The sequence below is a fragment of the Micromonospora sp. NPDC005553 genome (assembly GCF_042871765.1).
GTDB lineage: Bacteria > Actinomycetota > Actinomycetes > Mycobacteriales > Micromonosporaceae > Micromonospora.
The window spans coordinates 1,015,229-1,063,207 of record NZ_JBIAJD010000002.1 but is presented as its reverse complement, the minus strand read 5'-3'; the positions used below and the strand labels follow the sequence as shown (position 1 = coordinate 1,063,207).

Annotated in this window: 48 protein-coding genes and 3 tRNA genes; 22 read left to right on the top strand and 29 right to left on the bottom strand. The window is 70.4% G+C overall.

What is annotated here, in order from left to right:
* Positions 1 to 129: 129 nt before the first annotated feature.
* The 7 genes from ACFYPG_RS12350 to ACFYPG_RS12320 all read right to left on the bottom strand — a co-directional run bounded on the left by ACFYPG_RS12350 (position 130) and on the right by ACFYPG_RS12320 (position 6,679).
* Positions 130 to 1,674, bottom strand: coding sequence for a non-reducing end alpha-L-arabinofuranosidase family hydrolase (locus ACFYPG_RS12350; protein WP_387351789.1), 1,545 nt, complete (start codon positions 1,672 to 1,674; stop codon positions 130 to 132).
* A 526-nt stretch (positions 1,675 to 2,200) separates the two neighbouring features.
* Positions 2,201 to 3,814 carry a serine/threonine protein kinase gene (locus ACFYPG_RS12345; protein ID WP_387351788.1) on the bottom strand — a complete coding sequence of 538 codons (1,614 nt, stop codon included), beginning with the start codon at positions 3,812 to 3,814 and terminating at the stop codon, positions 2,201 to 2,203.
* Between the two features lie 168 nt (positions 3,815 to 3,982).
* Entirely contained in the window at positions 3,983 to 4,252 is a 270-nt protein-coding gene (locus ACFYPG_RS12340; protein WP_387351875.1) for a DUF3455 domain-containing protein, read from the bottom strand.
* Between the two features lie 288 nt (positions 4,253 to 4,540).
* A complete protein-coding gene (locus ACFYPG_RS12335) occupies positions 4,541 to 5,656 on the bottom strand; it encodes a ricin-type beta-trefoil lectin domain protein (RefSeq protein WP_387351786.1) in 1,116 nt (371 codons plus the stop codon).
* A 357-nt stretch (positions 5,657 to 6,013) separates the two neighbouring features.
* The gene (locus ACFYPG_RS12330; RefSeq protein WP_387351784.1) at positions 6,014 to 6,295 is read right to left on the bottom strand and encodes an SCO0607 family lipoprotein; all 282 of its coding nucleotides are present in this window, start codon (positions 6,293 to 6,295) and stop codon (positions 6,014 to 6,016) included.
* A 182-nt stretch (positions 6,296 to 6,477) separates the two neighbouring features.
* A tRNA-Arg gene (locus tag ACFYPG_RS12325) sits at positions 6,478 to 6,553 on the bottom strand.
* A 35-nt stretch (positions 6,554 to 6,588) separates the two neighbouring features.
* Positions 6,589 to 6,679: transfer RNA gene (locus ACFYPG_RS12320), tRNA-Ser, on the bottom strand.
* Positions 6,680 to 6,918: 239 nt separating this feature from the next.
* Between ACFYPG_RS12320 and ACFYPG_RS12315 the strand changes: the two genes are divergently transcribed.
* A complete protein-coding gene (locus ACFYPG_RS12315) occupies positions 6,919 to 8,250 on the top strand; it encodes a hypothetical protein (protein WP_387351783.1) in 1,332 nt (443 codons plus the stop codon).
* A 4-nt stretch (positions 8,251 to 8,254) separates the two neighbouring features.
* Here ACFYPG_RS12315 and ACFYPG_RS12310 read toward each other — a convergent pair whose 3' ends face one another.
* Positions 8,255 to 9,025 (bottom strand): CPBP family intramembrane glutamic endopeptidase, encoded by a 771-nt coding sequence (locus tag ACFYPG_RS12310; protein ID WP_355004423.1) that lies wholly within the window; start codon positions 9,023 to 9,025, stop codon positions 8,255 to 8,257.
* A 144-nt stretch (positions 9,026 to 9,169) separates the two neighbouring features.
* On the opposite strand from ACFYPG_RS12310, the gene ACFYPG_RS12305 reads away from it, so the two are divergent.
* Positions 9,170 to 10,285: a globin domain-containing protein gene (locus ACFYPG_RS12305; protein ID WP_355004424.1), complete on the top strand. Its 1,116-nt coding sequence runs from the start codon at positions 9,170 to 9,172 to the stop codon at positions 10,283 to 10,285.
* Between the two features lie 68 nt (positions 10,286 to 10,353).
* On the opposite strand, the gene ACFYPG_RS12300 is transcribed toward ACFYPG_RS12305, so the two are convergent.
* Positions 10,354 to 11,883: a peptide deformylase gene (locus tag ACFYPG_RS12300; protein ID WP_387351781.1), complete on the bottom strand. Its 1,530-nt coding sequence runs from the start codon at positions 11,881 to 11,883 to the stop codon at positions 10,354 to 10,356.
* Positions 11,884 to 12,211: 328 nt separating this feature from the next.
* Here ACFYPG_RS12300 and ACFYPG_RS12295 point away from each other — a divergent pair, with 328 nt between their 5' ends.
* Positions 12,212 to 12,988, top strand: a complete 777-nt coding sequence (locus ACFYPG_RS12295; protein WP_387351779.1) for a hypothetical protein — start codon at positions 12,212 to 12,214, stop codon at positions 12,986 to 12,988.
* Positions 12,989 to 13,009: 21 nt separating this feature from the next.
* On the opposite strand, the gene ACFYPG_RS12290 is transcribed toward ACFYPG_RS12295, so the two are convergent.
* Complete coding sequence (locus tag ACFYPG_RS12290; protein WP_387351778.1) at positions 13,010 to 14,845, bottom strand: hypothetical protein; 1,836 nt, start codon at positions 14,843 to 14,845, stop codon at positions 13,010 to 13,012.
* Positions 14,846 to 15,057: 212 nt separating this feature from the next.
* Here ACFYPG_RS12290 and ACFYPG_RS12285 point away from each other — a divergent pair, with 212 nt between their 5' ends.
* On the top strand, positions 15,058 to 15,768 hold the full coding sequence (locus ACFYPG_RS12285) for a class I SAM-dependent methyltransferase (protein WP_355004428.1): 711 nt from the start codon (positions 15,058 to 15,060) through the stop codon (positions 15,766 to 15,768).
* Between the two features lie 137 nt (positions 15,769 to 15,905).
* Here ACFYPG_RS12285 and ACFYPG_RS12280 read toward each other — a convergent pair whose 3' ends face one another.
* A complete protein-coding gene (locus tag ACFYPG_RS12280) occupies positions 15,906 to 16,448 on the bottom strand; it encodes a YbhB/YbcL family Raf kinase inhibitor-like protein (RefSeq protein WP_354943924.1) in 543 nt (180 codons plus the stop codon).
* Positions 16,449 to 16,591: 143 nt separating this feature from the next.
* On the opposite strand from ACFYPG_RS12280, the gene ACFYPG_RS12275 reads away from it, so the two are divergent.
* On the top strand, positions 16,592 to 16,747 hold the full coding sequence (locus ACFYPG_RS12275) for a hypothetical protein (protein WP_387351776.1): 156 nt from the start codon (positions 16,592 to 16,594) through the stop codon (positions 16,745 to 16,747).
* Positions 16,748 to 16,798: 51 nt separating this feature from the next.
* Positions 16,799 to 17,983 carry a low temperature requirement protein A gene (locus ACFYPG_RS12270; RefSeq protein ID WP_387351774.1) on the top strand — a complete coding sequence of 395 codons (1,185 nt, stop codon included), beginning with the start codon at positions 16,799 to 16,801 and terminating at the stop codon, positions 17,981 to 17,983.
* Positions 17,984 to 17,992: 9 nt separating this feature from the next.
* On the opposite strand, the gene ACFYPG_RS12265 is transcribed toward ACFYPG_RS12270, so the two are convergent.
* Complete coding sequence (locus ACFYPG_RS12265; RefSeq protein WP_387351772.1) at positions 17,993 to 18,133, bottom strand: hypothetical protein; 141 nt, start codon at positions 18,131 to 18,133, stop codon at positions 17,993 to 17,995.
* A gap of 492 nt (positions 18,134 to 18,625) precedes the next feature.
* Positions 18,626 to 19,837: a helix-turn-helix domain-containing protein gene (locus ACFYPG_RS12260; RefSeq protein ID WP_387351771.1), complete on the bottom strand. Its 1,212-nt coding sequence runs from the start codon at positions 19,835 to 19,837 to the stop codon at positions 18,626 to 18,628.
* Between the two features lie 433 nt (positions 19,838 to 20,270).
* On the opposite strand from ACFYPG_RS12260, the gene ACFYPG_RS12255 reads away from it, so the two are divergent.
* Together ACFYPG_RS12255 and ACFYPG_RS12250 are read left to right on the top strand one after the other, a co-directional pair.
* The gene (locus tag ACFYPG_RS12255) at positions 20,271 to 20,492 is read left to right on the top strand and encodes a hypothetical protein (RefSeq protein ID WP_355004433.1); all 222 of its coding nucleotides are present in this window, start codon (positions 20,271 to 20,273) and stop codon (positions 20,490 to 20,492) included.
* A 2-nt stretch (positions 20,493 to 20,494) separates the two neighbouring features.
* Positions 20,495 to 20,809: a hypothetical protein gene (locus ACFYPG_RS12250; RefSeq protein WP_355004434.1), complete on the top strand. Its 315-nt coding sequence runs from the start codon at positions 20,495 to 20,497 to the stop codon at positions 20,807 to 20,809.
* A gap of 237 nt (positions 20,810 to 21,046) precedes the next feature.
* Here ACFYPG_RS12250 and ACFYPG_RS12245 read toward each other — a convergent pair.
* Positions 21,047 to 21,133: transfer RNA gene (locus ACFYPG_RS12245), tRNA-Ser, on the bottom strand.
* A gap of 161 nt (positions 21,134 to 21,294) precedes the next feature.
* Between ACFYPG_RS12245 and ACFYPG_RS12240 the strand changes: the two genes are divergently transcribed.
* The gene (locus ACFYPG_RS12240; RefSeq protein WP_387351769.1) at positions 21,295 to 22,293 is read left to right on the top strand and encodes an NAD(P)H-quinone oxidoreductase; all 999 of its coding nucleotides are present in this window, start codon (positions 21,295 to 21,297) and stop codon (positions 22,291 to 22,293) included.
* Positions 22,294 to 22,341: 48 nt separating this feature from the next.
* Here ACFYPG_RS12240 and soxR read toward each other — a convergent pair whose 3' ends face one another.
* A complete protein-coding gene (gene soxR, locus ACFYPG_RS12235; protein WP_387351767.1) occupies positions 22,342 to 22,815 on the bottom strand; it encodes a redox-sensitive transcriptional activator SoxR in 474 nt (157 codons plus the stop codon).
* Between the two features lie 47 nt (positions 22,816 to 22,862).
* Between soxR and ACFYPG_RS12230 the strand changes: the two genes are divergently transcribed.
* Complete coding sequence (locus ACFYPG_RS12230; RefSeq protein ID WP_387351765.1) at positions 22,863 to 23,558, top strand: transketolase; 696 nt, start codon at positions 22,863 to 22,865, stop codon at positions 23,556 to 23,558.
* Positions 23,559 to 23,563: 5 nt separating this feature from the next.
* On the top strand, positions 23,564 to 24,457 hold the full coding sequence (locus ACFYPG_RS12225) for a transketolase family protein (RefSeq protein ID WP_387351874.1): 894 nt from the start codon (positions 23,564 to 23,566) through the stop codon (positions 24,455 to 24,457).
* Here the strand turns inward: ACFYPG_RS12225 and ACFYPG_RS12220 are convergent.
* A complete protein-coding gene (locus ACFYPG_RS12220; RefSeq protein ID WP_091397575.1) occupies positions 24,443 to 25,150 on the bottom strand; it encodes a glycosyltransferase family 2 protein in 708 nt (235 codons plus the stop codon). The two genes, ACFYPG_RS12225 and ACFYPG_RS12220, sit on opposite strands and share 15 nt — an antisense overlap.
* A 192-nt stretch (positions 25,151 to 25,342) precedes the next feature.
* Between ACFYPG_RS12220 and ACFYPG_RS12215 the strand changes: the two genes are divergently transcribed.
* Together ACFYPG_RS12215 and ACFYPG_RS12210 are read left to right on the top strand one after the other, a co-directional pair.
* Positions 25,343 to 27,493, top strand: coding sequence for a glycosyltransferase family 39 protein (locus ACFYPG_RS12215; RefSeq protein ID WP_387351763.1), 2,151 nt, complete (start codon positions 25,343 to 25,345; stop codon positions 27,491 to 27,493).
* Positions 27,494 to 27,640: 147 nt separating this feature from the next.
* Positions 27,641 to 29,242, top strand: a complete 1,602-nt coding sequence (locus ACFYPG_RS12210) for a ricin-type beta-trefoil lectin domain protein (RefSeq protein WP_387351761.1) — start codon at positions 27,641 to 27,643, stop codon at positions 29,240 to 29,242.
* A 44-nt stretch (positions 29,243 to 29,286) separates the two neighbouring features.
* On the opposite strand, the gene ACFYPG_RS12205 is transcribed toward ACFYPG_RS12210, so the two are convergent.
* From ACFYPG_RS12205 to ACFYPG_RS12185, 5 genes are all read right to left on the bottom strand, one after another.
* Positions 29,287 to 29,886 (bottom strand): hypothetical protein, encoded by a 600-nt coding sequence (locus ACFYPG_RS12205; protein ID WP_387351760.1) that lies wholly within the window; start codon positions 29,884 to 29,886, stop codon positions 29,287 to 29,289.
* A gap of 57 nt (positions 29,887 to 29,943) precedes the next feature.
* Positions 29,944 to 31,407: a sensor histidine kinase gene (locus ACFYPG_RS12200; RefSeq protein WP_387351759.1), complete on the bottom strand. Its 1,464-nt coding sequence runs from the start codon at positions 31,405 to 31,407 to the stop codon at positions 29,944 to 29,946.
* Positions 31,400 to 32,092 (bottom strand): response regulator transcription factor, encoded by a 693-nt coding sequence (locus ACFYPG_RS12195; RefSeq protein ID WP_387351758.1) that lies wholly within the window; start codon positions 32,090 to 32,092, stop codon positions 31,400 to 31,402. Before ACFYPG_RS12195 ends, ACFYPG_RS12200 begins: the two co-directional genes overlap by 8 nt.
* Before the next feature lie 73 nt (positions 32,093 to 32,165).
* Positions 32,166 to 32,672: a hypothetical protein gene (locus ACFYPG_RS12190; protein WP_355004442.1), complete on the bottom strand. Its 507-nt coding sequence runs from the start codon at positions 32,670 to 32,672 to the stop codon at positions 32,166 to 32,168.
* A gap of 111 nt (positions 32,673 to 32,783) precedes the next feature.
* Positions 32,784 to 33,797 (bottom strand): aminoglycoside phosphotransferase family protein, encoded by a 1,014-nt coding sequence (locus tag ACFYPG_RS12185; RefSeq protein ID WP_387351757.1) that lies wholly within the window; start codon positions 33,795 to 33,797, stop codon positions 32,784 to 32,786.
* A gap of 181 nt (positions 33,798 to 33,978) precedes the next feature.
* Here ACFYPG_RS12185 and ACFYPG_RS12180 point away from each other — a divergent pair, with 181 nt between their 5' ends.
* Together ACFYPG_RS12180 and ACFYPG_RS12175 are read left to right on the top strand one after the other, a co-directional pair.
* Positions 33,979 to 34,917: a hypothetical protein gene (locus tag ACFYPG_RS12180; protein WP_387351756.1), complete on the top strand. Its 939-nt coding sequence runs from the start codon at positions 33,979 to 33,981 to the stop codon at positions 34,915 to 34,917.
* Between the two features lie 81 nt (positions 34,918 to 34,998).
* Positions 34,999 to 35,883 (top strand): maleylpyruvate isomerase N-terminal domain-containing protein, encoded by an 885-nt coding sequence (locus ACFYPG_RS12175; protein WP_387351755.1) that lies wholly within the window; start codon positions 34,999 to 35,001, stop codon positions 35,881 to 35,883.
* A gap of 19 nt (positions 35,884 to 35,902) precedes the next feature.
* On the opposite strand, the gene ACFYPG_RS12170 is transcribed toward ACFYPG_RS12175, so the two are convergent.
* Entirely contained in the window at positions 35,903 to 37,075 is a 1,173-nt protein-coding gene (locus tag ACFYPG_RS12170) for an acetyl-CoA C-acyltransferase (RefSeq protein ID WP_355004446.1), read from the bottom strand.
* Positions 37,076 to 37,245: 170 nt separating this feature from the next.
* Between ACFYPG_RS12170 and ACFYPG_RS12165 the strand changes: the two genes are divergently transcribed.
* Complete coding sequence (locus ACFYPG_RS12165; protein WP_387351753.1) at positions 37,246 to 37,674, top strand: PH domain-containing protein; 429 nt, start codon at positions 37,246 to 37,248, stop codon at positions 37,672 to 37,674.
* Between the two features lie 16 nt (positions 37,675 to 37,690).
* Here ACFYPG_RS12165 and ACFYPG_RS12160 read toward each other — a convergent pair whose 3' ends face one another.
* Positions 37,691 to 38,602: a rhomboid family intramembrane serine protease gene (locus ACFYPG_RS12160; RefSeq protein ID WP_357193696.1), complete on the bottom strand. Its 912-nt coding sequence runs from the start codon at positions 38,600 to 38,602 to the stop codon at positions 37,691 to 37,693.
* Between the two features lie 94 nt (positions 38,603 to 38,696).
* Positions 38,697 to 39,227: a peptidylprolyl isomerase gene (locus ACFYPG_RS12155; protein ID WP_272614231.1), complete on the bottom strand. Its 531-nt coding sequence runs from the start codon at positions 39,225 to 39,227 to the stop codon at positions 38,697 to 38,699.
* Positions 39,228 to 39,311: 84 nt separating this feature from the next.
* Between ACFYPG_RS12155 and ACFYPG_RS12150 the strand changes: the two genes are divergently transcribed.
* Positions 39,312 to 40,091, top strand: coding sequence for a hypothetical protein (locus tag ACFYPG_RS12150; RefSeq protein WP_355004449.1), 780 nt, complete (start codon positions 39,312 to 39,314; stop codon positions 40,089 to 40,091).
* An 80-nt stretch (positions 40,092 to 40,171) separates the two neighbouring features.
* Here the strand turns inward: ACFYPG_RS12150 and corA are convergent, their stop codons facing one another.
* From corA to ACFYPG_RS12130, 4 genes are all read right to left on the bottom strand, one after another.
* Positions 40,172 to 41,326, bottom strand: a complete 1,155-nt coding sequence (corA, locus tag ACFYPG_RS12145) for a magnesium/cobalt transporter CorA (RefSeq protein WP_357193692.1) — start codon at positions 41,324 to 41,326, stop codon at positions 40,172 to 40,174.
* Positions 41,327 to 41,648: 322 nt separating this feature from the next.
* On the bottom strand, positions 41,649 to 42,743 hold the full coding sequence (locus ACFYPG_RS12140; protein ID WP_355004451.1) for a PLP-dependent aminotransferase family protein: 1,095 nt from the start codon (positions 42,741 to 42,743) through the stop codon (positions 41,649 to 41,651).
* Positions 42,744 to 42,849: 106 nt separating this feature from the next.
* Positions 42,850 to 43,308 (bottom strand): ester cyclase, encoded by a 459-nt coding sequence (locus ACFYPG_RS12135; RefSeq protein ID WP_355004452.1) that lies wholly within the window; start codon positions 43,306 to 43,308, stop codon positions 42,850 to 42,852.
* 83 nt (positions 43,309 to 43,391) lie between these two features.
* Positions 43,392 to 43,784 carry a cyclic nucleotide-binding/CBS domain-containing protein gene (locus ACFYPG_RS12130; RefSeq protein ID WP_091396882.1) on the bottom strand — a complete coding sequence of 131 codons (393 nt, stop codon included), beginning with the start codon at positions 43,782 to 43,784 and terminating at the stop codon, positions 43,392 to 43,394.
* A 109-nt stretch (positions 43,785 to 43,893) separates the two neighbouring features.
* Between ACFYPG_RS12130 and ACFYPG_RS12125 the strand changes: the two genes are divergently transcribed.
* The 5 genes from ACFYPG_RS12125 (at position 43,894) to ACFYPG_RS12105 (ending at position 47,672) form a co-directional block, all read left to right on the top strand.
* Positions 43,894 to 44,346: an NUDIX domain-containing protein gene (locus ACFYPG_RS12125; protein WP_181518408.1), complete on the top strand. Its 453-nt coding sequence runs from the start codon at positions 43,894 to 43,896 to the stop codon at positions 44,344 to 44,346.
* A complete protein-coding gene (locus tag ACFYPG_RS12120) occupies positions 44,343 to 45,113 on the top strand; it encodes a hypothetical protein (RefSeq protein WP_387351750.1) in 771 nt (256 codons plus the stop codon). Before ACFYPG_RS12125 ends, ACFYPG_RS12120 begins: the two co-directional genes overlap by 4 nt.
* 78 nt (positions 45,114 to 45,191) lie before the next feature.
* Positions 45,192 to 45,923, top strand: a complete 732-nt coding sequence (locus ACFYPG_RS12115) for a phosphocholine cytidylyltransferase family protein (protein WP_355004454.1) — start codon at positions 45,192 to 45,194, stop codon at positions 45,921 to 45,923.
* A complete protein-coding gene (locus tag ACFYPG_RS12110) occupies positions 45,911 to 46,978 on the top strand; it encodes an iron-containing alcohol dehydrogenase family protein (RefSeq protein WP_179781433.1) in 1,068 nt (355 codons plus the stop codon). The genes ACFYPG_RS12115 and ACFYPG_RS12110 overlap by 13 nt, the downstream gene beginning before the upstream one ends.
* Positions 46,953 to 47,672 (top strand): CDP-alcohol phosphatidyltransferase family protein, encoded by a 720-nt coding sequence (locus ACFYPG_RS12105; protein WP_387351748.1) that lies wholly within the window; start codon positions 46,953 to 46,955, stop codon positions 47,670 to 47,672. Before ACFYPG_RS12110 ends, ACFYPG_RS12105 begins: the two co-directional genes overlap by 26 nt.
* Before the next feature lie 34 nt (positions 47,673 to 47,706).
* Here ACFYPG_RS12105 and ACFYPG_RS12100 read toward each other — a convergent pair.
* Positions 47,707 to 47,979: tetratricopeptide repeat protein (locus tag ACFYPG_RS12100; RefSeq protein ID WP_387351747.1), on the bottom strand; the 273-nt coding region annotated here is incomplete at its 5' end.

Here is a 47,979-nt window from a genome sequence, read left to right as displayed (position 1 = left end):
GCCCCCGTGGAGCCGCACACCGGCTGGGGGGGGGGGGGGGTGGGGGGTGGGGGGGTTGGGGGGGGGGGGGGGGGGGGGGGGCCCCCCCCCCCCCCCCGTTCCGGGTCAGTAGAGCTTGATCAGACAGGGTCAGCGCTGCAGGGTCAGCAGACCCGGCCGGTACGGCAGCAGGCCGTAGTCGACGCCGTCGGAGCTGGGGGAACGACCCTGGTAGAGCAGTTGCAGGTTGCAGGCGTCAACGGTCATCGTCTGGTCGGCGTTGGTGCGCAGCAGCTCACCGTGGCTGATGTCGTTGGTCCAGGTTGCACCGCTGTTGACCTTGCCGGCGAACGGGTTGCTCTGGGACGCGGCCTGCGGGGTCCACGAACCGTTCAGGCTGGTGGCCGTGAACGAGCGGAAGTAGCGGCCCGTCGAGCCGATCGCCTCGACGATCATGAGGTACTTGTTCAGGCCCTGGAGCTTGTAGACCTGGACGGCCTCGAACAGGTTGTTCGTGGTGTCGCTCATGATGGTCGTGTAGCTGCTGCCGAAGTTGCCCGGGAAGTTCCCGATCGGCATGCTGGCCCGGTAGATCTTGCCGTTGTCACCGGCGAAGAAGAGGTACATGTTCGTGCTGTCACCGATGATCGTCTGATCGATCGGGCCGGTGCCGGAGCCGGTGATGCTTCCGGTGAACAGCGGCTGCGCCGCGGACCAGCCGTTCGCGTTGGTGGGGTTGGTCGAGGTCCGGTAGGAGAACGCCGTGCCACCCCACTGGTAGGTGAGCACCCAGATGTTCTTCGGCGCGAAGTAGAACAGCGACGGCGCGACAGTCCCGGAGTTCATCGTGTTCTGGGTGGCCGAGGCCATCTGCGAGTAGTTCGAGAAGAGGCTGAAGTTCATCGAGCCCCAGCTGCTACCGAAGTCGTGCGTGGTGGCGTAGACCAGCTGCTGGCCGTTGTACGGGGCGACGGTGAAGTCCTTCAGCGACACCCAACCCGACTTCGGGGTCGCCAACACCCCGGTGGAGGACCACCGGTACGTCGAGGGAAGGTCGCACGTGCCGCCCGGCGGCGGGGTCGTCGGCGGCGGCGTGGTGGGGTCGGTCCCACCGCCGACGCGGACGAACTGCCACTGCTGGTTGGTGCCGTTCCAGTCGTCGTACTGCACGATGTTGCCACCGTCGGCGGTCGAGGCGCCCTGCACCTCCATCACCTTGTTGCTGTTCCGGTTGATCAACCGGACGTAGCCGCTGTCCGAGTCGGCCAGCCGGAACTGCTGGTTGGTGCCGTTGAGGTCACTCCACTGCACGATGCTGCCACCGTTGGCGGTCGAGAAGCCCGAGACGTCCAGCACCTTGCCGGAGAGCCGCGACTTCACCCGGTAGTAGCCACCACCGGAGTCGACGAACTGCCACTGCTGCTGGTTGCCGTTGTTGCGGGCCCACTGGGTGATCCGGGCACCGTCATTCGTGGCCAGGTTGTAGACATCCAGGGCCTTGCCGCTGTTGCGGTTGACCAACACGTACCACGCGTTCGTGTCGACCGATGCCGCGGCGGCGGGTGACGACACCACCGCTACGGCGGCGCCACCGACCATCAGCGCCGCCGCGCTGGCGGCGACAAGGCGGGGCAACCACCAACGTCGCCGTCGCGACGGCGTGGCGATCGATGGAGACCTATCGAGGGCAGACATGATTCTCCTCCAGTGACCAAGAGCCGAACGGCCTGCCCGAGGGTGGGCGTACCGCGACGCGTGGCCGAGCACGCCGGCGTCAGAGAGTTAGCGTTAACAAGACGCCGGCAAGCAATAGCGCACGCCTGATTCGAGGTCGACGAAGCAAGGCTTGCCCGGAAAGCCGAGGTGTCGTCGTCCTTAGGCATCGACTGTGAGCGATAACATGCCGTTCGTCAAGACGTAACGTGCTGGGAACATCTACCGCTGTCGACCTGCGGATCTTGAGGTGAGGCGACTTGAACCGCATTCCCGCAGGCATCGCCCCAGCTCCCCGGCCAGGACCACCGCCGGGCCCTTGAGGAGGCCTCGCGAGCGCGTTAACATCGACAACTGCCCATTGCCGAGGGCTCGCTGACGGTGCCAGTGAATTCAGCCTGACGGGTCGACCGGCAGGAGCGATGGCGCGGCGACGGTCAGGACCGATCGCCATGCGAGTCAAGGCCCACCGGGTGGGCCGGTCCGCGGGGGCCGGGGCACCCCCGAGTCAGACCGCGCCTCGATCGACCAGGCTGAACGTGGTGTTCAGCGGGGCGTCGCCGAGGAACTCGACGAAGATCTCGCTCTTGGTCGGGCTCCACTGCACCGGGCCGTGCTCGTCGTTGACGATGCCGTAGGCGGGGCGCCCCTTGTCGTCGTTGCCCTCACGGTACAACGTGAACAACGTTGCCTTGCTCGGCCGACAGTCGGCTCCGACCAGCGCCGAGTACCCCTCCGAATCGACCTTGACCCCGAGGCACGGTCGGTGGGCGATCTCCGGGTTGACCGATTTGATCATGTAGTCGACACCGACCGGTACGAGTACGAAGAGCGCATCCTTGCCGGTTCCTTTGCCGACCTCGACCTCGCCGTGCGACGGCAGCGACAGGTCACGGTCGATCTCCACCACGTGCAGCAGGACTCGCCGCTGACCGGCCAGCATGGCCTGGGCCGGGTCCACGTTGGCCGACGGTGAGGCGGACGGCTTGCCCGACGCGGGCGTGGACGGCGTCGCCGCCGGCCCGGTCGTCGCCGGGCTACCGCTCGGCGTCGAGCCGGCCCGGTCCTGTTTGGACTGCCCACTCAACAGTTGCGGACCGAACAGGAAAGCGGGCACCAGCACGGCGACCACCGCGGCGGTCGCCCCAAACGCGGTGAGCCATCCGCGCCGGCGTGAACCCGCGCGACCGGCCTTGGCCGGACCCGATGTCGTCGACCGCGCGCCTTGATCACCACCGGCAGCGGGCGACACACGTGGCGGCGTCGCGCCCAGGAGTTGGGCCGACTCGCCGGCACCCACCGGAGACGCCGCGGTCAACAGCCCGTCGAGCAACTCCCGGGACGTGGGCCGGGCAGCCGGGTCCTTCTCCAACGCGCGGGAGACCAACTCCCGCAACGGCCCACCGAGCCCGGTCAGGTCCGGTGGTTGAGTGAGGATCCGCATCGCGGTCGCCGTAGGGGAGTCGCCCCCGAACGGGCTGCGGCCGGTCGCGGCGTAGGCGACCAGGGCCCCCCAGGCGAAGATGTCCGCGGCCGGGCCCGCCGGACGGCCGGAAACCGTCTCGAACCGCTCCGGAGCCATGTACGAGACGGTCCCGACCACCTGGTTCGTCCGGGTGTGCTGGCTCGTCGCCTCGAAGGCTCGGGCGATGCCGAAGTCGATGACCTTGATCCCACCCGGTGCGACCAGGACGTTCGCCGGCTTGAGATCGCGGTGGATCACCCCGGCGCCGTGGATGGCGGTGAGCGCGGTGGCCACCCCGACCGCGATGCCGTGCAGGTGCGCCCCTCCCAGCGGGCCCTGCTCCCGAACCACCTGGGCCAGACTGGGGCCCTCGACGTACTCCACCACCAGGTAGGGCGGGTCATGGTCCGGGTCGGCGTCCAGAACCTCGGCCGTGCAGAACGGTGGAACCTGGCGGGCGCGGTTCACCTCACTACGGAACCGACCCCGGAACTCCTCGTCGTGCGAGAGGTCCGCACGGACGACCTTGACCGCCACCCGCCGCCCTTGCGGCGAACGGGCCAGGAAGACACTGCCCATGCCCCCGTCACCGAGCCGGTCGAGCACCTCGTACCCACCGAGGCGTGCCGGGTCACCAAGACGGAGCCCGCCGCTCACGCCGGATGCCCGCAGACCGCGACCACCGCGCGAACCGATCCGCCCATCACCCGTCCCCCTAGGTCACTCCGACGCCGGCCGCAGCCTATCGTCCGCCCACCGAATCCCGTCGATGCCGTCCGTCAGTCGGCCGCGACCGGGGCTGCCGCCTCGTCGCGGCTGGGCCCCCTACCGCTTCGAGGCCCAGAAGACGTAGACAGCGCCGTACGGCACGGCCACCGTTGCGCCGTCGGTGCAGGCGCCGGCCGGTGCGACGCCGCCCGACGTCAGCAGACGGCTGACGTACGCGACGTTGCTGAGAATGCCGGCGCCGGCACTCGTCGGATCGAGCGACGCTACTGGAGCTATTCTTCGACGTCTTCTACGTCGCCGTGTTCGCGCAACTGTCGATGCCGTTGGCCACGAAGCCCCTTGGGGCGGACTGGGACAGAGCGTCATCCGGCTGCTGGCCGCGTGGTGGACCTGGGCGGGCACCGCCATCGACACCGGGTACCAGGACCCCGACCACGGCGAGCGTGATGCCCCTGAGGCATCAATATGACTCACAGACATCACGGTCGTTCGGGCGTTGCCCTCCGCACACCAGAGTCTGCGGCAGGCGGTGCGCCTGGTCGGATCACACTCACGGACACCTGGCGCCTTCGACGCTCGACGGCCAAGAGGCAGCGCAGGCGACGGTGGTCGGATCGCCCGCGATCCGACCACCACCCGCCGCGACCGTACGAGCTATCGACGGCTCCACTGCTGGTTGGCCTGGCCGGTGCAGGTCCAGAGGACGAGCTTGGTGCCGTTGCCCGTACCCACGTTGTACGGGTCGAGGCAGAGGCCGGACTGCACCCCGGTGATGGTGCCGTTGGCGTTGACGTTCCACTGCTGGTTCGTTCCGCCGTGGCAGTCGTAGATGGTGACCAGGGTGCCCGGCGAGGTGCCGTAGCCGGCGGCGTCGAGGCACTTGTTGCCGTACACGGTCAGCGTCTTGCTGCTCGTGTAGGTCCACTGCTGGTTGGTGCGGCCGTGACAGTCCCACAACTGCACCTGGGTGCCGTTGGTGGTGGAAGAGCCGGGGACGTCGACGCAGCGGCCGGACAGGGCACCCACGATCGCAGTGGTCTGCTGCCCGCCGCCGCTTCCCGGGTCGCCGATGCTGCCGGGCACCGCCTGCAGCGCGCTGTACCAGCGGGCAGCCATCTTGTCGTAACCGCCGGCCGTGGGGTGGACACCGTCGATCAGGTCGGCGGTGGTGAGTGCGCTGTACATGTCGACCAGGCGTACCCGCTTGCCGGCGTTCACCTTGCTCTGCACGATGCCCGGGATCGCCGCGTTGAAGGTGCGGGCCGCCGCATTCTGGTTGCTGTTGGAGAGCGGGATGATCTGCGCGACGAACACCTCAGCGTTGGGAGCTGTGGTGGTGATCCGGTCGATCAGGGTGGAGAGCCGGTTCGGCGCGGTGCTCACGTTGTAGTTCTGCAGGATGTCGTTGGTGCCGATGTGCAGCAGAACTGTCTGCGGCCGCTGGGTGTTCAGCCAGCCGACGATGTTCGCGTCGATCTGGTCGATGCGCCAGCCGGGATGCCCCTGGTGGTCGTGGTCACCCAGGCTGGCAGGCCCGTTGAACTGCGACCCGACGAAGTCCACTGTGTACCGCCCGTTGACGAGGCGCTGCCAGAGCCCGATGCGGTACCCGCCCGGCACCTGCGTGCCCTCGGTGATGGAGTCGCCGAGAGGCATCACCCGCACCCCGCCGTTGGATTCGGCGTAGGCCGGGCCGGTCGAGGTCAGCACCCCGGCGAGGACGACACCGAGCGCGGCGGTCGTCGCGAGCCATCTTGCCCTGGTTCGCATGGAATTCTCCCCTGCAGTGGCAGTGCTGACCGAGGGGTCAGGTCGTCGCGACAGTCGCCGCATCGACATGACGATGCCGCCGCAGCACTGGGACGGATTGTTAACGCTAACAGCGATTCCTGTAAATTCTTGTCGCTGATCCGGCCCACGTCAAGCGCCAGCAACCGCGCCCCAGGGATGCCGCGACTTCACGAAAGACGAGTGGATCATGTCCGCTGGGGTCACCGTGGACCAGAAGACCGCCATCAGCGGCAACCGGCCCACGAACTGCACCCCAACTCACCGCCGGTGCCCAACTGCTTCGGCTGATCATTCGATCACCCCGGCAGTCGGGTAGTACGAGATAGGCAATCCGGTTCAGGTATCGATGATGTTGTTGTTTTCATCGATGCCGTGGCTGCGCCAATAGACGTCCCACTCATCGTCGACGTGCTGCGGGATCTTGCCCTCCGGATAGCGGACGTACGGCGGGGTCGGCTCCTGCCCATCCGGGAAGCAGGCGCTGCCGCCCTGCCCGCCCACCGCCATCGCCGGATACTCACCACCAGCGCAGATGTCCTCCCGGAACGAGCAACCGGTGGTGGCCATCAGCCCACCCAGGCCGACTGCGGCCAGAGCGATCATGATTCGCGTTCGCATGGAGGGAATTCTGGTCGCAGCGGCAGCGCCTGCCATGCGCACGCGTACTCATCTCGCGCCGGGCGTCACGATTCCTCGCCCGGACCGACCAGGCCGACGGGGCGAGCAGAACAACCGCGTCCGACACGTACGCCCATACGAAAGCAGGGAATATAGCCTATTAGCTATATTCCCTGCTCAAGTGGTGCGCCCGAAGGGACTCGAACCCCTAACCTTCTGATCCGTAGTCAGATGCTCTATCCATTGAGCTACGGGCGCTCGTGCTCAGCCAGCATACACACCTGGCTTTCGCGCGGAGACTCCGGGATTCGAACCCGGGAGGGGCTTTAAGACCCCAACCGCATTAGCAGTGCGGCGCCATAGACCAGACTAGGCGAAGTCTCCCCGGTGATCCTCAGACCACCGCGCCCGAGGATACAGGTCACCACCCACCGGGAGCAAAACGACTTCCGGGGTACGCCCACCGGGGTCCGTCCGCCCCCGTGTTTCCACGCTGTGCGGCGGCGTGATCGGGACTACGCTCCATCGATATGCAGGAGCAGCCGCCCAGCGAGTCGACCCGTCGAGAGCCTGCTGAACGAGCGCGTCGCCGCTCTCCACGGGCCACGTTCACGCCGCCGGTCGTGGCCGAGGAGCCCACCGGGACGGTGGAACCGGTCCCGCCGGCTGCGGCTCCGGCGAGCCAGCGTCCTCGACGGGCCAAGGCCGCCCCGGCGGTGCTCTTCCAACCGCCAGAGCCGGACCGCCCGCTGCCTCGACAGCCTCGGCGAGCGCCGGCGGAACTGACCACCGACACCAACGCCGAGCAGCCGCAGCAGCCGGAGCACTCGGAGCAGCCGGCCGGCGACCAACCGAGCCCAGCAACCGGCCTCGCATCGACACCGCCGAAGGCTCGGACCGCCCCTGTTCGCAGGGCTGACCATCGGCAGGCAGCCGACACGCCCGCCGAGGTGACCCCGGCCACGCCGACGCCCCGCAAGCGCGCCGCAAAACCCACAAAGACCGCGAGCACCACAAAGACCGCGAGCACCACCGAGGCCGCGAGCACCACCGAACCGCAGACCTCCACCGAAGCGCAGACCAGCACAGCCGCGAGCACCACCGGCGAGTCGAGCACCATCACGCCAGCGGCCCCGGCCAGAGCCGCGAAGACCACCAGGCGCGCGGCCACCCCACGAAAGAGCACCCCGCCGACCAGGAGCATCCCGCCGACAACGCCCGCCCCCGAACCCGTGGTCAGGCCGCAGACGGCACCCACCGAGCAGCAGCTGACCCCGGCAGACCCCGCCGTGCGGCAGGTTGAGCCGGCTCTGGGGCGTACCCCCGAATCGGAGCTGCGCGCGGTCGCCGCGCGCGTGCTCGACCACCCTGGCTTCGCACCGGAGCTGTTGGCTCTTGCCGCGGTGCGGACCTTCGGGCCCGGCGCGGCCGGATGGGCCGCTGGGTTGCGCGACAGGTACCCGGATGCCTCGGCGGACGGCCTGGCCCGGTTGGCGGCCCGACGGTTCGTCCGCTCGGCGGGTGCGGGTGGGGCCACCGCCGCGCTGGCCGGCTTCTTCGCGCCGCTGGCCGAATTGGCGGCGGTGCTGTGGACGCACTCGGAGCTGGTGCTGCACCTGGCCGCGGCGTACGGCAAGGATCCGACGCATCCCGACCGGGCCGTCGACCTGCTGGTGCTGACCCAGGTGCACCCGGATCGGGCGAGCGCGGTGGCGGCTCTGGCCGCCGCCGAGAGCGCTGGTGACCCGGTCGAGGGGGCGTGGCCGCGGGCGGCGGAGGCGGCCTGGCGGTTGGCCGCGCCGCTCACGGCTCAGGCCGGTGGTTGGGTCGCGTTGCGGCTGGTGGCCCGGTTGCTGCCGGGCGCGGCGGTGCTCGCGGCGGCATTGGGTGACGCGGCGGCGGCCGACCGGCTCGCGGCCCGGACGGTGGCCGTCTACCGACCCGACCGGCGCTGACGGGTCAGAGCCAGTCGAACCACTCCCGGGGCAGCAGCGCGTAGCCGACGAACGCGAACACGTCGAGCAGTGTGTGCGCGATGATCAACGGCATCACCCGCCGGGTGCGCAGGTAGAAGAGGCTGAACACGACGCCCATGATCGCGTTGCCGACGAACGCGCCGAAGCCCTGGTAGAGGTGGTACGAGCCGCGCAGCAGCGCGCTGGCCGCGATGATCGCGGCCAGCCGCCACTGGAGCTGACGCAGCCGGGTGACCAGGTAACCGACCACGATCACCTCTTCCAGCACGGCGTTCTGCACGGCGGCGAGGATCAGCACCGGAACCGTCCACCAGATGTCCGGCAGCGCGGCCGGCACCAGCGTGGCGTTGAGGCCCAGGTGGGCCGCCACCCAGAACAGCGCCAACCCGGGTAGGCCGATGAGCGCCGCCAGGCCGGCGCCGCGCGCCACGTCCTGGCCGGGCCGCCGTGCGTCCAGGCCGAGGGTCCGCGCCGGGTCGCCGGGGTCACGGGTGAGCAGGTGTACGGCGAGAAGCACCGGCAGCAGCGCGAACACGATGCCGAGCAGTTGGTAGGTGAGGTCCAGCCAGGGGCGGGCCGACGCCGAGGTGTTCAGCGAGGCGGTCTGCTTGGAGAGCGGACCGTCGGCGGTCAACTTCGCGATGATCGAGACCACCGCGTAGATCGCGGACTGGCCGAGGGAGAGGCCGAGGACCAGCAGCGTCTCGGTGCCCAGCAGTCGGCGGGACACCGGGCGGGTCAGCTCAACGGTCACCGCACCACTCTGCCCGACGTACGGCACCCGTGACATGGCCGACCGGCCACCGTGAGCCGATCGCACATTCTGTGCGACCAGTCGACACGCTCCGTGGAGATTCTATGAGCGCCCGATCCGTTGCCGTCTGGAGAAGGAGCGTCAGTGGACAACCTCGCGCGGTTGCTGAAGGAGAGCTGGGCCCTGGTCGAGGACGACCGGGTCCGGCTGAGCGGTCACTTCTACGCTCGGCTGTTCCTGCTCGACCCCGCCCTGCGGCAACTCTTCCCGGTGCAGATGACCGGCCAGGGCGACCGCCTACTCGAAGCGATCATCACGGCGATCCACACTGTGGACGACCCGGAGAGCTTCGACGAGTTCCTCCGGGCGCTGGGCCGCGACCACCGCAAGTACCACGTCGACGAGCGGCACTACGCCACGATGGGCGTCGCGCTGCTGGACGCGCTGCGCAGCACCGCTGGCGACGGCTGGAACCTGGAGTACGACCAGGCGTGGCGGGAGGCGTACGCGGCGATCGCCGCCCTGATGGTGGCCGGTGCCGCCTCCGACGACGACCCACCGTTCTGGCACGCCGAGGTGCTGACCCACGAGCGGTACGGCCCGGACACCGCCGTGCTGACCTGCCGGGCGTTGCAGCATCCGCTGCGCTGGCAGGCGGGGCAGTACGTGAGCCTGGAGGTGCCGCGCTACCACCCCCGGGTGTGGCGCAACTACTCGGTGGCGAACGCCCCGAACGACGACAACGTGCTGGAGTTCCACGTGCGGTCTCCGGGGGCCGGCTGGGTGTCCGGTGCCCTGGTGCGGCGGGTGCGGCCGGGTGACCTGCTCCGCCTGGCGGCGCCGATGGGGTCGATGACAGTGGACCGCGCCTCGGAACGGGACATCCTCTGTGTGGCCGGCGGCGTCGGGCTGGCGCCGATCAAGGCGCTGGTGGAGGAGTTGGCCACCTTCAACCGGACCCGGTGGGTGCACGTCTTCTACGGTGCCCGGCAGGCGGCCGACCTGTACGGCCTGGACGGGTTGCAGGAGTTGGTGGCCGCACACCCGTGGTTGTCGGTCACCGCGGCGTGCAGTGAGGATCCGGACTTCGACGGCGAGCAGGGCGAGATCCCGGAGGTGGTGGCCCGGTACGGCCCGTGGACCACGCACGACTGCTTCGTCTCCGGTGCCGCCCGGATGGTCCGGTCCACCCTGCGGGTGCTGGCCGCCGACAACGTGCCGCCGCCGAACATCCGCTACGACACCTTCGGCGACCTCTAGACGTTCCTCCCCCCACACCGGGGCGCGTGCCCCTGCCCCCTGGGGCACGCGCCCCGGTCCCTTCCTGGTCAGTAGCGCCAGGGACGCCCGGCCTCGCGGTACTCCTCGACCGGCACCAGGGGCACGCCCGGCGCCATCCGGTCGACGTAGAGCCGGCCTTCCAGGTGGTCGATCTCGTGTGCGACCAGCCGGGCCATGCCGAATTCGAACGACGTGATGATCCGGCTGCCGTCCCACTGGGCGTGTTCCACGTCCAGGCGTAGCGGCCGGGGCACCAGACCTCGGTGGTCGAAGAAGGAGAGGCAGCCCTCGTACTGCTCGTCCGTCTCCGGGTCGGCGTCGACCACCCGCGGGTTGAGCAGCACGACCGGCTCCGCCGACCGGTCGGGCGGCCGTACCACGGCCGCCGCGCGGCCGATGCTGAACTGCGGGGCGGCGACACCAACACCCTTGCTGAACGGGTGCAGCTCGTCGAGCCGGGCCAGGGCCATGACGAGCCGGTCGACCACGTCCCGGGCGACATGTTCCTCAGCGGGCAGGTCGAACGGGCGGGCCCGCTGGCGGAGCAGGTCGTCTCCGCGTTGCACGATGCCGAGGCCGCGCATCCGGTCGCTGGGTCGGACCCGGGCGGCGCCGGGGCCGATGTCCGGTTCGGTCTCCGGACGGGCACGGAACCGCCACTGCATCCGGTAGCGGGCGTTCAACGGGGGGTCGTCGGTCTGCCAGTCGTAGATCACCCGGTCGCCCTCGTCGTGACGCTGCGGCGCCGTCCGCAGCGGGCCCTCCTCCGCGCTGAGCGAGGTCTCCACGCCCCAGACCTGCGGGTCGAGGGCAGCGGGCAGATCCAGGCGTACGGCGAGCTGGCGGGTGGGCAGTCGGACGGCCCGCTGGAACCAGGGGCCCCACTTCTCGTGGCCGACGCTGTACGCGTACTCGATGGTGGCCCGGTCGCCCGGGTAGAGGGGGAAGCGTCGCTCCCCGTTCTCGAAGAGCAGCCAGATCTCCTTGAACGCGTCCCGATCGTGCTTGGCTCGCCAGTGCATCGGCTCCGGGTCTCCGCCACCGTCGTCTCGACGGGCCTGTATCTGCAACTCGGCGAAGGTGAGGGGGTGCTCCCGGTGGTGCCGGTTGGAGCGGCCGGGGTCGTTCGGGTAGCGGTCGACGGCGACCCGGACCAGGTAGCGGGTGACCGGCTCGGTGCCGGCGTTGTAGAGCTCACGGTGGATGACGCACCGGTAGCCGTCGTCGGTGTGGGTGAGGGTGGCCAGCTCCCGTTCCACGACCAGCCCGGTGCCCGGTGGCAGCCACTGGCCTGGCAGGTACGACTCGCGGTGCGGATGACCCGCCCGGGCGTGCCGAAGGTCGTCGTACTCCCGGAAGCGCTGCCAGATCGCGCCGCTCGCCTCCAGGACGGCCTCCGCGCGGCGGGCGAAGTCCTCGGTCGGGCGGTGCCGGCGCCCCTCGACGTGGCTCACGTAGGACGGGTCGAACCCCATCAGGACGGCCAGTTGCTTCTTGGACAGCCCTCGCCCGGTCCGTTGCCGGGCGAGTTCGGCCGCGAAGGAGTCGGCAGCCCGTTCGAGGGGTGAGGTAGTCATCAGCTTCCTCGTGGCCGGGGCTATAAGTTTTCACGTTCCGTGCGCGGGCACACACGCAAGTGGCATGTTTTCGACACACCGCTTGACAATTCACCGATGGCCGTCGATCGTGCGGCGGCGTTTCCCAGCAGGGACTCCGGGTAGTAGCCGAAGCACTACTCCCGCCGAACACGGGGGTGACCTGGACGTCCGGGATGTGACCAAGGTGAGGCTTCCCTTACGGCCACGGGCTTGGTTAGGCTAGCCTTAGCTCAGGACGGCACTGGTTCGTCCGCCGGGGCGCACTCCTCGGTCAGACAGACAGGGGACGACTCAGGTGACAGCGGTGATGCCACGGCGCGAGACCGCCACCACGCCGCTCGCCCCCGTCACCGCTGCGCTCCGGGCCATGTTCGGCACCGATGACCTGCCCGGCCTCGCCCGGGGCCTGCTGGTCGACGACGAGCTCGGCTGGGCGCCCGCCACCACCCTGATCGATGGCAGCCGACTGCCCGAGTTGCTGAACGGCGCGGCCGTCCGCTGGGGCGGCACCCCGCACGCCTGCGCGGCGCTCGCCTGGAAGTCCTACAGCTACTGGGCCGCCCTGCCGGTCGTGCTCGGCTGGGCCTCCGCCCGCCGGGTGCCACTGCTCGACCCGGCCGACCTGCTGATCCATTTCGAGGACCATCGGCAGCTGCTCACCATGGGCCTGCGCCGGGGCACCACGGTGGCGGTGCTGCCGAACGACCCGCTGGCGCTGACCGGCCTGCCGGAGGTGCGGGTCGTCGCCGACGAGGCGGAGCTGCTGGCCGCGCTGCGCGCGTCCCTGCTCGACGCCCACCTGGCGCCGCTCATCACGGCGATCCAGTCCGAGGTCCGGGTGGGCACCCGGACGCTGCTCGGCTCGGTCGCCTCCGGCATCGCGCACGGCATCCTGCGGGCTGCGGACGCCCTGCCCGGCTCCACGGTCCAGAGCATCGACACCCTGCTGGGCGCACTCGACCTGGCCGACCTGATCGAGCTGGTGCCGGGGCCGACCGGTGAGCCGACAGTGCAGCGCCGCACCTGCTGCCTCGCCTTCACCCTGCCCCGCCCGAAGGTCTGCCAGGGCTGCTGCGTCCGCTAGGCCGGACCGGGGCGGTATCGCTCAGTCGGTCAACGGCCGGACGTCCCACACCCACACGCCGCCGGTGAAGACCGGTTCGATCCCGGTCAGCTCGGTCATGCCCCGGCGCAGCGCGGTCTCGTGCTCGTGTGGCCCGAGGATGACCACCCCGGCCCGCCAGTAGCGCAGGTCGTCGACCGCTCGGACCCGGCTCTGCGGCGTGATCGGCGGCACCGCCCCGGTGCGCCGGATGGTGGTGAAGAAGCTGCTGGTGGGGCGGGGGGTCGCACCGAACAACGCGACCTTCGGCGGATCGGCGTCCGGACGCGTGTCCGGGCCGAGGAAGTAGCCGCGGGCCAACGGCATGTCCAGCCGGGTCGTCGCGGACCAGCGCAGCGGCTCGGCGTAGGTGGTGTCCGGCAGCGGCAGGGTCACCACACTGCGCCCACCGGCCACGTACGGCCGCCACGCCCCACTGGTCACGAAGCTGGGGACCGGATCGGGGCGGGCCACGGGCAGCGGGGTGGGGACGATCGGCAACAGGGCCATCGTGAGCACTGTGGCGGTGACGAAGCGGATCTGCCCCCGAGCGGCCGGATGCGCGTGGGCCAACTCGCGGGCACGTTCGGCGCCGTAGGCGAGCAGCAGCCCGATGATCGGGGTGATCGCCAACGCCCAGCGTGTCGGCACCACCGAGTGCAGGATGGGCAGGTTCTCCAGCGCCGCCCAGGGGCCCGGCACACCCGTACCCCGGTTGTCGAAGCGGACCTCCCGCCCCAGCGAGAGCACCGCGAAGAGCAACCCGAGCGCGGCCAGCGCGAGCACCACGATCGACCGGCGCAGCCACCAGACCAGTGCGATCACCAGGACCACAAGGGCCCACCCGAAGAAGCTGTTCTCCTCGGTCGGGTTCTTGGCCAGGCCCGCGGCGGTGCGCGCGCTACCGGCCAGCGACTCCCGGGAGTACGCGAGGAACGAGGCCACGTCGCTGGAGTAGCCGCGGATCAGGCGGGACAACCCGGAGTACGCGCCCGGTCCGAAGAACTGGACGTACAGGGGGTACGCGAGCAGGAGCCCGGCGACCCCGGCGGCGACGGCCAGCCCGGCGAGGAAGGATCGGGCCCGCGGCCGTAGATCCGCGCGGCCGAGGGCGAGCACGCCGACGACCACGCCGAGCCCGATCGCGGTCATCAGCAGGATTTCCAGGTTGAGGAACGCCTGCCAGACGATGACCAGCGCGAGAAGGATCCCGTTGCGCAGCCAGCGACCCGGTTCACCAAGTCGTAGCGTGCGCCAAATGATCAACGGGACGACGAACTGCGACACGATGTTCGGGTGCCCATTGGCGTGGGACACCATGGCCGGCGCGAACGCGCAGAAGCCGGCGGCGAGCCACGCCGGCCCCCGACTGCCGATCAGGACCCGGGAGAGCAGGAAATACCAGGCCGTGGCGGTGGCAATCATGCCGGCGGTCAGAAAGACCAGAAATGACGCTCGCGGCCCGAACAGCAGGGTGATCGGCGTCATTGGCAATGAAATGGATAATACGGACGTATTGGCCATCAGATTGACGCCGTCGGGCACGTTCATCTGATTGGAATGGAACGGATACGCAAAGTGCGTGACTACTCGCGCACCGTGCGCCATCATCCATTCAAACTGCGACTGATCCGACTGGTTGTCCCGCACATCGCTGTCCGGGTCCAGCCAGAGCCGACAGGTGACCCAGAAGCCGAGCACCACGAAGCTCAGCACGGCGGTCAGATCGGCCCACATCCCCCTACGGGAAGGCCGATCGGCACCGGAAGCCCCCTCCGCCGGAGGCGCGGCGGCCGGGCTGCGGTTGCCGCTGGGCACGTCCGGTTCAGGAGTAGTCATGACAATTCATAGGGTAGTCAGCGCCTGGCAGCGCCGTGACATGTTTCGGGGTACTGCCGTACTATGTGCCGGGTTCGCCGACCGCCGATCACGAACCCACCCCCCGACCACAATTCGGCCACCCCGATGCCCCGATTCTTTCGCCGTCCCAGCGGATGATTCACTCTGTCGGTCCAGGCACGGGTCGAGTTCATACCGTGAGGAATCGACGCATGGCAGAAATCACTGGGGACCAGCGCGTGCAGTCCGAGGTGCTGGAAGGCCTGGCAACCGCTGTCAACCACCGTCGCTGGTTCATCGAACTGGCCGTGCCGTACCTCGGCGACGACCCGATCGAAATCGGCAGCGGTCTCGGTGACTACGCGCTGGAATGGTCCGAGCGGCTGCCACGGTTCACCGCCACCGAGGCCGACCCGGACCGGCTGCTGCAGCTCAAGGAGCGCCTCGCCGACCGTCCGAACGTCGACGTCCGGCAGATGCTGCTGCCGCACAACGACCGGGGCGACTACAGCGCGGCCGTCTCGTACAACGTCCTGGAGCACATCGAGGACCACGTGGGCGCGCTACAGAGCATGCGCGACCTGGTCCGACCCGGCGGCGCCGTGATCATCATCGTGCCCGCGTTCCAGTTCGCGATGGGCCCGGCCGACATCGCCACCGGGCACGTCCGCCGCTACACGAAGAAGACGCTCGGGGCGGCGATGACCGAGGCCGGTCTGACCATCGAGAAGATGCACTACGCCAACGCGCTCGGGCTGATCGGCTACTTCATGGCCACCAAGGTCTTCCGGCTGATGCCGAAAGAGGGCCCGATGGTCAAGGTGTACGACACCCTCGTCCTGCCCGCCACCAAGGCCGCCGAGCAGCTCGTCCTCCCGCCGTTCGGCCAGTCCGTCTTCGCCGTAGCCCGCGTCCCAGCCTGACCCAGCCCCCGCGCTGGTCCTGCAGCAGGACCAGCCTGCCCAGTCGATCATGGACTTGTGGTGCCCGGCTTGGTGCTTGCCGGGCGTTTTGTCACCCACCACAACTCCATGATCGACGAGACTCGGCGGCTCCGGGGTTAGTCCTTGATCTGGTACGTCGGGCGGATCACCGCTCGGGCCAGGGTGTGGAACGTCAGGTTGAAGCCGACGTAGGCGGGGGTGGCGTCCGGGGTCAGGTCCAGGCGGTCGACGTCCAGGGCGTGCACCGCGAAGACGTACCGGTGCGGGCGGTCGCCGGCCGGCGGAGCCGCCCCGCCGTACCCCTGCTCGCCGTAGTCGTTGCGGACCGAGAACGCCCCACCGAGGTCGGTGCCCGCCGCGCCACCAGCCCCGGTGGGCAGCTGGGTGACGTCGACCGGCACGTTCACCAGCACCCAGTGCCAGAAACCGCTGCCCGTCGGCGCGTCCGGGTCGTAGCAGGTCACCGTGAAGCTCTTCGTCTCGGCGGGAAAGTCCGACCAGGCCAGCTGCGGCGAGACGTTGTCACCCCCGGTGCTGCCATGCGCGTGCCGGGCGTCCATCGGCTCGCCGTTCTGCACGTCGTCGCTCGTCAGCGTGAACGAGGGCAGCGTCGGCAGCAGTTCGTACGGGTCCGGGGCGATCGGTCGTTCCAGGGTCATGGGGACGCGTCCTTCCGATGTGCGGAGATACCAGCCCCTTCTTACCCCGCCGCGGCCCTCCCGACGACCGGAAGCACGCGCTGACCGACTGTGGTTTCGCAGAGCTACGGTTGAGTTCGGGCAACGTTCCGCAGGGGGACATCGTGGCCGGCATCTGGCGGGACTTCGCGATAGCCGTCCTCACCGCGTTCCGCCGCCGGGACGAACGAGCCATCGCCGACGACCGCCGACGCGCGGTGGAGCGACTGGCCGAGGAGACGATCCGCCGGGAGCGGCGAACCGTCGACCCGCCGGAGTGACCGGGAGGCCGGACGCCGGAACCCTCCGGGGCGAACAGACAAGATGATCTGATGTGGCGGATCTTCCGGTCCCGGCCGGTGGTCACCGCGGAGACTCACCGACCGACGCTGTTCGAGGTCTTCTTCGACCTGGTGCTCGTCTTCGGGCTCATCCGGGTCACCACGTTCATGAGCGAGCGACAGTCGTCGGTGACCCTGGTGCAGGGCCTGCTCGTCCTCATGCTGCTGTGGAACTCCTGGCTCGTCTATGCCTGGCTGGGCAACTACGTCCGGCTCGACGTCGGGTTGATCCGGGTCGGCATCGCCGTGGCGATGGCAGCCGTCTTCCTCATCGCGTTGGTCCTCCCCGAAGCCTGGGAAACCGGCAGGGGTACGAGGACACCCCGGCTGATCCTGGTGCTGGCGTACCTCGTGGTGCGGTCGACCCAGTTCGTTCTCTTCTACTGGGTGTCGGTGGACGACCCCCGGCGACTCAGAACCGTACGGCTCTACGCCCTCACCACAGCGCTGTCCTGGATCCCGCTCGTCCTCGGCGCGGTGTTCGGCGGCACCGCACAGATCCTGCTCTGGGCGGCGGCGCTCATCATCGACATGGGCGGTGGGGTGCTCGCCCTGCTGGTGGGCGGGTGGCCGATACGCAGCCCCGGCCACTTCGCGGAGCGGCACGGCCTGGTGGTGATCATCGCGCTCGGAGAGTCCCTGATCTCGGTCGGCGCCGGCGTCGGGACTCAGATGATCCACTGGCCGAGCCTGCTGGCGGCGCTGCTCACGCTCACCGTCATTGGTTGCCTGTACTGGCTGTACTTCCCCAGCGCGTCGAGCGCCGGGAACGCACTGACGACGGACTCCGGACTGCACCGGGGCTTCGTGGCCGGCAACGCCTACAGCGTCGCCCACCTCCCGCTGCTGGCGGGAACCATCTACGTGGCGCTGGGAGTCGAAGAGGTGCTCGCCGGCATGGCGCACGGGAAGTCGCACGAAACCCTGCACTGGATCCCGGCTGTCGCACTGTTCGGCGGGACCGCCCTGTACCTCGCGGGCCGGGCGACGTTCCTGGCACTCAGCGTCCGGTGCGTACGACCCGAGCAGTTTCTCGCCCCCGCTGTGGCGCTGCTGCTACTTCCCGTCGGCCGTTACCTGCCCGGTCTGGCCGCTCTGGGCCTGCTCACCGGGTTCCTCGTCATCCTGCTCAGCTACGAGGCGTGGACCAGGCGATCCGCATCGACCAGCGACTGACGGTGCTGCTCAACGCGCCCACCCAACGAACCGCTCGAACAGTTCGCCAGCGGCGACGGAGGGCAGTTCCGTGACCACCACCGCGTGCAAACTGCCCAGGTACATGGACAGCCCGATCCGGTCCCGGCCGTACGCCTCGGACAGGCGCACTCGGGCCGGAGCGCAAGGCCACGGAGTGTCCTGCTCGCAGCTACCGCAGACCCATTCGGGCCGTCGGGGGATGTGTTGGTCGGCCAGGCGGCTCGGCAAGACAGCGGCTGCCCGTTGACCCTGCGCCGATCGGGCTTGCACAGCCGCTCTTGCGGTGGTGGGGACCTCACCCATCATCGGCCGGCCCCGTCATCACCATGCTCGGAGGATCGGCGGCGGGCTTGAGCCAGCAACCGTGCCCGGGCGGCTTCCTGCTCTGCCCGTTGTATCGCCGGACCGGTGGCACTCAGCGGCGCACAAACCGCCGGTCGCTTGCCTCGCCGACGGAGCAGGTTGAACGGCCACATCATCGTGGTGCCCTCCCGTCTCAGGGGTAGCGGTCATCGCCCCAAATTCGGGCAAGGCCGCACACCCACTGCATTCGTGAGAACACGCTAGGCAGCAACGACGTGCGCAACGGGTACGCAGCGTACCCAGCGACAGGAGGTACCCCTACAGGTCTGGCACCGCGATCCGGCTCTCCAACTGGATCGCCTCGGCGCGGATTGCCGCTGGTGCCTCTCGGGCCAACCGGCCTGCCAACTCCTGAGCTGCCGGTGAGTATCGGACCGTCTCGGGAGAGGTGGACTCCGCGAGGCCCAACAGGTGAAGTGTCGCCTCCCTCGCCCCTTCCAGGTCGGCAGAGCGGGCAAGCTCGACGTAGTGCCGGCCCCGCCGTTCGGTCGACGGAATGGACGCCGGATCGAGCGAGTGTGCTCGCCGCTGCGCCTCGTCAGGATCGCCCAGGTCGACGGCGCACATCACCGCGTACACGTCTACCAACGGCCGCGAAACCCGGGTGCGCAGGCCGACGAAGCCGGCCGGCAGGGCCTGCTCGACCACCCGGCGAGCGGCGTCCCAGTCCGACCAGGCACCCTGATCACCGGTACGGGCCCGGGTAAGCGCGGTGCACAGGTGCAGGTCGGCCAGCATCTCGGCCCACTCACTCCCGCCATCGGCGACTCGGGGCTCGATCAGACCGCGAGCCTCCTGCAACCGCTCCAACGCCTCGTCGCCGCGACCGACGGCCCGCAGCAGATGAGCCGCATACCAGGTGGATTGGGCGATGGCGAGAGGATCGTCGGCATCGAGGGCCGCGGCCATGCCACGGTCGACGGTCAGCCAACACAGCTCGCGGTCACCGTGCCAGGCAAGGTAAGCCTGCGCGAGGTGATGCGCCTGGGCGAGCAAAGCGAGGCTGGCACGCCGGTCGTCGCCGGTGTGCAGCCGGGCCGCTCGCTGAGTCGCATCGAGCAGACCGGGCAGGAGAACGCTCACCTCGGTGCGTTGGTGCCGAGAGGTGTGCCAGGTCTGCCACGCGGAGTCGACGGCACCGCGCAAGTAGTCGGGGGACTCTGGTTCACCGGAGACGGTGATGTGCCAGGCGGTCAGCCCGCGACGGACATCGCCGATGGCGGGGTGACTAGGTCGGCCGTCCAATGACAGGGTCACCTGTGGCCCGAACAGATCACCGAGGTCACGCACGCCGAGGTGCGGAGCGATCTGCTGGGCGGCTCGCAAGGTCAGGCTTCGGCGTCCGTTCTCGACGAACTTGATGGTTGTCGGTGACAGAGCGGCAAGGCCGGCGAGCTGTTCGCGAGAAAGGCCGACGGCTCGACGAAGCCGCTCGACGCGCTGGCCAGGGGTGGGTTGCTGATCCGCCATGAGGCACCTCGCCGTATTGGGTACATCGTGTACCCCGACCGTACGCCGCGAGGAGGCACTCGTCGATGCCTACTCGCTGCGGTAGTTGATTCACTCGCATTCACTGGTGTCGGCGTATTCCTGAGCACCGAACACCCCGGCTTCCGGGAAGCCGAGTGGATCAAGCTCGGCGTTCGGATTGGCGGAGGGTGCGGGAGGTGACCGCCACCAACGACACACGGAAGCGCCCCCGGTCATACCGGCCGGGGGCGCTTCGCGCTATGCCTACGAACTCCTGGACTGTCGCATTGACGACCCGAGTGGGGCGTTTCGCCGCAGCTGTCCCATACCGTGCTCAGTCTCGGCCTGATCCCGTTGATGTGGCTGTGACCGAGCGCGCCTGTTAGTCGATCTTCTGGGTATGTAACCTCAAGAGGCAAGGAGCGTTTACCAAGTGTCACGCCCCAAGCACAGGTACAAAGAACTTGAGGACGTTCTCCAGGACGCCGAGCGCAAGGACTGGAGGATCACCGGCGGTGGGAAGAGCTACTTCAAGATGTACTGCCCCTGTCCGGAGAAGCACTGGAAGACCGTGAAGTGCACCCCCTCGGGGGCGAACTACTTGAGAGACCTGATCGGGCAGCTCAAGCGGGCTACATGCTGGGAGAAAGGTTGATCATGCGGCAGCATCGCATCGCGATCCAGATGACGCTCGAAAGCGACCCTCACGGGACTGACGCGCAGTATGAAGACTTCCTCGACGCCGTCCAAGAGCACCTGGACGAACTGGAGCACGAGGTGCAAATGGCCGCGAGTCTCGCTGACCGCACGGTCGAGTTCGCCACGAGCATCGAGGCCCCTGACTTCGAGAGCGCCGCCAACGCCCTGCTGGTCCAGATCCGTACAGCTCTACACGCGGCCGAGTGCCACACTGACGACTGGCCGCAGTACGTAGCGACCGACCGCAACCTGCGGGAGCTGCAAGAGGCATGATCTAACGCCCAACTATGCGCCCTCGGCTGTGATGGCTGGGGGCGCTTCGTCGTCTACCGACACATCGGGTGGTGCTACGGCCGTCCTCCCGCTGAGACCAACGCACACGATGAGCAGACCCAGCCATCGCCGCGCTTCGATCCATCAATGGCAACGGCGCCGCGTAGTACCCCCACCAGCATTCAGCCCCCGTCGGGAAACGAGGGCTGAGCTGCGTCAACGTAGATCACCAGCAGGCGGAGGGTGTGGGATTCGAACCCACGAAGACATCGCTGCCTTACCGGTTTTCAAGACCAGCGCCATCGGCCACTAGGCGAACCCTCCTTGACCGTCGCCCGTGGGCGTACGGCCACGCATAGTCTGCCACGGCTCGCTCCGGGCGGCCCGGCGTCCCTCCCCGGTACGCCGGCCAGGCGGTCTGCCGTGTCCACTGTGGGCTGGACGGTGCGCCTGCGGCACCCGGGAAGATCGGGAAGACTGGGCCCATGCGAGCCATCACGATTCCGGAGCCCGGTGGACCTGACGCGCTGGTGTGGGCCGAGGTGCCCGACCCGGAGCCGGGCCCGGACGAGGTGATCGTGGACGTGCGGGCCAGTGGGGTGAACCGCGCTGACCTGCTGCAACGGCAGGGGCACTACCCGCCGCCGCCGGGCGTGCCCGCGTACCCCGGGTTGGAATGCTCTGGGGTGATCACGGAGGTTGGCGCGGAGGTCGCCGGGTGGGCGGTCGGGCAGCAGGTCTGCGCGCTGCTGGCCGGCGGCGGGTACGCGGAGCGGGTCGCGGTCCCCGCCGGGCAGTTGCTGCCGGTGCCGGCCTGCGACCCGGTCGACGCGGCGGCGCTGCCCGAGGTGGCCTGCACGGTCTGGTCGAATCTGGTCCAGGTGGCGCGGCTCGGCGGGGGCGACACGCTGCTGGTGCACGGTGGCGGCAGCGGGATCGGCACCTTCGCCATCCAGTTCGGGGCGGCCCTCGGCGTGACAGTGCTGACCACCGCGCGGGAGGCCAAGCACGCCCGGCTGCGTGAGCTGGGTGCGGCACACGTCATCGACTACCGGGAGCAGGACTTCGTCGAGGAGGTCCGGCGGATCACCGACGGGCGCGGTGTCGACGTCATCCTCGACATCATGGGTGGGTCCTACCTGGGGCGGAACGTCTCCGCGCTGACCACCGGCGGTCGGCTCGTGGTGATCGGGATGCAGGGCGGGCGCAAGGCCGAGTTGGATCTCGGCGCGCTGATGACCAGGCGGGCCAGCGTCACCGCGACGTCGCTACGGTCCCGTCCGCTCGCTGAGAAGGCGGAGATCGTCCAGGGCGTACGGGACGAGGTGTGGCCGTTGGTCGAGGCGGGCCGGATCCGGCCAATCGTGGACCGGCGGCTGCCGATGACCGAGGCGGCGCAGGCGCACCGGCTCGTCGAGTCGAACGACCACTTCGGCAAGGTGCTGCTCACCCGCCCGCCGGGCGGAGGGTCGGCCGTCAGCTGAGCGGGCCGGCCGGGTCGGCGCACCTCAGCGACCTGACCGGCCCGGCCGTCAGTTGAGCGAGCCGGCCGGCGTCGGGTCGACGGTCGGTCGGGGCAGCACCAGTCGGGCGCCCGGGCCCTCGCCGGCCAGCGCGTCCTCCGGGTTGTTCAACGTGCAGCGCTGCAGGGACAGGCAGCCGCAGCCGATGCAGCCGTCCAGGTCGTCGCGGAGCCTGGTGAGCAGCCGGATCCGCTCGTCCAGCCGGCTGCGCCAGCTCGCCGACAGCCGCGCCCAGTCCTGCGGGCTCGGCGTGCGGGCCTCGGGGAGCGAGTCGAGTGCCTCCCGGATCTCGTCGAGCGAGACGCCGACCTGCTGGGAGATCCGGATGAAGGCGACCCGCCGCAGCTCGGCGCGGGCGTACCGGCGCTGGTTGCCGCCGGTGCGGTCGGCGCGGATCAGCCCGAGTCGCTCGTAGTAGCGCAGCGCCGACGGCGCCACCCCGGAGCGGGCGGACAGCTCACCGATCGTCAATGAATCCGGCATCCCCAGGTCCTTGAGTTGAAGTCCACTTCAACTAACACAGTAGTGGCATGGCCACCACACTGACCACCGACAGCAGCGCCCGACTGCCCGGGCTGATCCGACGACTGACCGGCGACGAGAAACACGCGCCGAGCGCGCACTCCACCGTCGACGTGCTCCAGGTGCTCTACGACCGGGTGCTGCAGGTCACCCCCGACACCGCCGACGACCCGGAGCGGGACCGATTCCTGCTCTCCAAGGGCCACGGACCGGCCGCCTACTACGCGGTGCTCGCCGCGCACAGCTTCATCCCGGACGCCTGGCTCGACGACCTGGCCGGACCGGAGAGCCGGCTCGGCCACCACCCGGACCGACTCCTGGTGCCCGGGGTCGAAATCGGCTCCGGCTCCCTCGGGCACGGCCTCGGGCTGGCCGTCGGCACCGCGCTCGGCCTGCGCGCCCAGGGGCTGCTCAACCCCCGGGTGTACGTGCTGCTCGGCGACGCCGAACTGGACGAGGGATCCAACCACGAGGCGATCGCGTACGCCGGAGCGACCGGCCTCGACAGCCTCACCGCTGTCGTTGTCGACAACGCGTCGGCCAGCCACGGGTGGGCCGGTGGCATCGCCGGCCGGTTCACCGTCAACGGTTGGACAGCCGACACCGTCGACGGCCGGAACCACGAAGCCCTGTATTCGGCACTGACCGGGCACCGACCACGACACCCGCACCTGGTGGTCGCCCGCATCGGGAGCAAGGGATGACCGACATGCGTACCGCCTCCATCGACACCGCCACAGCGCTCCTCGACGAGGACCCGCGTACCGCGCTGGTGCTGGCCGACATCTCGGCGAGCCAGTTCGCCCCAGCCGGCCACCGCCACCCGGACCGGGTGCTCAATGTCGGGATCCGGGAGCAACTGATGATCGGGGTGGCCGGCGGGCTGGCCCTGACCGGGCTGCGTCCGATCGCGCACTCGTACGCGACGTTCCTGGTGGACCGGGCGTACGAGCAGATCAAGTTGGATCTGGACCACCAGGGCGTGGGCGCCGTCCTGGTCAGCATCGGCGCGTCGTACGACGGGTCGGCTGAGGGTCGCACCCATCAGTCGCCCGGAGACGTGGCGCTCTTCGACTCCCTCGGTGACGGCTGGACCGTCCGGGTGCCCGGCCACCCGGACGAGGTGGGGCCGCTGCTGCGCAACGCCGCGACCACCGACGATCCGATCTACCTGCGGCTCTGCGAGCAGCGCAACGCCGAGGCGTACCCGGACGCCACCCGGCTACGGGTGCTCCGGCGGGGCCCGACGAATGCGCCCCTCGTGGTGGCGGTCGGACCAATGCTCGACCCCACCCTGGCGGCGACGGAGGGAATGGACGTGACAGTGGCGTACACCCACACACCCCGGCCGCTCGACACGCCCGGGCTGCGGGCGCTCGCCAACACCGACGTGGTGTTGGTCGAGCCGTACCTGGCGGGAACGTCGAGCTCTCTCGTCAGCCGGGCCCTGGCGGACGTGCCGCACCGGCTGCTCGCCCTCGGGGTGGGTCAGACCGACCTGCGACGGTACGGCGATCCGGCCGACCACGCCCGGTGGCACGGGCTGGACGCCGACGGCCTGCGGCGGTCGATCAGCGCGTTCCTGGGGTCAGTTGGCGGCTGAGACGGCGGGGCGGCGGCGAGCGCGCTCGCGCCCGAGGATCCAGATCGCCTCGACGCCGTCCTTCCAGGTGATCTTCTTGCCCTCTTCCCGGCCGCGTGCCCGGTAGCTGATCGGCACCTCGTACGGCCGGATCCGGCGACGCAGCAGCTTGCCGGTCACCTCGGCCTCCATGCCGAAGCCGCGCGAGCGCACCCCGAGCGACCGGTAGAGAGCCACCGGCATCAGCTTGAAGCAGGTCTCCAGGTCGCCGATGTACGAGTTGAACAGCACGTTGGCCGCCATCGTGACGCCCTTGTTGCCCATCACGTACCAGAAGCTGTAGGCGCTGTGGCTGCCGAAGGTGCGATTGCCGTAGACCACAGTGGCCCGGCCGTCGAGCACCGGGTCGAGCAGCTTGGGGATGTCCTGCGGGTCGTACTCCAGGTCGGCGTCGAGGATGACCATGTAGTCACCCTCCGCGCTGTCGACCGCCGTCTTGATGGCGGCACCCTTGCCGGCGTTGCGTTGGTGGGTGATGACCCGAAGGCGCGCGTCGTCGGCGCGACCGAGGACCTCGCCGGTGCCGTCGCGGCTGCCGTCGTCGACGACGACCAACTCGATCTCACACGGATAGTCAACCGCCAATGCCTGCTTGAGGGCATCCGCGATGCGTTCTTCCTCGTTGTAGACCGGCATGAGGATCGAGAGCTTCACGGGGATCTCCACGGTGGCGGCAACACGTCGGCCATAGCCTAACCTGGTTGGTTTGTTTACCGCGTACCGCTACCGCTGGGCAGTCGACGCGGCGGCCTCAGATCAATGGTGTTTACTTCCGCCATGTCGGCTGCCGGCTCCCTGCTCGCGGTGGTTCCTGCCGCCGCGGTGCTTTTGCTCATCGTCGCGGCGATGCCACGAGAGGCTGGCGCAGTGGCACCGCTGCGGCTCGCCGTGGTGCGCGCCGTCCTGCTCAGCGGGGCGTACGCGGTGCTCGTCGTCGAGGTGCTCGGCGCGTCGCACGCGCTGACCCGAGGCGCGTTCACAGTCGCCTGGCTGCTTCTGCTGGTCGCAGCCGCGGCGGCGGTCGGTCTGCGCTGGCGACGGGCGACCCGCCCCGGGCAGCCGAGCGCCGCCGCACCGGTGCCGGTCAGCGCTGCGCCGGCAGTCAGCACCGCACCGCAGCCGGTCCCGGTCGGCGCCGTGGTGTCCCGTGGCGGACCCGACGTGTCCGTCCCGGCCGCCGAGCGCGGTGAGCCCGGCCCCGCGCCGATCCGGGCTGCTCGGGGGTTCGCTGACCTTCGTGGTGCAGCGGTCGAGGCGTGGCGTACGGCCCGGCCGGGTGAGCGGCTCCTCGCCGGCACGGTCGGCGGGCTGGTCCTGGTGGAGCTGCTGGTCGCGCTGCTGGCCGAGCCGAACAACTTCGACTCGCAGACGTACCACCTGCCGAAGGTGGAGCACTGGGTGGCCCAGGGCGACCTGGACTTCTGGCCCACCGCCATCCACCGGCAGGTGACCATTCCGCCCGGAGCCGAGTACCTGCTGCTGCACCTGCGCCTGCTCACCGGCGGGGACCACCTGCACAACCTGGTGCAGTGGGCGGCCGGAGTGGTCTGCCTCCTGGTGGCCGCACGGATCACCGCGCAGCTCGGCGGCGGCCGGCGGGCCCAGTTGCTCACCACGTTCGTGCTGGCGACCACGCCGATGGTCGTGCTCCAGGCGACCAGCACGCAGACCGACCTGATCTGCGCGGCGTGGGTGGCCTGCGCGGCGACCCTGACGCTGGACGGGCTGAGTCGACGGACCGGCTGGGGCACGCTGCTCGGGCTGGGGGCGGCCACCGGGTTGACCGCGGTGACCAAGACCAGCGGCCTGATCGCGGTCGGCCCGCTGCTGGTGCTCTGGGGCCTGGCCCAGTTGAGGCTGGCCCGGGCCGATCGATCGGCGCTGGCAGGCCCGACAGCGCCCGCCGGGGGTCGGCGGGCCTGGCCGATCGGCGGGTTGGCCCGCACTGTCGGCGGTTCGGTGCTGATCCTGGTGGTCGCTGCCGTGGTGGTCGGCCCCTTCCTGGCCCGGGTGACCGCCGAGTTCGGGCACCCGCTGGGGCCGCCCCGGCTGCGCGAGTCCATCCCCATGGAACGGCACGACCCGGCGTCGATAGTGGTCAACGCGCTGCGGATCGGGCACACCGCATTCGACACGCCGCTTGCACCGCTGCGTCGGGCCGGAGCCGAGGTGATCATCAGCGGCGCCGAGGCGATCGGGGTCGACCCGCAGGACCGCGCGATCACCTTCGGGCGGGAGCTGTTCCCGGAGCCGGCCTGGTATCCGGACGAGGACCGGGTGGCGTTCCCGCTGGCCGGGGCGTTGGCGGTGATCGGTGCGGTGATCGCGCTCGCCCGACCACGGCGGATCACTTCCGAGCGGGCGGGGTCGCTGCGGGCGTACGCCGTGGTGGTGCTGACCGCCGTGCTGCTGCACACCGCGATGATCAAGTGGCAGCCGTGGGGCAACCGGCTGCTGCTCTACGCCGTCGTGCTCGCCACGCCCCTCGCCGGCCTCTGGCTGGACGCTCTCCTGCGCAACCGCGCGGGTGGGCGTCGAACTGTTGCCACCGTGGCGGCCGTCACCGTGCTGGCCACCTCGGCGCTGGCCGGAGTGCTCGCCCTGTCGTACGGCTTCCCGCGCCGGCTGGTCGGTTCCGGCTCGGTGTTCACCACCTCGGACTGGGACACCCGGTTCCTGCGCCGCCCCCAGTGGGCCGACGAGTTCCGCTGGGCGGCGACAGCGGTCCAGGACAGTGGTGCGCGACGGATCGGGCTGGTGCAGCAGAACGACAACTGGGAATACCCGTGGTGGCTGCTGCTGCGGCAGCCCGACGGCGGCTCACCGGACCTGGTGGCGTTGCAGTCGGTGTTGCCGGAACGACCGCCGGCCGATCCCGCCTCGGTCGACGCGATCGTCTGCACCGGCAACAAGGCGGCCTGCGCCAAACTCGTCCCGGCCGGCTGGCGGCTGGAGTTCCGCAGCTACGTCGGCTACGCCCTGCCGCCGGGCCGCTAAAGCCGCCGTGGGGGGTCGGATAGTCCGATCCGGGCGGTTCTGCATTCCGCGCGCAAGGATCTGAAGCGCATTCACATCTGTTGATTCGCACGTTACCGTCTGGTAACTCAATCGACGTCCCGCGATTGAGCCGAAAGGAGTGCGTCGATGCCTGCAATCCCCGCCAGGCCCGAACGCGCGACCCGACGACGGGCCATCACCGTCGCCGTCGCCGTCGCCGCTCTCGTCCTACCGATGCTCGCCGGACCGGCCACCCCCGCCACCGCAGCCGACCGACCAACCGTCCAACCACTCCCCGCCAACCTCGAAGCCATCCGGGCCGCCGAGGCGACCGCCCTCTACGGCAGCCCGGCGATCCGTCCGATCGAACAACGGCGTACCGCGCTGATCACCATGGGCGACAGCGAGATCTCCGGTGAGGGCGTCGGCAACTACGTCCCCGGCACCCACCAGGACGGCAACTGGTGCGACCGCTCGTACGACCAGGCGGTGTTCCGCACCGGCATCCCGTCGGACGTGCGCTACAACATCGCCTGCTCCGGTGCCACCCCGTGGAACCTCATCGCCGGCGGCCCCACCCAGCACAACGAGCTCAACCAGGGTGACCACCTGGGCATCAAGGCACGCAACACACACGTGAAGCTGATCTGGGTGGTGGTCGGCGCGAACGGTGACGGCACCATCCAGTTCGGTCCGGTCGCCACCGACTGCGCCGTCCGCCGGGTCTTCTTCCAGGGCGCCTGCTACCCCACCTACACCGACCAGTGGACGATCCGCACCGACGGCAGCCGGCAGGCGGTGGAGTCGGCCCTGACCGACATCCGGCAGACCATGACCAACGCCGGTTACCTGCGGTCGGACTACGAACTGGTGCTGATGTCGTACCCGAGCCCCGGCAGCCCCGACGTGGAGGACAACCCCAACTTCCCCGGCTGGTACTCCGGCGGTTGTCTGCTCTACCTGGCCGACGCGGCGTTCGCCCGGAACAAGGCGGTGCCGATGTTCGAGTCGGCGCTGCGCTCGGCCGCGGCGAACACCGGAACCCGCTACCTGGACGCCAGCCGGCTCTTCCACGGGCACGAGGTGTGCACCGACAACACCTCGGTGCGCGGCCTCTTCATCGAGGTCGGCATCTGGAACGAGAACGCCGCCCGACAGTCGTTCCACCCCAACGCCCGCGGGCACGGCATGTTCGCCCAGTGCATCACCCAGTTCTGGAACTCCGGGCAGACGCGGGCGAGCTGCGTCGACCCGGCCAGCACCGGCGGCGGCGTGCTCTACCCGGGCCTGCTGGAGTTCAAGCAACTGCGCAACCTGGCCACCGGCACCTGTGTCGACGGCAAGGGGTACGACTCCCGCAACGGCACGGCGCAGCAGCCGTACTCCTGCCACGGTGGGCGCAACCAGGGCTTCTGGTACGACTCGGCCAGGCGGTCGTTGCACTCGGAGCTGTCCCACGACCGTTGCCTGGACGTCGCCAACAGCTCGATGACAGCCGGCACCGCGGTCAACATCTACGACTGCAACGGCACCGGCGCGCAGCAGTTCGTCTTCTCCGGCAACCAGATCAGGCCGGCCGTCGCGAGCAACCTCTGCGTGGCGTTCGACAACCCGTTGCTGGGTAGCTCTCGCCTGCGGTTGGCGAACTGCTCCAGCAGCAGCCGGCAGCAGTGGTCGTTCGAGACCCGTACCGCCGCCAACCCGGTCGGCTACGGTCACGACGACTTCATCGGCTCCCGCGTCTACTGACACCGGGAAAGGGGGCCCTGGCGTCGGCCAGGGCCCCCTTTCGCTCACTTGGCTCGGGGGATGAGGATGAGCCGGGCCACGCCCTTGTCGCCGTCCTTCGCGCCGGCGACGCCGAGCGTCGCGCCGACCTTCACCTCGCTCGGCTGCACCGTGGCCCGCCGCTCGACCACCCGCAGGTCGTCGCCGAAGGTCCAGGTCATTGTGAAGCCGTCGGTGGACTTGACGGTCACCGAGTCGCCGTCGATCGCTGTCACCTCGCCGCGCTGCACGGCGACGGTCTGCGTACCGCCGTCCTTCGTCTTCACCACCGCCTCACCGTGCAGGGTGTTCTTACGCAGCAGCACGCGGGCCTGGCGGCGCTTGCGCCACTCCTCACCGCGCTTCTCCCGGGCCTTCTCCTTGGCGCTGGGGGACGTACCCGGCGTCGGCGTGGCCGGTGCGGCGACGGTCAGCACGTCCAGGTCGTCGGCGTCGAAGCCCATCGCGGCCAGCGCCTGCCCCTCGACTCCCATGGCGGCGGCGACCTCGACGGCGACATCCCGGGCGGGCTGGCTGGCCACCTCGGCCGCGCCGCAGCCGCTGACGCCGAGCGCGACCGCCGCGAGCAGTGCCGTGGTGCCGGTGGCGATACCCCAACGTGGCATGACTCTCCCTCTCGGTCAGTGGAGCCCTCAGCCTTCCCCGGAACGACGAGCGGAGCGTCAGGACGATGTTCGAGTCAGGTAAGGATCACCGGGCAGCCGGACGGTGAAGGCGGCACCGCCCTCCGGCGCGTGCCCGGCGGCGATCTCCCCGCCCAACCGGCGGACCAGCCCGGCGGCCAGCGCCAACCCCAGCCCGCTGCCCACCTTGCGCACCCCCCGGTAACGCTCGTGCAGCGCACCGCGTTCGAAGGCCACCGCCAGGTCGTCGTCGGTGAAGCCGGGCCCGCCGTCGCGGACCTCGAACACGCCGCCGTGCGCCGGGTCCGCGCCGGCCGGCCGGACCGCGAGCACCACCGGCGACCCCGGGGGTACGACCCGCAGCGCGTTCTCCAGCAGCCCGTCCAGGACCTGCCGGATCCTCCCGGGATCGGTGTACGCGGGCACCGGCTGACCGGGCGTCTCCACCCGGAACGGCACGCCCACCGCCGCGCACCGACCGGACCAGGTCGGCGCCGCGTCCACTGCCAGTTGGGTCAGGTCCACCGGCACCGGTTCCAGGGGAAAGTCGGCGGCCTCCAGCCGGGCCAGTGCCAACAGGTCGCCGATCAGCCGGTCCAGGTGCTGGGCCTCGGCCAGCATCGTCCGACCGGTGTCCACCGTGTCGTCGGCGCCGAGCACCCCGTCGGCGAGCGCCTCGGCGTACCCCCGGATCGCGGTCAGCGGAGTGCGTAGCTCGTGCGAGACGGAGAGCAGAAACTCCCGCTGTCGGCCCTCGCTGGTGGCCAGAGCGGCAGCCAGACCGTTCAACGCCTCGGCCAGGTCGGCGACCTCGTCCGGCGACTCGACCGGCACCCGGACGGCCCGGTCACCGGCGCGCAGCCGGGCGGCTGCGGTGGCCGCGACCCGGATCGGCCGGGCCAGCCGACGGGCCAGCAGCAGCCCGGCCACCACACCGGCGGTCAACCCGGCCAGCAGCGGCAACCAGAGACTGAGCAGCACCCGGACCCACAGCCCGTCGGCCAGCGGACGGGAGAGCACCACCCCGTTGCCGCCGGGCAGGGCCCGACCCTCGACCAGGGCCCGCTCACCGTTGACGGAGCGGCGGGCCGACACGTTGCGGCCCTGCCCGATCCGCTGCACCACCCGCTGTGGCAGACCCGCCCGGTCGACCGCCCCACGGCGGATCAGGTACGCGTCGATGCCCTGGTCGCGCAGTTGTTGGATGAGCCGTTCCTCGTCGGCGCTGCGTCCCCGGTCGAGGCGGGTCCGCAGCACCTCGGCGGCGAGTCGGGCCTGGGCGGCGAGCGCTTCCTGCTCGCTCCGCTCCGCGCCACGGATCGCCAACGGCACCGCGACGATGGCGGTGACCAGCACCGACACCAGTGCCACCGCGCAGGTGACGAGCACCGCGCGGGCGGTCAGCGTACGGCCGGTTCGGCCTCGTCGGGGTGCGGTGGGTGGGGCGCCGACCACCGGCAGTGCCATTGTCGGCGACTCGACGTGCCGGGGGTGGTCAGGCATCTACCGCGTACCCGACGCCGCGATGGGTCCGGATCACGCTCGCCGGGCCGAGCTTCGCCCGCACCTGGGCGACGTGCACGTCCACCGTCCGGGTGCCGGCGTGCGCCGCGTAGCCCCAGACTCCGGCCAGCAGCTCCTCCCGGGTGAAGACCCGGCCGGGCCGGGCCATCAGGTGGGCCAGCAGGTCGAACTCGGTGGAGGTGAGCTGCACCGGGGCACCGGCGGCGGTGACAGTACGGCGGGCCGGGTCGAGGGTCACCCGGCCGACGACACGTGGGCGGTCCGCGCCCTCCGGGCCGCCGGCGGATCGGCGCAGCACCGCGCGGACGCGGGCGACCAGTTCCCGAGGGCTGAACGGCTTGGTGACGTAGTCGTCGGCACCCAACTCCAGGCCGACGATCCGGTCCACCTCGTCGTCGCGTGCGGTGAGGAAGATGACAGGGGTCCAGTCGCCGGCCTCGCGCAGCCGGCGGCAGATTTCGGTGCCGGGCAGACCCGGCAGCGCGATGTCCAGGACGCAGGCCACCGGGCGCATCCGGCGGGCCGCGCTCAGACCGGCCTCGCCGTCACGTTCCAGGTGGACGCCGAACCCGTCCCGGGTCAGGTAGAGCCGGACCAGGTCGGCGATGGCCGGCTCGTCCTCCACGACGAGGACGAGCCCGCGATGCGGTGGTTCGACGGTCACCGGACCATGATTGCCGACCGCGCAGGCTCGGCGCGATCGGTGTGTGTTCGAGTTAGGTAAAGGCGGGGTCAGCTCACCAGGACGGAGCGAACAGCCCGGGTCGGGCGGCGGCCGGCGCGTCACCGATGCTGGCGACGACCCGCGCGCCGGGCGGCCGCAGGCGGGTCCGGAACGCCTGGTTGAGCAACGCGTCGAGCTGCCAGACCTGCTTCGGGTGACTGGTCCGGATCAGGAACCGCTCACGGATCCCGTCGATCGCGGTGGCCGCCATCTCGACCGACTGCAGCCGCGGGTCCGGGCTCCAGGTGACGTTGCTCAGCTCGCGCAACTCGGTGTTGAGGTGCAGGCGTAGTCGGTGCAGGACGCGGGTCTGCTGGGTCACCACCAGGCGGCGGTGCGTGAGTAGCAACAGGTAGTCGCCGGTGACCGGGCGGTCGGGGCGGCTGCAACGGGTGACCAGGATGGTGGCGTCACCGGAGCCGACGCAGCGCCGGAAGACCGGCATGTGCCGGCTCACCGTCTGCACGGCCAGGCCAGCCTCAGCGGCGGCCGGGAGGAACGTTCGGGAGAAGACGTCCATGACCTGCCCAACGACGTCCCCAGCAGGGTGACGTGGGTCACCTGGAATTTTTGGAAGTTCCACGCCGCCTGTCGCACTGCCTGTCCGACTTCCGACTCGGACGGATCATGGTCAGGAGTTCGGCTGAAGTGGACTGGCGGCGAACAGCTCCTCCAGCCACCCCGGGACCGCGTCGGCGTACTCGGCGCGGGACTCCTCGGCGGTGTCCAGCGCCCGACGCCAGGACAGCGACCGGCTCACCGGACCCAGGCCGACAGCGAGGTCGGCGGCCTCCACGAGGGTCCGCCGGTCGTACCGGTCGGTCCACACCTCCAGGTACGCGTCGCGCAACCGCACCAGCTGGGCGTCGTGGGGGGCAAGCTTCCCGGCGTGCCCGACGGTGCGCAGGGTCACCAGCAGCGTGCCGAACGGGTGCGCCACGGAGGCGTCGCCCCAGTCGAAGTACCGGTACCCGGCCGCGCCGGCGAAGACGTTGCCGTCGTGCAGGTCGTCGTGTTGCACGGTCGCCGGAATGCCGAGGTCGGCGAGCCGGCGGCACCGCTGCGCGTACGCCGGCAGCTCGGCCCGCAACCGCTCGTGCATTTCCGGACGGAGCCCACAGTCGGCGCCGATCAGCAGCGCCTCGTGATCGTCGAGCAGCTCGGCGAAGAGACCGGCCAGCACCTCCGGACGCTGATCCGGCACGCCCGAGGCGACCAGCTCGTCGGCGCGCGACGCGCTCGCCAGTTGCAGCGCGGCGTACCCGGGCAGCGCCCGCTCCCAGTGCGCCAGGTCGGGGTCGCGCGCCAGCACGTCGCGCAACAACTCGCCGCCGTCGGGCAGCAGCGACCAGCCCTGCGCCGGGTCCACCGCGATCGGCGTGAGCACCCGGTCGGGCGTCAACTCGGCGAGCGCCGCGATCAGGACGGCCTCGTGCACGGTGCCCGGGTTGTTGGCCTTGAACCAGACCGGACCGTCGTCGGTGGGCACCCGCCACACCAGCGACCAGGGCCGCAGCCTCGGCTCCACCGGCCCGGTCACCCGTCGGCCGGCCCGGCTGAGCTGCGCGTCGACCCAGGACCGGGCCCGCACCTGCCACTGCTCGCTGGACCAGTCGGGGGCACGCTCACCGGCGATCGTCGTCACGCTGGGCACCCTAGGCCGTCTGCCCGACGTTGGGGACCGCTTTTCCGGCCGGCACGTCGCGGCGTCCCACCGAAGGCCCGCACCTCTGCCGATTGCGCACTCTGCGAGATGCGCCGGGGCAACCCTGAGCGACATCATCGCTGCGCATAGTCACGCGCGAATCGGCCCGGGGAGTAGAGCTATGACGGAAACGCCGACCACAGGCACCCGAGACTTCGCGAGACCCTTCGTCGCGGAGCGTCCACACCGCAACGGGCTCATCATCGCGGTGAGCGTGGCGGCCGGAGTCCTGCTTGCCGTGCTCTGGTCCTACGAGTTCGTCGACTCGGTCATCGGTGACAGTGTCGCCAGCGGGCTCCTCGGTCACGACGCGAAGGCGACGGCGATCTCCGGTACCGCCGCCGGCCTGGTGTTCGCGTTCGTGTCGGGCCTCGCTGGCACCTTCACCGCGTGCAACATCGCGATGCTCGCGTCCATCGGGCCGCTCGGCGCGGCAAGCGGTGGCAACGGCGACCGGCTCCGGCTGCTGTTGCGGCCGGTCGGCTACCTCACCCTGGGCATGGTCGCTGTCGCTGCGGCGTACGGGTTCGTCGGAGTCCTCCTGGGCGACCGGCTCCCCCAGCTGTCCACCGAGACCGCCGGTGGGGTGCCGGTACGCATCATCCAGTCGTCAGTGGTGTTCGGTGTCATCGGACTGGCCCTCATCTACCTCGGCCTGGCCGCGATCGGGACGGTGCGGGACGTGTTCGCCGATCGACCGGTCGCGCGGGTGATCACTCTCGGCGCGCTCATCGGCGGTTTCCTCATCGGCCGGCCGTACCCGCTGTTCAACAAGTTGTTCCACTGGGCGGTCGACAGCGGCAACCCGCTGTACGGTTCGGCCGCGTTCGTTCTGCAGTCCCTCGGCAACATCGTCGTGGTCACCGCGCTGTTCGCACTGCTGATCATGCTCACCCGCGGCCGGTTCATCGGCTGGCTCGCCGCCGACGTGCGGCGCAGCATGGTGCTCAGCGGCGCCCTGCTCATCGCCCTCGGGGTCTTCACAGTCGTGTACTGGGACGTCCGGGTGCCCTCGATCTTCGGCTTCGGCTGGTTCCCCACCATGTTCTACAACCACTGACGCCGATCCGGACCTGCCGCCTGTGGCGAAGACGGCACGTTCGAAGATGCTCCGGCACGTCAGGTCCCCGATGCTGTTCGGATGACTGGCGTGGCAGACCCGGACCGGTGGAGTGTGGCCAACACGGCACTGCGAACGGCAACCGACCGGTTCACCGACCTGGTGGCCGCCGCGCCCTCGCCCGTCGTCATGGCGACCGCCGACTGGACAGTGGCCGACACGCTGGCACACGTGGTGTCGATCGCGATGTTGTACGTGTCGAGACTGGAGGGCACCGAGGTCCCCATCCGGGTGCCGGGGCTGGAGGACCTGCTCGCCACCACGAACGTGGACACGGTGGCCGACGTCAATTCCCACGTGCTCGCCCACTTCACCGAACGCGACCCGCAGGTGCTGCTGACGCAGCTGAACACCATGGTCGACCGCCTCCTGGCGACGTCGGCTGATCCGCGATCGACGGTGAGTTGGTTGGGCAACGCGCGGGTGACGGTCGGCGGCCTGTTCGCCCATCTGACCAACGAGCTGCTGGTGCACGGCTGGGACATCGCCCGGGCGCTCCGCCGGGCGTGGCCGATGCCGGACGAGCACGCCGCGCTCTACTGGGACCTGTTCATGTTCGACATGCTGCGCGACACGTACGGGGTGCTGCTCAACACCGAACTGCCGACGCCCCGGCACGATGTGTCGGTGCAGTTCCGCTCACGGTACGTACCGACGACGACGCTGACCCTGGGCGACCGCCGGGTGTGGATCGCGGCTCCCGACGCCCCGTTCGACGCGAGCGTGACGTTCCGCCCCGCCCGGTTCAACCTGATGATGTTCGGCCGGATCAGCACCGCGCAGGCGGTGCTGCGGCGCGACGTCGTCATCGGTGGGCCGAGGCCGTGGCGACTACCCGCGTTCCTCCGGGTCGTGCACATGCCCAACGGCCGGCTCGCGCCCCCACCGGCGCCCCGGCGGGAGTGACCGGTGTGTGGCGGTGTCCTCAGACCAGCTCGACGATTGTGGCGTTGGCCATGCCGCCGCCCTCGCACATGGTCTGAAGGCCGTAGCGGATGCCGTTGTCCCGCATGTGCTGGAGCATGGTCGTCATGATCCGGGCACCGGAGCCGCCGAGCGGGTGGCCGAGGGCGATCGCCCCGCCACGCGGGTTGAGCCGCTCCGGGTCCGCCTCGGTCTCCGCCAGCCAGGCCAGCGGCACCGGGGCGAACGCCTCGTTCACCTCGTACACCCCGATCTCCTCAATGCCCAGCCCCGCGCGGCGCAGCGCCTTCGCGGTGGCCGGGATGGGTGCGGTGAGCATGGTGACCGGGTCGTCGGCGGCGACCACTGCGGTGTGGATCCGGGCCAACGGGCGCAGGCCGTGTCGGCTGGCCCAGTCGGAGGTGGTCACCGCGAGGGCCGCGGCGCCGTCGGAGATCTGGGACGCGGAACCGGCGGTCACGACGCCGTCGGCGCGGAACGGGGTGGCGAGCTCACCCAGCTTCTCCAGGGAGGTCTCTCGGCGGATGCCCTCGTCGGCGGCGAACTTGCCGCCGTCGGCGAGCGGCACCGGGGTCAGCTCCCTGTCGAACGCGCCGGCGTCCTGCGCGGCTGCCGCCTTCTCGTGGCTGGCCAGCGCGAACTCGTCCAGTTGGGTACGCGAGAGACGCCACCGTTGGGCGATCAGCTCGGCCCCGACCCCCTGGTTGAACGGCAGCGGCGCGTCGTCGGCGAAGCCCTCGACGCCCCGGTAACGGGCGCGCAACTGGTCGCTGAAGGGCATGCCGCCGGCCACACTGGAGCCCATCGGCACCCGGGTCATCGACTCGACGCCGCCGGCGACCACCAGGTCGGCCTGACCGGAGAGCACCGTCGCGGCGGCGAAGTGCAGGGCCTGCTGGCTGGAGCCGCACTGCCGGTCGAGCGTCGTGCCGGGGACCGTCTCGGGCCAGCCGGCGGCGAGCACGCCGTTGCGGGCGATGTTCCACGACTGCTCGCCGACCTGGGACACGCAGCCCCAGAAGACATCGTCGACCTGGGCCGGGTCGAGCCCGGTGCGCTCGGCGAGGGCGCGCAGCACGTGCGCCGAGAGGTCGACCGGGTGGACGCCGGCGAGGCTGCCCTTGCGCCGTCCGACCGGGGTACGTACCGCGCCGACGATGACCGCGTCACTCATGTTTACTCCCCGGTAACTTGGGCTGCCCCGATCCTACGTCGTCCATCGACCCTCCGGCGTCGATCATGGACTTGTGGTGGGCAGAAGCTCCCGCTTCGCACCATATGAGGGGCACCACAACTGCATGATCGACCCGCGCGGGAGCGGCTTACCGCTGGCATGCTGGGCGGGTGACTGAGACCTCCCCGGCCCGGCAGTGGCGAGTGCCGGCGAGCCTGCCGGCGGCGAAACTGGCCGGTGCGGTTCTGCTCATCGCGCTCGGTCTGCTCTTCGCCGACGGCGACCCGGTCCGGCTGGCACTGGCCGTCCTGGCCGCCGCCGCGCTGGCCGGCTGGGCGGTACGTGACCTGGTCGCGCCGGTCCGGTTGGCGGTGGACCCGGCCGGGCTCACCGTCATCCACGGCTTCGCCGGCCGGCGGCTGCTGCCCTGGTCGACGGTCGAGGCGATCGCCGTCGACCGGCGGCCCCGCCTCGGGCTGACCAGCGAAACCCTGGAGATCGACGCGGGCAACTCGCTGCATCTGTTCGGCCGGTACGACCTGGGGGCCACCCCGGAAGAGGTGGCCGCCGCACTGCGCGCCGCCCGCCCTGTCAGGTGAGCAGTGCGGCGGTCTGTCAGGTGAGCAGCGCGGCGGTCCGGAAGAGCACCAGCGCGAGCAGGATCAGCAGGATCAGCGCCCCACCGGTGACCTGCACCAGCGTGCGCCGACCACGTGGCGCGTACGCGAGCACCAACGCCATCAGCGCGCCGACCACCAGGCCGCCCAGGTGCCCGGGGATCGAGATGCCCGGCACGGCCAGCGTGAACACCAGGTTGATCACCAGGATCGGGATGATCCGGGAGATGTCCCGGCCCAACCTGCGCTCGATGATGATCAGCGCGGCGAAGAGACCGAACACGGCCGTCGACGCGCCGACGGTGGCCGCCCGCGGGCTGCTGAACAGGTAGGCGGCCACGTTGCCGCCGAGGCCCGCGATCAGGTAGAGCGCGGCGAACCGCACCCGCCCGAGGTTGGCCTCCAACGACCGGCCGAGCACCCACAGCGCCCACATGTTGAGCAGCAGGTGAAGTACGCCATAGTGCAGGAACATCGCCGTGACCAGCCGGTACCACTGGCCCTCGGCGATCCCGCCCAGGGTGTAGTCGGAGAGGTAGGCCCGGCCGAGCACCGCACCCCACTCGGTCAGCGGCGTGCTGCCACCCATCAGGCCGCCGAAGCCGGAACCGCCGACCGCCGCGTCCCCGCCCCGGGCGGAAGCGATGGAGGCCAGCAAAAACAGCACGTTCACGGCGATCAGCGCCTTGGTGACATAGCCGTGCCGGCCGGCCGTACCGCCGCCGAAGGCGGTACGCGCCGGCCGGACACTGCGACGTCCCTCGTTGACGCACTCCGGGCACTGGTGCCCGACCGCGGCATCCCGCATGCAGTCCGGGCAGATCGGCCGGTCACAGCGGGAACACCGGACGTAGGTTTCCCGGCCGGGGTGCCGGTAGCAGACCGGGGTGGTCGGTGGAGACTCGCTCACCGGGCCGACCCTCTGTCCGCCACCGCACGGTCCACCGGCACCGGCTGTGCTCCGGAGCGCTCAATCATGCGAGCAAAGGTACCTCGCCGGTCGCTCAGGAAGCGGACCGCTCGATCTCGACCCGCTCGATGACGACGTCCTGGAGCGGACGGTCGCTCGGACCGGTCGGGGTGCTCGCGATCGAATCCACGATCTTCACCGACTGCTCGTCGGCGACCTGGCCGAAGATCGTGTGCCGGTTGTTGAGGTGCGGCGTCGGGGACACCGTGATGAAGAACTGCGAACCGTTGGTGCCCGGTCCGGCGTTCGCCATCGCCAGCAGGTACGGACGGTCGAACCGCAGCTCCGGGTGGAACTCGTCGGCGAACTTGTAGCCCGGGCCGCCCCGGCCGGTGCCGGTCGGGTCGCCCATCTGGACCATGAAACCGCTGATCACCCGGTGCGAGATGGTGCCGTCGTAGTACGGACCACTGCCCGGCTGACCGGTGCGCGGGTCGGTGTACTCACGGTTGCCCTCGGCCAGGTCGACGAAGTTGCGGACGGTCTTCGGCGCGTGGTTGGGGAAGAGCTCCAGCCGGATCGGGCCAGCGTTGGTGTGCAGGGTGGCGTAGACAGCCTCGGCCACGGGTACTCCTCACTCGTTGGTCAGTTCCATGCGGATCCTCCCATGTGCCCGATCTGGCATCGCGGAGGCATCCGAAGGTGGAGGATGACGAAGGAACAACTCCCAGGAGGTAGGACCGTGTTTGGATTCGGGCGGCGTAAGTCCCAGGGGCAGTTGGCGAAGGCCGAGCTGAACCAGAGCATCAGCCACCTGATGCTGGCAGCCAACCACGCCGCGAAGGGCGCTGGCGCGACCGTCGGCCCGCGGGTCCAGGTGGCCCGAGGTTACGTCGCACCGACCGCCGCGAAGGTACGCGACCGCGCGTCGACCGGCTGGGGGACGACTCTCACCACGCTGGCACCGCTGGCGGCGGCTGCTCGTGACGGCGCCGCGCAGGCAGGGCCGCTGACCAGGAAGGCCAAGTCGAAGACCATGCGGATCACCGGGAAGAAGAAGCAGCCGCGTCGTCGCGGTTCGATGATGACCGGCCTGTTGGCGGCGGGTGCCATCGCCGGCCTGGCCGGCGCGGTCGCGCTGCGTCGCCGCCGGGAGCAGCAGGAGTGGGCCGAGTACGACCCGACCCGCAGCACCCTGGAGCCCATGCGCGACGAGGTCGACTCGATCGAGGTGCGTACGCCGTCCGCCGCCCGGGGCTCCGACGGGTCCGCCATGTCCGGCGCGGCGGGGATGACCGGCGCGGGCAGCTCGGCGGTGGCCGGCGGCTCCAGCGCCAGCACCACCGCCCCGGCCAAGCAGACCGCTGTCCGACCGACCGACAAGGTCCCGTCGGTCGCCGAGGGCGCCACCGACGTCTCCGGTCGGCCGACCGACGACCTCACCAAGGCGTTGGGCAAGGACACGGCCCGCACCAACGGCCGCCGCTGAGATCAACAGCAGCGCATCGGAGCGCCGGCGAGTGGTCACCCACTCGTCGGCGCTTCCGCGTGCGCGGCGCTGTCGCCGGTTCAGAGCCAGCCGTTGCGGCGGAACCAGCGGTAGAGGGCCAGTGAGACGCCGAGCATGAGGGCGAGGGCCACCGGATAGCCGTACGTCATCTTGAGCTCGGGCATGTTGTCGAAGTTCATGCCCTCGACGCCGGCGATGGAGGTCCAGACCGCGGCGATGGCCGCCCACGCGGCGATCTTGCGCATGTCGTTGTTCTGGTCGACGGTGACCTGGGCCAGCCGCGCCTGGAGGATCGAGTTCAGCAGGTCATCGTAGGAGTTCACCTGCTCGACGGTGCGGCTCAGGTGGTCCTGCACGTCCCGGAAGTACTTGCGGATCTCCTTCGGCACGTCCCGGTTGACCTGGGAGGTCAGCGTCATCAGCGGCCGTTGCAACGGCACCACCGCCCGCTTGAACTCGACCAGCTCCCGCTTCATCTGGTAGATCCGCTGGATCCGCCCGTGGCCCTGCCGGTCGAAGACCTCCGCCTCCAGCACGTCCAGGTCGTCCTCGATCTGCTCGGCCACCTCCAGATAGAGGTCGACCACCCGGTCGGTCACCCCGTACGCCACCGCCCACGGGCCGTGCAGCAGCAACTCCTGCTTGGTCTCCAGGTCGGCGCGGATCGGGGCGAGCCGGCAGGCGTCGCCGTGCCGGACGCTGATCACGAAGTTCGGGCCGATGAAGAGCATCACCTGCCCGGTCTCCACCACCTCGGAGTTCTCGGTCAGCTCTGTGTGCTCGCAGTAGCGGGCGGTGCGCAGCACCAGGAAGACGACATCGCCGAACCGCTCCAGCTTGGGGCGCTGCTCGGCCTTGACCGCGTCCTCGACCGCCAGCTCGTGCAGGCCGTAGGTCTCCGCGATGGCGGTCATCTCGGCCAGCTCCGGCTGGTGCAGACCGATCCAGACGAAGCCGTGCTCCTCGCGGCGGGCAGCGGCCAACGCCTCCGCGTAGGTCCAGTCGCCGGGCTGCCGCTTGCCGTCGACGTAGAGCGCGCAGTCGACCACGGCGCTGCGGCCGGTGCCAGTGCCCGTGGGGGCCGGCGCGGGCGGCGAGCCGTCGGCGTTGAGGATCCGGGTCATCGCTCGGACCGGGGAGGGCCACGCCCGAGGTCGCAGCACCCGACCGGTGGTCGACGGTGCCGTCCGGTCCCGCTCTGTCCGATCCGTCATCGCGTCACCTCCCGCGCTCAGTCAGCGGCTTGCAGGCTACGCCGATCGTGGTCGAGGACCGGTGTGACGGCGGTCGCGTGGGGGCGGCGCCGGGCGGGCCGGGCCGCATCGGGGGGTGTGCGGGGACGACACGGCCCACCCGGCACCTGTGGGGGCGGGAGGTTGTGCTGCCGCGTCGACCCAGCGGGACCGGGCCCGGAGGCCGGCGGTGAACACCGCAGCTCGCGGGGTGACGCTCGCAGCATTGTGGGCCAGCCGGCCGCCCGGAGGGGAGCCCCGGGACGGCCGGCATCGTCGTTCTGTCAGGAACCCGACAGTTGAGTCAGCTGCGGACGGCCTCGACGGCCGAGGCGAGCCGCCGGACGCCCTCGTCGATCCGGTCGGCGGTCACCGCCGAGAAGGCCAGTCGGAGAGCGTGTCGCCCGCCGTCCAGCACGAAGTCACTGCCCTTGACCACGGCGACCCCGCGCTCGGCCGCCGCCGGGGCGAGCCGGTCGACAAGCACGTCCTCCGGGAACTCCACCCAGAGGAAGTAGCCGCCGTCGGGCTCCACGAACCGCGCCTGCGGCAGGTGCCGGCGCAACGACTCGGCGAGCACCTGGGCCCGCTCGCCGAGCGCCGCCCGAACCGTCTCGATCGAGCGGTCGATGTCACCGGAGACGCAGAACTGGTGCACGATCGCCTGGGACACCATCCCGGGGGAGATGTAGAGGCTCGTCGCGTTCTTCGCGATGGAGGCGATCAGGTCGGCCGGGCCGACCAGGTAACCGACCCGCACACCCGGGCACACCGTCTTGGTGAAGCTCGACGCGTGCACCACCACGTTGCGGGTGTCCAGCGAGAGCATCGACGGCAGCGCCTCGCCACGGAAGCGGACGTCCGCGTACGGGTCGTCCTCGAAGATCGTGAACTCGTACTCGGCGGCCAGGTCGAGCAGCTCCCGGCGCTTCTCCTCCGACAGCGTCATGCCGGCCGGGTTCTGGTAGTTCGGGATGACGTGCGCGAGCCGGGGGCGGACCCCGGACTCCAGCAGCTTGCGCAGCTCGGCAGTGTCCAGGCCGTCCGGTTGAACGGCGACGCTGTGCAGCTCACTGCCCATCCGCTGGAGGTTGAGCAGCGTCCGGTCGTACGTCGGGCGCTCCACCACCACCGCGTCGCCCGGGCGGACCAGGTGGTCGAAGAGGAACGCGTCGGCCTGGAGCGACCCGTTGGTGACCAGCACCTGGTCGGCCTCGACCCCGTGCTTCTCGGCGATCCACTTCCGCAGCGGAAGGTAACCGACGGAGGTGCCGTACGCCGTCACCCCAGCGGGGTCGGCGTCGAAGGCGCGGACGGCGGCGGCCTTGAGCCCCTCGACATCGACGATGTCCAGGGAGGGAGCCCCACGGGCAAAGGAGATCAACTGCTCGGCGGTCATGGATATTGAGCGTACGGGCGGCGGCGGGGGACGCGCGGTCGGCACGGCGATGTCCGCATCCTGAGCCACCGGGTCGGGTGACGGCACTCCACCGGTCGGCGGCAGATCAGACCGGAAGGGCGAGCGCGTCGTGCTGCGCACCCCGGGAAAGTCCCTCAAGCTGCACGCCGAGCGCGTCGAGGAGCTGACTCCAGTCGAAGTAGGAGCGCCACGCGGTGATCCGACCCTTGCGGGCCCGGACCACGTCGGCCACCTCCCAGCTCACCAGCCGGCCGGTCGGCGCGACGGTGCCGTACGGCGAATGCAGGGTGCCGGTGTGGGTGCCGGTCAGCCGCAGCTCGACCGCGGCGCCACCGCCGGTGCGGACCGCGCCCATCGGGTCGACTCGCAGATCTCCGAAGGCGCCGGTCCAGGTACGCAGCAGGGCGGGCAGCTCGATCGGACGGACCGTCACGCCCGGCATGGCGTAGAACGCCTCCGGGGCGTAGAGATCCGGCAGCCGGGCCACGTCCCGACGCAGGAGCATTGCGTACTGCTGCTCGACCAGCCGCTCCGCGTCGCGCATCGGGACCTCCCCCGCGGGCCACGGCATCTCCGCGCCCGCAAGGGATGTCTACCCATCGATCCGGCCCCGCACACCACCCCCGGTCAGGTGGTGGCGACCGCCTGGCTCTCCGACCAGACCCGCATGATGTCCCGCACGGAGATCACGCCGGCCACCTCCTGGCCGTCCAGCACCACCAGGTGCCGGAATCCGCCCCGCGCCATCGCGGCGGCGGCCTCGGCCACCGTCCACTCCGGCCCGGCGTAGACCACGTCCCACGTCAGGTGCGCGCCGGTGCGTTCCACGTCGCAGTCCAGACCGGCGCCGATGGCCTTCAACACGTCACGTTCGGTCATGATCCCCACGCCTTCGGAATCCGGGTCGATCACGACCGCCGACCCGACACCGCGGGCCGACATCATCCGGGCCGCCTGGCGGAGCGTGTGCTCCGGACCGACGACGAGGACCTGGCTGGACATCGCATCCCGTACCTGCATCACACATCACCCCTTTGGGACGGTGGCATTCGGTACGGACATGGTGGTCGGTGGATGTTTCCGGGACAAGAGCGGCATCGCACAAGCTGCGGACGCTGGCTACTGTCGGATGGTGTCCACCGAGCCCCTGCGCTGCGCCGGCGCGCTGATCGTCGACCATGACGGCCGCATCTTCTTTCAGCGCCGCTCACCACACCGACGCCTGTTTCCCAACTGTTGGGACATCGTCGGCGGCCACGTGGAGCCGGGTGAGGACATCGACGAGGCGTTGCGCCGGGAGATCACCGAGGAGACCGGCTGGGTCCTCTCCCACGTCCTGGGCCAGGTGGGCGAGTACAGCTACGTCGGCGACGACGGCCTGGCCCGGACCGAGTACGACTTCCTGGTCCGCGTCGACGGTGACCTCGACCGCCCGATGCTGGAGGCCGGCAAGCACACCGAGTACCGCTGGCTGGCCGAGCACGAGGTGACGGTGCTCGACGAGCACCGCGACGTCAACGACGGGCTGATCCGGCGGATCGCGGAGGAGGGCTTCGCCGTCCTGCGGTCGATCGGTCTGTGAACGCCGTCGAACTGGCGCCCCACCGGATCGCCGGGCTGCTCGCACCGGCCGTGGACCGGACCTTCCGCGCCGGCATCCTGGCCGGCCGGGACGGCGGTGGCGCCGAGTTGTCCCAGCGCTACGGTGGCATCACCGCCACCGGCTTCCTGGTCGACCTGCGCACCCGGCTGGCCGCACCCGGTGGCACCGTCGACGGGCAGGGGTTCGCGGCGATCACCCGCTACCAGGACCCGGTCGCCTGCCGGCGGAGCGTGGACAAGCAGGTGGCCCACGGGATGATCTACCGCGGCCCGGACGGGTCCCTGTCCGCCACCGAGCGGGGCGCAGCGTTCCTCGCCGAGTTGTACCAGGTGCACGCCGAGGTCACCGAGGAGTTGTGGGCCGGCCACGACGACCGGGTGGCCCGGCTGGTGTCCATGCTCGGCCGACTGCTGTCGTACGCACTCGTGCTGGCCGACGAGGAGGCGAACCCCGTCGCCTCCTCGGCCTTCACCGCGCTGGCGCCCCCGTACGAGCCGGACGGCACCCCGTCGGGCGTGCTGCTGCTCAACCGGCTCAGCACGCTGCGACACCACCGGGCCGACGCGCACGCCGCCGCCTGGACCGCCGCCGGGCACACCGCGTCGAGCATCGCCGCCCTGCCGGCCGGTCCCGAGCGGCTCGCCATCGAACTGGAGACCGACCGGCGGGCCGCCGCCCCGTACGCCGCGCTCAGCGCGGAGGAGCGCCTGACCATGCTCGCCGACCTGGCGGCCTTGCCCGGCTGACCCGGTTGGCCGGAGCGGCGCACCCGGCCGGCGCTATCCTCCACCGGTGACCGGAGCAGGACTAGGGAGGATGTCGCGATGATCGGAATGGTGCTCGCGGCCGGAGCGGGACGACGGCTGCGCCCGTACACCGACACCCTGCCCAAGGCGTTGGTGCCGGTGGACGGCGAGACGACGATCCTGGACATTGCGCTGGGCAACCTCGCCGAGGTCGGCCTCACCGACATCGTGATCGTCGTCGGCTACGCGGCGGACGCGGTCGTCTCCCGCCAGGCGGAGCTGGAGAAGAAGTACGGCGTCACGCTCACCCTTGTGCACAACGACAAGGCCGAGGAGTGGAACAACGCCTACTCGCTCTGGCTGGCCCGGGAGTACTTCGCTCGCGGCGTGCTGCTGGTCAACGGGGACACCGTGCACCCGGTGAGCGTGGAGAAGACCCTGCTCGCCGAGCGTGGCCCGGGCATCCTGCTGGCCGTGGACACCCTCAAGCCGCTGGCCGAGGAGGAGATGAAGACCACCTTCGACGCCGCCGGCCAACTCACCCGGATCACCAAGATCATGGACCCGGGCGAGGCGTACGGGGAGTACATCGGCGCGACACTGATCGAACCGCAGGTCGCCGACGCCCTCGCCGACGCGCTGGAGGCGACCTGGCGACGGGACCCGAACCTCTACTACGAGGACGGCTACCAGGAGTTCTCCGACCGGGGCGGGGAGGTGCGGGCGGCACCGATCGGTGACGTCCTGTGGGTCGAGGTCGACAACCACGCCGACCTGGCCCGCGCGCGGGAGATCGCGTGCCGCTACTAGCTCGGAGCGTCCTCACCCCGCTGCACATCGACGTGCGACGCGGGGCGGTCGCCGACCTGGGCGCGATCCTGGCCGACGGGCGGATCTCCTCCGGGGGCGACGTCGCTGTGGTGGTCGGCCCGGGTCAGGGTGCCCAGATCGCGGAGCTGATCCGACCGTCGCTGCGCTCGGCGGACGTGTTCACCGTCTCCGGCGGGACACTGGACGCCGCCGACGACCTGGGCGGCAAACTCCGCGCCCGGTCCTACGACGCGGTGGTCGGCATCGGTGGCGGCAAGACCATCGACGTGGCCAAGTACGCGGCGACCCGCCGAGGGCTGCCGATGGTGTCGGTGGCGACCAGCCTCGCCAACGACGGGATCGCCTCACCGGTGGCCAGCCTGATCACCGACGGGATCAAGGGCTCCTACGGCGTACACATCCCGATCGGGGTGATCGTCGACCTGGACTTCGTGGAGAGCGGCCCGGACCGGCACAACCGGGCCGGCATCGGCGACGTGATCAGCAACATCAGCGCGCTGGCCGACTGGGAGCTGTCCCGGCAGGTACGCGGTGAACCGGTCGACGGGCTGGCCGCGTCGCTCTCGCGGGCGGGCGCCGAGGCGGTGCTCAACCACCCCGGCGACATGAGCGACGACGCCTTCGTGATCGTCCTCGCCGAGGCGTTGATCTCCAGCGGTCTGGCGATGGCTGTCGACGGCACCAGCCGCCCGTGCAGCGGCGGCTGCCACGAGATCATGCACGCGGTCGACTCGCTCTTTCCGGGAACCGCCTCGCACGGCGAGCTGGCCGGGCTCGGTGCGCTGTTCTGCACCTGGCTGCGCGGAGATCTCCGCCGCTTCGGGGAGATGTCAGCCTGCCTCGCCCGGCACGGCCTGCCCCGGCTCCCCGCCGAGGTGGCGCTCACCGACGACCAGTTCATCGAGGCGGTGCAGTTCGCGCCGCGTACCCGGCCCGACCGGTACACCATCCTCGAACACCTGGCACTGTCGCCTACCGAGACCCGGGAGCGGCTGGCAGACTACGCCGGTGCAATCCGCGACCAGCTTGGCTGACCCCCGTCCCACCGTCGCCGACTTCCACCGGGTGAACCGGGGCGGCGGCCTGTTCAGCGAGTCGATCAGCCAGTGGCTGGGGGCCGTCTTCGCGCTCGTCGCCCAGCGGCTCGGGCTGCGACCGACAGCGTTGACAATCACCAACCTGCTGCTCGGACTGGCCACCTCGGTCACCGTCGTGGCGCTCGCCGGCCCGGTCGCCGCCGGGGACGTACCGGCCTGGGTGGTCGGCGTGCTCGCCCTCGTCGGCTGGCAGGTGGCGTACTCCCTGGACTGCGCGGACGGGCAGCTGGCGCGGGTGACCGGCCAGGGCAGCGCGGCCGGCGCGCGCGTCGACGTGCTCTGCGACGTGGCCGCGCAGATCGCCCTGGTGGCAGCGCTGGCCGCCACCGCCGTGGCGCAGGAGCCGGCCACGCCGACCTGGCTCGTGGCGACCTTCGCGGGCACCTGGATGGTCAACCTGGTCACGTCCGTGATGCAGGCCGGCCCGAACGCGGCCAGCATGGTCACCTCGACCTCGCTGCCGGTGCGCCTGGTTAAGCTGGTCCGCGACTACGGCGCGGTGATCTTCGTAGCCGCAGTGGTGCTCGCCGTGGCCCCCGCGCTGGTCCTCTGGGTGATGGTCGCCTTCACCATCGTCAACGGCGGCTTCCTGCTGGCAAGCATCGCCTTCTCCGCCCGAGCCTCCTGGTAACGAAGAACGCCCTACCAATGCCTGCGCTCCACCATCACGATCCCGAAGGCAGTTCGGTCTCGCCGTCCTGCGCGCGTTGTCGGCGAAGTTGTTCGAGGACGGCGGTGTCGGCTTCGAGGTCGGGGTGGTCGACCTGCCGGTCGAGGTCGACCACGCGTTCGAGTTCCCGGATCGCCTGGTCCAGGTCACCGCCCGCCCGATGGACCATCGCGATGTTGAATCGGGTGGTGGCTTCGCCAGCCCGGTCACCGACTTCCCGCCGGATCGGCAGGGCCTCGTGGTAGTAGTCGAGAGCCCGCTGCCGCTC

Bases quoted from the DNA above. Each gene is read 5' to 3' on its own strand.
- ACFYPG_RS12225 (WP_387351874.1), top strand. From the start codon at position 23,564: ATGCGTACCGCCTCCATCGACACCGCCACAGCGCTCCTCGACGAGGAC.
- ACFYPG_RS12335 (WP_387351786.1), bottom strand. From the start codon at position 5,656: ATGCGAACCAGGGCAAGATGGCTCGCGACGACCGCCGCGCTCGGTGTC.
- ACFYPG_RS12125 (WP_181518408.1), top strand. From the start codon at position 43,894: ATGGTGTCCACCGAGCCCCTGCGCTGCGCCGGCGCGCTGATCGTCGAC.
- ACFYPG_RS12285 (WP_355004428.1), top strand. From the start codon at position 15,058: ATGGCAGAAATCACTGGGGACCAGCGCGTGCAGTCCGAGGTGCTGGAA.
- ACFYPG_RS12170 (WP_355004446.1), bottom strand. From the start codon at position 37,075: ATGAGTGACGCGGTCATCGTCGGCGCGGTACGTACCCCGGTCGGACGG.
- ACFYPG_RS12295 (WP_387351779.1), top strand. From the start codon at position 12,212: ATGCCACGGCGCGAGACCGCCACCACGCCGCTCGCCCCCGTCACCGCT.
- ACFYPG_RS12215 (WP_387351763.1), top strand. From the start codon at position 25,343: ATGCCACGAGAGGCTGGCGCAGTGGCACCGCTGCGGCTCGCCGTGGTG.
- ACFYPG_RS12180 (WP_387351756.1), top strand. From the start codon at position 33,979: ATGACGGAAACGCCGACCACAGGCACCCGAGACTTCGCGAGACCCTTC.
- ACFYPG_RS12210 (WP_387351761.1), top strand. From the start codon at position 27,641: ATGCCTGCAATCCCCGCCAGGCCCGAACGCGCGACCCGACGACGGGCC.
- ACFYPG_RS12135 (WP_355004452.1), bottom strand. From the start codon at position 43,308: ATGCGCGACGCGGAGCGGCTGGTCGAGCAGCAGTACGCAATGCTCCTG.
- ACFYPG_RS12200 (WP_387351759.1), bottom strand. From the start codon at position 31,407: ATGCCTGACCACCCCCGGCACGTCGAGTCGCCGACAATGGCACTGCCG.
- ACFYPG_RS12140 (WP_355004451.1), bottom strand. From the start codon at position 42,743: ATGACCGCCGAGCAGTTGATCTCCTTTGCCCGTGGGGCTCCCTCCCTG.
- ACFYPG_RS12300 (WP_387351781.1), bottom strand. From the start codon at position 11,883: ATGACTACCTCACCCCTCGAACGGGCTGCCGACTCCTTCGCGGCCGAA.
- ACFYPG_RS12250 (WP_355004434.1), top strand. From the start codon at position 20,495: ATGCGGCAGCATCGCATCGCGATCCAGATGACGCTCGAAAGCGACCCT.
- ACFYPG_RS12290 (WP_387351778.1), bottom strand. From the start codon at position 14,845: ATGACTACTCCTGAACCGGACGTGCCCAGCGGCAACCGCAGCCCGGCC.
- ACFYPG_RS12340 (WP_387351875.1), bottom strand. From the start codon at position 4,252: ATGACGCTCTGTCCCAGTCCGCCCCAAGGGGCTTCGTGGCCAACGGCA.
- ACFYPG_RS12190 (WP_355004442.1), bottom strand. From the start codon at position 32,672: ATGGACGTCTTCTCCCGAACGTTCCTCCCGGCCGCCGCTGAGGCTGGC.
- ACFYPG_RS12270 (WP_387351774.1), top strand. From the start codon at position 16,799: ATGTGGCGGATCTTCCGGTCCCGGCCGGTGGTCACCGCGGAGACTCAC.
- ACFYPG_RS12260 (WP_387351771.1), bottom strand. From the start codon at position 19,837: ATGGCGGATCAGCAACCCACCCCTGGCCAGCGCGTCGAGCGGCTTCGT.
- ACFYPG_RS12205 (WP_387351760.1), bottom strand. From the start codon at position 29,886: ATGCCACGTTGGGGTATCGCCACCGGCACCACGGCACTGCTCGCGGCG.
- ACFYPG_RS12175 (WP_387351755.1), top strand. From the start codon at position 34,999: ATGACTGGCGTGGCAGACCCGGACCGGTGGAGTGTGGCCAACACGGCA.
- soxR (WP_387351767.1), bottom strand. From the start codon at position 22,815: ATGCCGGATTCATTGACGATCGGTGAGCTGTCCGCCCGCTCCGGGGTG.
- ACFYPG_RS12350 (WP_387351789.1), bottom strand. From the start codon at position 1,674: ATGTCTGCCCTCGATAGGTCTCCATCGATCGCCACGCCGTCGCGACGG.
- ACFYPG_RS12130 (WP_091396882.1), bottom strand. From the start codon at position 43,784: ATGCAGGTACGGGATGCGATGTCCAGCCAGGTCCTCGTCGTCGGTCCG.
- corA (WP_357193692.1), bottom strand. From the start codon at position 41,326: ATGACGGATCGGACAGAGCGGGACCGGACGGCACCGTCGACCACCGGT.
- ACFYPG_RS12240 (WP_387351769.1), top strand. From the start codon at position 21,295: ATGCGAGCCATCACGATTCCGGAGCCCGGTGGACCTGACGCGCTGGTG.
- ACFYPG_RS12115 (WP_355004454.1), top strand. From the start codon at position 45,192: ATGATCGGAATGGTGCTCGCGGCCGGAGCGGGACGACGGCTGCGCCCG.
- ACFYPG_RS12280 (WP_354943924.1), bottom strand. From the start codon at position 16,448: ATGACCCTGGAACGACCGATCGCCCCGGACCCGTACGAACTGCTGCCG.
- ACFYPG_RS12150 (WP_355004449.1), top strand. From the start codon at position 39,312: ATGACGAAGGAACAACTCCCAGGAGGTAGGACCGTGTTTGGATTCGGG.
- ACFYPG_RS12230 (WP_387351765.1), top strand. From the start codon at position 22,863: ATGGCCACCACACTGACCACCGACAGCAGCGCCCGACTGCCCGGGCTG.
- ACFYPG_RS12330 (WP_387351784.1), bottom strand. From the start codon at position 6,295: ATGCGAACGCGAATCATGATCGCTCTGGCCGCAGTCGGCCTGGGTGGG.